Consider the following 57,671-nt stretch of genomic DNA (forward strand, 5'->3'; position numbering starts at 1 on the left):
GGTGTAATTCTTAGTTGCTCTATATTATTTGTTTTTAGAATTAGTGGTTGATTGTCAATAGTTCCAATAAAATGATCAAAAGGATTAGTTCCGGCATTACCTGTCGTATTCCATGGTTGTATTTGAGAATAACTAAAAGTGATAGTAAGTATAGTGAAAACAGATGTGATTTTTTTTCATAGCGATTGTGTTTTTTTTGACCTATATAAATCTATAATAAGCATCGGTTTCCAAGCAAATATATAAGGTAGGAAAATATTTAAATTCATAAATTTAATGGGTAAAAACAGAAAATATTTACGTAAAAATACTCAAGCAAAAACACTTAAAAATATGATAATCAAAATTTTAAAAAATTCAATTCATTTTTGTACTTTTGATGATATTAATTCCTCTATATGAGAATTTTTCTATGGGTTATACTATTCGTTATGAGTTATTATCAGCTTTTTACAAAAAGCCGAGTTGGAGGATTATATCCTATCATTGAAGATAAAATCACCATAAAAACCTTACCACTAAAAAAAGTTCAATACATATCAGGTTTTTTAGACGGGGATGATGAACTCAAAAAAAATAAGTAATGAGAACGCCATCTTAAAAAAAATCTCATACCCAGGAAAAAAAAATTCCGTAACAGTATTGCTGTGATTTCCTTTCTTTCATTTTTTTATACTGTTAGGGCTCACATACACATATTACCGAAAACAGAAATACTATAAGACCTTATATTTTGAAGCCATTACAAACCAGGAAAAAATAAATATTGAATATCAATATGAAAATACACAAGTTGAAATTAGCAACCCAATCCATGACCAATTAGACATCAACCCTTTGATTGTGGAAAATATATTGTCTTATCTTAATACTTTTGAGCTGAAAAAAAAAATATTTGATAAAAGATATTTCTCTTTTAAATATGGCAAAGGAATGTGGAACAAACACCGCATATCTGTCAAAAGTAATCAATCATTATAAGAAAAATAATTTTGCCTCTTATCTTAATAATTTAAGGTTGAACCATGCTGTAGAATTATGGAAAACCACACCTAGGCTTCGCTATAAAAGTATTCAGGAGATGGCAGATATGGTAGGCTTTAAAACGGCCCAAAGCTTTTCTAAAAAAATTTCATGAAAAGTATAAAACAACCCCTACGTATTTCCTGAAGGATCTGAATCAGAATATTCAAAAAAATATAGCTTAAATAATCAGCAATTGTACTTACATCAATTATAAATTGTTCAATAAATATTTTTCAATTTATTATACTATTTCAATGATTCTCATTTTTTTTCATAAATATTTAATAATTTAGCCTGATAATTTAAACAAATGGGAATACTCCTTAAACCGATTGATATTGTAGATGACATTTCACAGGAAGATTTCCGTGAAAAATACTTAAAGCCATGTAAGCCAGTGGTAATCAAAAATATGGCGAGAAAATGGCCGGCCTATCAAAAATGGACAATGGAATACATGAAAGAGGTAGTAGGCGATGTTGAAGTTCCATTATATGATAGCTCCAAGGCTGATCCTGCAGCTCCTATTAACACTCCGACAACAAAAATGCCGTTCAGCGAATATGTTGACCTTATCCAAAGGGAACCAACCGATCTTAGGATCTTTTTCTTTGATCCTATAAAATTTGCACCCAAATTATTGAATGACTACATCCCTCCAAAAAATCTGATGGGAGGTTTTCTAGATAAATATCCGAGTATGTTTTTTGGAGGTAAGGGATCCGTAACCTTCCTGCATTATGATATTGATATGCCTCATATCTTCCATACGCATTTTAACGGAAGAAAGCATGTTCTCCTTTTTGAATATAAATGGAAAACCCGCCTGTACAAACTTCCTTATGCAACTTACGCCCTGGAAGACTATGACATTGCAAATCCCGATTTTGAAAAATTTCCGGCATTGGATGGTATTGAAGGCATCGAATGCTATTTAGAGCATGGAGACACTCTATTTATGCCTACCGGCTGGTGGCACTGGATGAAATATCTGGATGGATCTTTTTCCATCTCTCTTCGCGCCTGGGATAAAAGCTGGGCTGTAAAAGCACACTCACTTTGGAACTTAGCCGTTCAGCGAAATTTTGATAATTTCATGAAAGCCCGTTATAAGAAAAGGTACATGGACTGGAAGGAGAAAAAAGCTGTTGAAAAAGCGAATATTGCTTTAAAAAAAGGATTACCTAAATAAGTATTCATAAATAACAGGCCGGAAATTATCTCCAGCCCGTTATTTATCAGTCTCTGAAGTTAAACTCTTTTATTTCATTCAACAAATGATTGGCAATAACGACTTAAAAAATTATTAAATTGCATAGTCAGCCCATCTTTGCCTAATACCGGATGATATATGTTTGAAAAATTGATTGATAGCTTTGAAAAACTCTGTTTACAGATTATTATCGAAATATTACTGGTTCCCGTAACTATTTATAAATTGTTTAAAGAACCTCATCGCTGCTATGACTTTGCCGTTCAGGAAATGGAAAAAGAGGAAGCAGAACGTTTCCTTGATTATTTATCTCCCATCAAACTTTCGGTATATACCTCGGTAATTGTTTCCGTTCTTCTAATGGATTACAGCGGGGAACACAACTTTATTTCCAGGATTAAAGGGCTGAGCATGGTGGAAAAAGCTTTATTCATATTTATGATGAACAATTTTACAGCCGTTGCTTTCAGTGTGATATTATTAGGGTACAAAAAAGAAAAGGTCAATACAATAACCTTCCGCACCTTATTATTTTCATTCATTTATACTACAGTATATACCTCTACTCCTTTCTTTATACTGATTCTTTCTGCCATGTTTCTGGGACAAACTGTGAATGTTCAGTCTTATTTGAATCATCTTGACCAACTTTCTGTTTCCGGAAATTATGGTTCCAGGGATTATTTCTTTTTCATCATTTTCATTGTATTTCTTATTATAGGAATTATCGGATTGATAAAACTATTTAAAGCCCTGCATTATATTCTGAAAGAAAACCTCCGCTATCATCCTTATATGATATGGTTTTTCACCTTATTGTTCTTCCTTATACAGGTTTATTATGCAAGAGGATTTGTATAAAACTTACCTCTGCCAACAAACTTTATTGCTGCTGCTTATTTCCTTGTGATCAGCCGGATAGAAATCCACAGTTTTTATAGGTTTAGAGGTTTATCTGGGGTTCAACCGGATTAACAGAGTAATATTTTATCAAAAAACCTTCTCATTTCCGTTAGATAGCCCGACAAAACTCCTTCACAATAAACCTAAAACCAATGATTATCAACACATTAAAAAAAGTAGAACCTATGTATCTTCTATTCTTTTTTATTGAAACAGGTTTTTCGTTAACATTGTAACAACTAGACGCCATTCCGGAATATGTTCTTAAATATTCAGATGGAAAATACTTTATCAGTTTAATAATTTTTCCATTGACAGGCTCCTGACGCACAAGTTGAAATGAACACATTTTTCAAAATGCTTTTGTACCGGATAGTCATGGCTATTTATAGATGCACAGGCAATATAACTGCATGCAATAAAAAGATTATGCCGCAGTGAACCGTTAAAAACACAAACATATATAGATGAATCTTAAGGAAATACACATTGGTAAACTTATACAGATAAGGACCGATGAAAAGAAACTGGATAAAGACCGGATATGCAGTTATCTTAAATGTACAGAGGATGAACTTGAAAGGATCTATGAGGCAAAGAGCATGTCAAGTGAATTACTTTTAAAATGGAGCAAGCTGCTGGAATATGATTTTTTCAGGATTTATTCACAACATCTGATTTTTTACTCGCCACCGGCTGTCAATTATCAAAAAAAAGGAGCTGTCTCAAAAAATCCCATGCCGCAATTCAGGAAAAACATTTACACCTCTGAAATCATTGAATTTATACTAGACCTTATCAGTTCCGGGGCCAAAACAAAACAGCAGATTATTACGGAATACCGTATTCCCAAAACCACCCTGTATAAGTGGGTCGAAAAATATTCTTCTTCAGAAAAAAAACTGATTTCATTGCAATCTACTCCGGCAGATGATTGAAAATATCGTGAAATAGCTTGTAATTTCGTTTAAACAAAAAAGAACAGTATGTTCAGATTTATTTAAATTTGCTAAAAATAGCCTTCATGTCCAAACCTCGTGAAAGAATACTAAATACCACTATGATCTTGTTTCATCAACAAGGTTATAACAATACCGGCATCAATCAGATCATTGAAGAGTCGGCGGTTTCAAAAGCCAGTTTTTATCAGCATTTCAAATCGAAAGATGACCTATGTATTGAATTTCTTGACAAAAGATATGCTTATTGGATATCGGAATTAGAGAACTTTATTTCCGGAGCGCAGACTGTAGAAGAAAGGTTTTTGAAATCATTTGACTTTTTGATCTTCATGAACGAAAAAGAAAATTTCCGGGGCTGCAGCTTTTTGAATATATTATCTGAAATTCCCTCTGAAAAAGTGGAGATTCATAAGGTGATCCGCAGCCATAAAAAAGCGTTACGGGATGCCTTTAACAAGGATCTTAAAGATGATATGCTATCCGACCATATTTACCTTCTTTTTGAAAGCTGTATAGTGACCAGCCAGCTTTACAGGTCAAATGAATTAATCAAAAAAACCAAATCAATAGTACAAGGACTGCTTTTATCTTCCTGCTAATCGACTCTCCATGCAAATACCTGATATTAAATCCTTCCTCCATACCGCTCCTCATCTGTTCCGGGAAGTACAATATCCTGCTAAAAAGGTACTCCTTGAAGAAGGCCAGGTTTCAGCCAACATGTTTTTAGTCAAAAGCGGAGCATTAAGGGAATATTTTTATAAGGATGGAAAAGAACTTACCCTCGAATTTATAACCGAAAATCAGGCTGTAGCGTCTTTTGACAGCTTCGTGAACGGTACCCCAAGTGATTTTTTGATAGAAACGCTGGAACCTTCTGTTGTTTATGAATTGCATTACAAAGCTTTCCGGCAATTGCTGGAAAATCCAGGATTTCAACAAACCTTTAATACTTTATTTTATAAGCGGTTTAGTGAAATCAGTAAAAGACTGATGTCTTTTATTAAAGATTCTCCTCAGGAAAGATATAAGCAGCTTCTCAAAAAGAGACCGGAACTTTTACTCCGGTTTCCACAACATTATATTGCATCTTACCTTGGGATTACCAGTGTTTCTTTAAGCAGGATCCGGAATCGCAGATAAGTAATTGGAGTTTTTCTTTACAATTGTTATCGTTCCGTCATGAATACCGGATGTAATTTTGTTTCACAATATTAACATTATGAAGCATTTTATCCAAGAAGTTTTCAGTGAAGTGCTGGAAAATCCGGTATTTGATCAGATTCTGATCGAAAAATATTTTTCTAAAGAATATATCCAGTATGTTGATGGAACCTGTCTGAACTATAACGAATTTGTTTTGCATATTAAAAAAACTTAAAGAAAAAGTAACGCAACAACAAATTGAAATCATTAACCACGCTGAAAACAGGAATATCATTTTTACCCATCATCTGGCAAAGTCTGTCTTAAAAGATGGAAGTACGGTCAGGCATAAAGTACTGGCGGAGTTTACCATTGCTGATGGAAAAATTATACAATGTAATGAATTAACTTTATTAATAGAGGGAGATCATACAGCAAAAAATCTGGGTTCTGAAATTTAGGAAAACACCGTTCCGTCTGTGTATTAACAAATTTTAAAACAATGTTAATTTTCATTTTAAATCATTTTCCAAACGTACGTTTAATTTTGTTCATAATTTTAATCTAATATAGGAAGGTGAAGAAAATTTTTACATCTGTTTTATTTTGTGCATCTATTTTTTTCTATGCACAAACCGGTAGTCTGTCCGGAAACATCAACGACGACTCAAAGATTGCCTTGCCGGGAGCTAAAATCTCCTTGAGTCCCGGTAACATCTATACGACTTCCGATGAGCATGGAAATTTTGTATTCCTGAATGTTCCTCCCGGAAACTACACCATGAAAGTAGATTATCTTGGCTATGGTGTCCATGAATATAATGTAACGGTAGAACCTGAAAAAAACACCAGGCAGAATATTATTTTTGCAAAAAAAGAAACTACGATTGATGAGATTGTGGTTTCCGGATCTACGTTAAAAAACCAGGCAAGGGCTTTGAATAAGCAGAAAAATAACGCCAATATTACCAATGTGATCTCGGCCGACCAGATCGGGCGTTTTCCTGATGCCAACATTGGAGATGCGCTGAAACGTGTTCCCGGTATTACCATACAGAATGACCAGGGAGAAGCCAGAAACCTTATCATCAGAGGACTTGCTCCAAATCTCAACTCTGTTACCCTGAACGGTGACAGGATTCCTTCTGCTGAGGGTGATAATCGTAATGTTCAGATGGACCTTATCCCCTCTGATATGATTTCTACCATAGAGGTAAATAAGACCTTAACGCCGGATATGGACGCTGATGCCATAGGGGGCTCTGTCAATCTTATTACCAGAGCTTCCCCCAATGGCGAAAGAATTTCAGCAACATTAGCGGGAGGATACAGTCCTATCCGCGAAAAGGGAAATTATACAGCTGGATTGGTATATGGAAACCGTTTTTTAGATAAAAAGTTGGGTGCGGTATTCAGTTTTTCTTATAACAATAATAATTTCGGTTCAGACAATATTGAACCGGTATGGAGTCTTGCCAATGATGCCGCCCAAACGGTTTATATCAGCAAAATGGGTGTCCGTTATTATAATGAGCACCGTATCAGGCATAGTTTTGACCTTAATATGGATTATGAATTCAATTCAAAGAATAAAATCTATGCTTCCGCCATGTATAATTTCAGGAATGATAAAGAAACACGGTATGCGCTCGGATATAAGATAAAACCTGTTTATAATACTGATGAAACCGAAATTACAGGCTGGAAAGGAAGCATTACAAGACAAAATAAAGGCGGTGATGCTGACAATGACAATACCCGTTTTGAAAAACAAAAAGTTCAGAATTATGCTTTAAGAGGTGAGCATTTGCTGGGATCCAAAGTGGATCTTGACTGGTCTGTAAACTATGCCATTGCCAGTGAAGATAAACCGCATCAGCGTTATATAGAATTTGAAAACAGTAAGATGACCTTTTCCCAGGACCTCATCAGTCCTGAAAAGCCTGTCATTACTCCTCTTGCTGCGGATGATCTGGGAAGTTATAAACTGAGTGATCTGTCGGATGCCAACAGTTTTACACAGGAGAAGGAATTGGGTGCCAAAATGAATGTACGCTTTCCTTTTTCCGTAATTGATGGCCGGAAAGGAAGGTTACGTACGGGTTTCCGTCTCCGTTTAAAAGAAAAGGAAAGGAATAATGATTTCTATGCTTTTCAGCCGGTCAGCAGTCTGGGAAGCCTTCTTTCCGTACCTACAATATATCTTGACGGGCATAACTTCCAGGCCGGCCATTATGTCCCCGGGACATTTGTTGATCCTTCCTATCTTGGAGGGTTAGATTTATTTAACCCTAATCTTTTCAATGGAAAATCCAGGCCTGAAAAGTTCCTTTCAAGCAATTATACTGCAAAGGAGCAGATCTATGCAGGCTATATCCGCTGGGACCAGGATTTAAACGATCAACTTTCCATGATCTTAGGGGCCCGTATTGAAACCACAAAGATAGATTACACCGGAAACTACGTTATGAATGAAAAAGACCTGATTGGCCAGATCAACAATACCAATACCTATACCAACGTACTTCCTAATATTTCATTCAAATATGTCCCGGTACAGGATCTGGTGCTTCGTGCAGCTTTTACCACCGCTCTTGCCCGTCCTAATTATTATTCGCTGGTCCCTTACCTTAATGTCATTCCGGAAGATGAAATAGTAGCCGCCGGGAATCCGGGTTTAAAAGCGACCTATGCTTATAACTTTGATTTTATGGCAGAGAAATATTTTAAGTCCGTAGGAATTCTTTCCGGGGGGATTTTTTATAAAAACCTGAATAATTTTATTTACACCTATTCCAAAAGAAACTACACAGCCGATGATTTTGCAACGGATTTTGCGGGACAGTCTAATCCTATCCCTGCCGGGGAAAGCAACTGGAAGTTTACCCAACAGAGAAATGGAGATAATGTAGATATTTATGGATTTGAAGTTGCTTTGCAGAGACAGATGGATTTTATTCCGGGAGCATTCTGGAAAGGATTGGGCGTATATGTTAACTATACCTACACTCAATCCAAAGCAAAAGGAATTACCAATGAAGATGGTGCTGAAAGAACCGATGTAGGTCTTCCGGGTACGGCTCCTCATATGTTTAATGGCTCTCTTTCATGGGAAAACAAACGTTTTTCGGCCAGAATTTCTATGAATTATGCATCTCATTACATTGATGAATTAGGAGGTAAAGCTTTTGATGACCGTTATTACGACAAACAGTTTTTCCTGGATGCAAATGCTTCTTACAAAATAACAAACCAGTTGAGAATTTTTGCTGAAGCCAATAATCTGACCAACCAGCCGTTAAGATATTACCAGGGAATTCAGAGCAGAACAACCCAGGCAGAATATTACAGACCCCGATTTACTATAGGGGTAAAATTTGATTTTTAATAATGAAAAAAATAAAATATATACTTTCACTTCCGGCAGCGGCTTTTCTGTTTAGCTGTACGGGACAGCAAACACCTGGACAAAAAATAAAACCCACAATCATTACAGAAGCTGTGGTTCATGACACTGATGATCCTGCAATATGGATCAATCCGGAAGATACTTCAAAAAGCATCATCATAGGAACGGATAAAGATACTGATGGCGGATTGTATGCCTTTGATCTCAACGGAAAGATCATCCGGAAAGTTTCAGGGCTTAAACGCCCCAATAATGTGGATATTGAATATGGATTTACCCTTAACGGCAAAAAAACTGATATTGCTGCCGTTACGGAAAGAGAAACCAATAAAGTAAAATTTTACTCATTACCCGATTTGAAGAAGATCGGAGAAATTGCTGTATTTGAAGGAGAAACAGAACGTGGACCGATGGGAATTTCTTTATATAGAAGCCCGGCAACCGGAGACCAGTTTGTTATTGTCGGAAGAAAGTCCGGCCCTGCCGATGGTTATCTTTGGCAATATAAACTTTATGAAAAAAACGGAATTATCACGGGAGAGGTTGTCCGTAAGTTCGGGAAATACAGCGGGTTGAAAGAGATCGAAAGTATCGCTGTAGATGATGAAATGGGATATATTTATTATTCTGACGAACAATTTGGAGTTCATCAGTACTACGCTGATCCGGATAAAGGAAATCAGGAGCTGCTGGTTTTCGGAAAAGGAGATTTTAAGTCTGACGTAGAAGGAATTTCTATCTACCCTACTTCTAAAGAGACGGGATATATCCTGGTTTCCAATCAACAGAATGATACATTTAATGTATACCTGAGGGAAGATCCTTCAAAAGGAAGAATTGCAGAAATACCTGTTTCTACCAGTGAAAGTGATGGTTCTGAAGTAACCCATATTAATCTGGGCCCACAATTTCCGAAAGGGATATTTGTTGCAATGAGCAATGGCAGAGTATTTCATTTATATGACTGGAGACTGATTGAAGAAAAAATACAATCTGCTGCAAAATCTTCCGCCCGGACAAAATAATTGTAAACCATTAAGATCCATAAAGCTCCAGGAAAATTAAATAATGTAATTTATACTTGTTATAAGTATAGACTAGTAAAACTTTTACTATTCCTGCTAGCTTATCTTAATGGTTTAATTCTTTTTCATTTACTGAATATGCTTCCTCAGAAATTCTGCAGTGACTGATGTTTTGCTGGTCAGCAGGTCTTCTGGTGTCCCTTCAAACACTATCTTTCCGCCGTATTTTCCGGCCCCGGGGCCCATATCAATAATCCAGTCTGCCTGTGCAATAATATCCAGATTATGCTCAATAACAATCAGGGTATTATTCTGGTTTACCAGATGGTTAAAAAAAAGTCAGCAACTTCTTGGTATCACTTGGATGTAAGCCCGTACTAGGTTCGTCCAGAACGATGATCTGGTTGGTGTTTTTCAATTCCCTGGTCAGTTTCATACGTTGTCTTTCACCTCCTGAAAAGCTATCCAATCTTTGTCCGAGTGTCAGATAATCCAACCCCAATTGTATGAGCAGATCAAAATTTTTTAAGCACAGACTCTTCCCTAAAGAAACGGACCGCTTCAGAAACGGTCATATCCATTACCTCTACAATTGTTTTTCCGTTGTATACATACTGCAGTACATCAGGATTAAATCCAGAACCGCCACAGACCTCACAGGGCTGTTCAATATCATCCATAAAAGCAAGGTCTATCCTCTCCACTCCCAATCCTTTACAATTGGGACAGGCTCCTTCACTGTTTCTGCTAAACAGCTTATCTGAAACATGATTGGATTGCGCAAACAGTTTGCGTATGGTATCTGATATCGCTAAATAGGTAAGCAGATTGGAACGTGCACTGGCAGCAAACAGGGATTGATCTATAATAGTGACTTCAGGATAGAAATCAGGCAAAATACGGTTGATGAGTGTACTTTTCCCTGATCCTGCCACTCCGGTCACCACAGTCATTACCCCGGCAGGAATGTTGATGCTGATATTTTTAAGATTGTACAGACTGGCATTCCGGATTTTCAGATGTCCTTCCGCTTTTTTGTATATGTGTTTTATTACGGGTTTCCTTGCAAAATAAGAGCCTGTTTTGCCTTTGGAATTTTTTATATTTTCAAATGTTCCTTCGTATATCACTTCTCCTCCGTTTCTGCCTGAACCAGGTCCCATATCAATGATTCGGTCTGCCATCTTAATCAGGTCGGGATCGTGCTCCACTATTAAAACAGAATTTCCTTTATCCCTGATTTGCCGGATAATGGAAATAATATTCTGAAGATCTTTCGGATGAAGACCAATACTAGGCTCATCGAAAATATACAGCAGGTCTACCAAACTGTTTCCAAGGCTTCTTACCATTTTTATCCGCTGGGATTCTCCTCCTGAAAGAGTGTTTGTATTTCTGTCCAATGTCAGATATTGTAATCCGATCGTTATTATATTCTGAAGCTTTGCTGAAAGTTCCCTTATAATCACGTCATAGGTACCGGAGTCCAGTGAAGAGATGAATTCCAGGAGCTCGTCAACAGACAGCGCCATACAGTCGGCTATACTTTTTCCTTTAATTTTGCAGGACAATACTTTTTTGTTCAGCCGTTTTCCCAGACAGACAGGACATGTTTTCGTAATGACAACATGGTTCAGAGCATCTTTTCTTGTTATATTCTCTTTGGAGTCCTTTTTCAGGAACGCCTTTTCAATTCTGGGAATAATGCCTTCGTATTTTACGGTTTTCCCCCACTCTTTATAGGGATGCTTAGGTTTATGCTCTTCTGCATTTAAAAGCATATTCCATTCTTCATCCGTAAAGTCTTTCAGTTTTTTATCATTATCAAAATATCCGGATAAGGTATATCTCGTTAATCGCCATCCTCCCGGCTGGAATGTAGGAAATCTGATGGCACCTTCATTCAAAGACTTATTCCTGTCCAATAAGGCAGTAACATCCAGGGTCTGAACAAATCCAAGGCCTTCACATTCAAGGCACATTCCCTGGGGGTTATTAAATGAAAAAACATTGGAGTATCCGACAAACGGCTGTCCCATTCTCGAAAATAATAATCGTAAAGAGGCAGAGACATCTGCAGCTGTACCCACTGTAGACCTTGCATTTCCTCCCAAACGTTTCTGATTGATGATAATGGGAACATTCAGGTTTTTAATATTGTCCACATCCGGTACCCCGTAATGTTGCAGACGGTTTCTGATGAAGCTGTTCTGGGTTTCATTAATCTGGCGCTGAGCTTCTGCCCCGATGGTCTCAAAAACCAACGAGGATTTCCCGGATCCCGATACCCCTGTAAAAACAACAATCTGATGTTTTGGAATTTTTATGGAAATATTTTTGAGATTATTTTGCCTGGCATTTGTAATTTCTATATTTTCCATGTCTAAAATGATTAACTTTGTTAATAATTAACTAAGTTAAGTATATTTATTATGAAATCCATTGAAAAAGATTTTTTTTAACACATTCACTGATTTCCAGTGCCTTATTCTGGCTCATATGAACCGAGGTGATATTAATGGAGTTACTGCAGGGCATTATAATATCATTGAGTTTATTCTAAGGAAGGAAATTGCCACGGGAAGAGAGGTGGCCACGGCATTTAATATCAGTCAGGCAGCTGTTTCCAAGCAACTGAAATTTCTGATTAATCATGATTTTATTATTCAGAAACAGGATGCCGCTGATCGTAGGAAGTTCAATCTTTCCGTAACGGAAAAAGGCAGGTTTATCATAGAAAATTCGGAAACTTTCAGGAAAAATATCACCCGGCAAACGGCTTCTATACTGACAGCTAAGGAATTGGAAAATTTTAATCACCTGCTAGGTAAAGTTTTAAATCATATAAAACTTTAACCAAAGTCTCCTTTATTTAATTTGTATTTGATGAAACGTCAACAATTTTAATAGTCTTTTACTACAAATTGCACTATCTGTAAGTTCCAAACAGTCGGTCCCAAATAGAAGTATAAAAGCCAAAATTTTTGGTTTCATCCAAATGGTGCTGATTATGAAATCTTGTGGTTCCTACAAAAATACGGTCAAAAGAAGCCGGAAAAAACTCCCTGTTCAAATGGCCGATAGTTCCCCAGACCAGATTGACTAACAGGTAAACTGAAATAGAAACCGCTGAAAAATCATAACACATCAGTAAAACCAGCATCATGAGTCCAAAACCAATTGTTTCCAAAGGATGTAAAACAAAAAGGCTCAGGAAATTGGTGCTTACATGTTGATGGTGCTTTCCATGTATCCGTTTATAGACAAAAGGCAGATGGGCGGCATAATGAAAAAAATACATCAATACATCCATCAAAAGAAGCAATGCAATAACTTCTGAAACAATTTCCGTTACCGATGGATGTATAGTAAGCTCAATCCAGCCGGTTTTCCATAAAAAAACTCCAATCAGCATGACCAGGCTATTGCAGATAATGGTAAGAAAACTCAGATAAAGATCAGATCTTGTAACAGGATGATTTTTTCCCTGCAGTACGTTTTTGCGACAGGTTCTGTCAATAAAAATATAGAGACTTATTGAAAAGAAATACAGGAAAATATTAATAATCACACTGAACACAAGCCACTGCAACCAGGAAAACTGCCAAAATATTTCTAAATAACCGGAAAAAACAGCTCCATTAAAATTCATAGACACACCATCTTTCAACTTAATGTTATAAAAATAAGAATTTTGAGATTAAAGCAATAAATAAAATGGATTTTAAACATCATGTATAAACTGACTGTCAAAAGAATGAGCCACCTAAAAGTGCCTCATTATGAGCCTAATGATGGAGTTTTTTGATTATAGGAAAGCTATTTCTGCCGGGCCTTTTCTTTTAAGTTCCCGGAATCTTACCGTAAGTTTCTTTCTCAGTTCGTTATGATATTCCCTATAATTCTTAATGCTTTTTTCAAGGTTCTTTTTGTTAAGCAAATATTCCTCATACAGATCTCTCAATTCTGAAATCTGTGCAATGACCTCAGTGGAACGAAGTTCAGGATCATCCATCGCTTCTGTTAACAGGCGGTAATGTTCTACCCGACTGGTGAGGCTTGTATGAAATTTTGGTTCTATTCCCTGCATGAATTTGGTTTTTATATGATTGTGTTGGTGGTAAAGGTATTTAAGATAAATGGCAAAACCGCAAATTGTAAATCTGTTTTCTATTTCAGCATAATTAATTTGTTCATTACTGAAGTATATCACTCTGATATAGAATCTTTACTTTCTGAGGTGAGGCTGCTTTATTTGCTGACCTTAAATAAACATTGTCCAATGCTGTAGAAATTAACGTTTCCCCGGGATCACCTAAAGGCAGTAGCGGCAAATCAGAATATTCGCTTACAGCAATCTGTGGGGAAATTCCATCATGATACTCCCCGGCTCCACCGGCATTAAAGACTTTATAAATAACCGGATGAATCTGCCAGGAAATTTTCCGTGGTTTACGTTTGTCTTCTACCGTGAATCCCGCCATATCTTTTCCCAATGTAACATCCCCGATCTGGATTACCTGTATATAGGGCTTCAGATTGTTGATGATTATTTCAGCAGCTGAAGCCGTACTGTTTGAGGTAAGAATATACACTTTACCCAATCCTAAGGCATTAGCACGTAAGGTGGTGAAATCAAGTGCTTTGGGATCATAGGCAATCTGCTGGGCAAATGTCCTTTTTACTTCACCACCGTTTTTATTTCCTTTAAATATAATGAAGGGTGAAGCGGACGTTATACCTGAAGGAATGAGTGAACACAGAGCCGCAGCAGAGGATACCGACCCGCCATAATTATAGCGGAGATCCAGGATAAGTTCCTGTACTCCGGCCCCTTTGAACTCAGCAAACTTCTGATAAAGGGTGGAAGTCATTCCATCAGGAAAATCATAAATATAAAGATATCCCGTCTTTTTCCCGTTTTTATCAAAAATTTTAGATAACAGAGGCTGCTCCATGGAAAAGCCGTAATATATTTTAATTTCTTTTTCATCAGCAACACTGCCATTTTTCCAGCTTCCTACGGTAAGATCCAGGATGGTGAGTTCTTTCATAGATGAGGCCATTGCTTCTGCATTGGCTGCTGTGACAGATGTTCCATTGATTTTGGTAATAATCATCCCCCTTTCCAGCCCGGCGTTGAATGCAGGGGAGTTTTTTAAGGACCAGTTTAACAACAGTGATCACGTTTCCATTGCTCTGCTGAATAACCGTATAATCAAAGCCATACATATTCCGGATTGAACGGGGATATGAAGAAGCATCTGCCGTATTGACAATGAAAGAAAACCGGTCCTGTGGAGACAGCAGGCTTTTAAAGAAGTCTTTTACGGGAAGTCTGTAATCCGGTTTGGCAGGCATCTGATCAGCCCAGTAATAATACCGCTTCATACTGTCTTGTACCCATACATTCACAGATTCTGTGCTTCCTTCAGGGAATACGGGAACACTTTCGTCATTATTCGTGCATGCAATGAGAAAAGTGAAAATGATAACAAATGGAATGGTTAGAAAATTATTCATAGCCGACTACAGGTATTCTGATACATCGATATCTCCTTTTACAATCCAGGCGCCATTTTCCTGCTTTTCCTGAAGTACAATCAGATTGGCTCCCATATGCTGCTTGAGCGTTACCTTAACGATTCCGGATCCTGCGTAGGGTTCTGTGGTTCCCGGTTTATAAAGTTCCAGATATACCGGTGCTGAAGGACTGAAGGAACTATAGATTTTCACAGGCGTAAAATTATCTTTCCCGATATTATCAAATTCTGCGAGTACTACCCCGTTTTCCCTTTTTAATACCCCCTTAACATTGGTAAGGGAAGATCCTGAAAATTCCCCAAGATTCGGAAATATGAACTCAAGGCCCACTTTTCCAAGATTTACCTGGGGTTTTACCACATAGGTTTGCAAAAAAATTCCCGGCAGATTAAAAAAATACAGGTTTTTGAAATCTTCAGCATTGGTATAAGTGATGGTATATTGTGTGATTTCAGTTCCTGTTTCATTATTATAAATAGCCAGTTTGTTGGTTTCTCCTTCATCCAGTACAAACTGAAGCTGGGTTTCTATTTTATTGGTATAGGAAGTTTTCCCGTTGATGGCTACAGGTTCCCCGTTGAATCTCAGCTGAAGTACATCGGGCTTAGAGTATCCCTTGATGTTTATCTCACCGGGCTTCTGGGCTGTATCATATTTTTCTATTACCGTATTACCGGTACAGGAAACTAATATGATAAAAAACAGCAATGCAAAGATCTTATTCATCTTTATTATTAAATTATAGTATGAAGGTTAAAAATATTGCCCCGCCCAATAGTGCAGGGCAATAAAACAATTATAAAAAAACTACTTGGATATGTTCCGGACAATTGCTTTGTAAAGGCAGTAATCCAATTTATAAGTACATTTACGAATGATTATTTTTTAATAAATTTCAACTGTTCCGCGGTCTTTCCGTCAGTGATTTCTGCGATATAAGTTCCTGCGGATAACCCGGCTACAGGAATAGACCTGGAATACTGAACACTAAGGACTTTCTGGCCTGCCATATTGTAAATATTGACAATGGCTGTATTTTCTTTCAATGCAGGGTTAAGCTGGAGCTGCAAATTATCCTGTACCGGATTTTCTTTTATTTGTGTTAAATTTTTGTTTCTTTTTACTTCCTTAATTCCTAAAAACGAAGTCGCATAAATACCGATCTCATCAATATTGATATTCTGAATATTATTACCGTTTGCTTTTCTGTTGGCCCACATTCCGATATAGATTTTTTTTCCTGCAAAAGCGGAAAGGTCTACAAGGGATTCTACAAACTGGGTAAGATCTGCCGGAAATGGGTTGGTAGAATCTCCTACCTGTATTTTATAAGGGCTTGGAATATCATTTCCCCCTGCATCTATGGTCATTGCCTGAAAGTCAGATAAAGCGGGAACCTCTTTCTGCGGGGTGCTTACGTAGATATAGAGATCTCTGGCAACAATAGTATGGGAAGATCTCTGTCTTCCGATATAAGCTGCTAAAGTAATTGTTCCTGCAGCACCTGTCAGATCAATCTGAGGAGAAATAATCCAGTCATTTTCTGTAGCAAAACCTGTTGCGCTGCCACTTGGAACCAGACTGATGGAATGACGCAGAACATTTGCTGTTCCGTAGACCAGAGAAGTACCATTGTGGTAAATATTCTGTCCCTGTACCCACCCGTTGTTGTTATTGTTCAGATCATGGAATGTCCATCCCTGAAGATCAGCAGGTGTATCAAAGGAGTTTCCCCATACCAGAGACTGCGCTGCAGCCAGGTGAGATACCAGCAAAACAGATGATAAAATTATTTTTTTCATAACACTGATTATTAAGATTTTGAAAATAAAAGCAAGGGAACAGCGTGCGTTGTTCCCTGCTTTTTAAAGTTTTAATTATTCTACAGCCGTAAAATTGTATTTTGTCCAGGATCCCTGGAAGTTGCCACAGTTTCTTGGGGAAACATTCCAGCTTCCTTCGTTAAAGAATGGCTGGCTCATGCCCCACAATGCAGCAGTATTTCCTGTAAGGAGATTGGTTGCCGGTATTCCTGCCGTACCTGCTCCGATTACGGAAGTAGTGAAGCCATGAACCTGGATGGAAGCCAATGTTGAAGCTGAAGAAAGCTCAGAACCTGTACCTTCTACCCTGATTCCCACAGGATATCCTGTAACTACAGCGTTATGTAATGTCAGCTTACCATTTCTTCTGATGTGAATTCCGTTTTCGTAGGCAGCACCTTGTCCTGCGTTACCGAATTTAGGACCTACAATCGTAAGGTTATTAATAACAGGATTGGTAATCAATGAAGTCGCTGTACCGGTAGCATTGTTATCCAATTCGATACCGTTAGAATCAGGGCTTCCCCCGCTTACCGTATGTGCAGAATTGTAATCAGCCAAAGAAAGGGCACATGTAATTGTTCCTGTATATCCGTTATCAAAGTCAAAATTATCATCTTCCGCTGCGAAAGAAATCAGGTTGGATGCATTTACAGTTCCTCCGAAAAATTCGAAAGAATCGTCCTGACCGTAAGATACCTGGATATGATCCAGCGTTGTGCCGTTTCCTACACCTCCTAATGATAAGGCATTCACTTCATTTCCTGAGTTTGCTCCAACGAAATCATAGCCTGCAAATTCAATACGTACATATTTCATGATTCCTGCATTATGAGAAGGGTTGGTTCCTCCGAAATAGTAATCGCTACCGGTCAGACCTTCAATTGTTGTGGTAGAAGGAACATTGGTAGGAGCATCCCCTAAAAGGATCACTCCTCCGAAATCCCCGGGAGAAGCAGTTGTATCTTCATTTCCATCCAATAGTTTGTAACTTGTGAAAACAATCGGCTGGGTTTCTGTTCCGGTAGCATTGATTTTACCTGTCTTGGTAATCACCAGAATTCCTGAACCTTCACCTATTGCATTAGGCTTTGCTTTGATAAAAGTACCGGGCTGGATGGTAAGTGTTGCTCCGTTTTTAACGGCTACGGTACCATCAATTTCTATTACTCCGCTCCAGGTAGTATCAGAAGTAATCGGACCACTTACTGTAGTCACAGGTAGTGAAGAAGCTGTAAGGTATTCAGCTGAAGTAGGCTTCATTTCGAAGGGTGTCGAAGAATCTGCCAAATGATCATTTTGGCAAGCTGTAAGAGATAATGCAGCAGCTGCGATTAGGGTTAATCTTTTCATTGTTATAATTTTTGATAGATCCGGCATTTATTTTATGGCCGGAAATTTTTTAATATTCAGAAATATCCGCCTCTATATTTCTGCGATTTGGTTATTGTTTTCATCCTGCAGGCCAGGAGGAGCTGGTCTGCCTGAGTTCCCTTCTTTGCCACTACTGCCCGGGAAAAGACAATAGCGTTCGGTTTGGCTGATCCGGTACTGCTGTGCGCATCATCAGTATCAATCCGGCTCTTATCAGGATTCCGAAACCTGTACGCTTCTCTATCAAGAGCTCTTAATTTATTTTTTTGCAGGTTAAAATGTATAATTCACACTCAACCCAAACATTCTTCCGCTATAGGCCCGGAATAAGATTTTATCAATATTCTTATCGTATTTGTTTGTAGCTCCGGGTAATAATTCCATGGATTCTCTTTCTGTTTCCAGATTACTTCCGCCTCCGTCTTTCCTGGCTACGTAAGAATTAAAATTGTTATAGTATTCCTTTACCCTGTTAAAAAGATTTCTGACGTTTAATTTCACTTCCAGATTCCGGTTTCTCAGGAACTTATAAGAAATCTGCCCATCTGCTACGGCATAGGGGCGCTGTATTTCCTCCCCGTTGAAAGAGTAACCTACAGTGATATACTGATCGCCCTTGGCATTATAAAGAAAGCTTAACCCAAGCCTTTCTCCGTCATACATGAGTCCCATGTTGTATGCATAAGGAGTCTGTCCGTACAAGGGCCTGGCTACTTCATAGGTGGCATCCCTGTCTCCTGTTTTTTCCCTGTCTTTAAAGGCAATGACTTTAGTATCGTTATAGGTGAAATTCCCACTGATAAAAAGATCCGATAGAATCGAATTCTCTGCAATGAAACCTAAATTCTTCCGTATTTCCACCTCAAATCCTTTCAGCTTTGCATTTTTTGAGTTCCCATTATACAGGTAAAGATTTCCTTCACTGGAAAGATAGCCTTCACGCTCAATGGGGTGATCTATATTTTTATAGTAGATTCCTGCAGAAAAAAATTTCTCCCAGCCCCGGAAACCATTCAAATTTAAAGTCATAATTATTCACTACAGAGGACACCATTTCCGTATTGTAAATATGCCCATTGGCAATAGGGTCAAAATAGGGCAATCCAATTCTTTCATTAAATTGAGGCCGGATTACCGTTTTATTATATGCCAGCCTCAGATTGATTTTATTGGTAGGGCTATAGGTAAAATTGGCAGAAGGCATCCATTGCCAGGGTTGGTCATCTACTCCCGGTTTATTGACATTGCGTGAGTCACCGGGATCAAGCTGCTGGGAAACCAGATCATATTTGAAATATTCTGCCCGTACCCCCCATACTAACCTGAAATTATTTTTCCAGCGGTTATCAAACATCACATACATGGCATGCTGCTCTACTTTACCTTCATATTTTTCATTTTTATAGAGCGGTCTGGTTTGCCACCCTATTCCTCCGGGAGCATAATGAGAGCCATCAAACCAATCAGAGAGTGCCCCGTACATTTGTAAAATTTTACTGTTGGGGACATTTCTGTTTTCATCCACCCTGAGTAAAAACTTTTGCTGTTGATTCGTATTGGTTTTGGATGCCCCGGCATAGCCTATTTTAATATCATTTTTAAATAGCTCCCGATCAAAACTCCATTTGAAAGATGCACCGTAGTTGTAATCTGTTTCTTTACTCATGATATAACCTCTTGCAAAATCACTTGAGGAATTATTAACCTCATGATAGCTAAGGATTTCACGGCCTATAAAATTGTATAATGTCTGGTGCAGCGTATAATCTTTGGTATCTGAAGAAACCCCGGTCCTGGCAGCAAACCAGTTAATTTCCATATTCCCTGTCTTATGGCTACCTTCCAGTTTATTCTGCAAAAACATCTGGTAAACCGGATAGTCCGTATTCCCTGTAAAAGGTTTATCTAAAGATTTGATTTTTGAAGGATCATTATCAGGGATGATACCATTATAAAAGTAATGATAGGAAGCTTCTGCATTGGATGGCAAACCACTTCCACCGGTATATTCGTTCCATCCCGTGATTCTTGTCAGGGTATTGTCATAGATATGGGTATAGGAGTTCCGGAAAGAGATCCTGCTTTTATTAAGCTGCAAACCGAAATTAAGCATTCCTGCCACCGTAGAGTTATACTGATAGGATGCCCCTTTATTTTTAAAGTCATAAAAAGGAATTTGTCCATTGGCGTCCAAAGGCCCCGTCGTATCCAGCCAGTTTCCTCTTCCGGTATGATCAATATTCAGTTTGTTCTGTTCGTTCCGAATGACAAAAGCACCGGCAAAACCCCATTTATTGTTGTTGGCAAGGCGATATGTTCTTCCTAATGCCAGCTGAATGTTTGATCCCATATCACCTTTTGTTTTATAAGTGGTGAAATTATCATTCGTAAACTGTTTGGATTGTTCAAAGAACATAGGATTGCTCACACTCATTGCTTCGAGTCCTTTCGGGAAATCCCTTGTTCCGTCATCATACCCGAAATAATCATATCTTCCCCGTTTACGGGTCAGAAATTCTTTAAATGCCGACTGGTCATTATAGGAAGTACCCAAGGTTACTGTTGTAAAGTTTTCGTTAGGAATATCTTTAGTTCTTACCTCCACATAACCTCCTGCAAAATTGGCATTCATATCAGGAGTGGCAGATTTACTCACCACAACACTTTCCACCATGGCGGTAGGAATAATATCGAAAGAAAAATTCTGGTTATATGCTTCGGTGCTGGGTAGGTTGATGCCATCCATTGCGGCTGTATTCCAGCGTTCTCCCATTGAGCGTACCACAACATACTTATTATCTATAGTGGTAATTCCGGTTACTCTTTTTAATGTTCCGCCTACGTCATTATCCGGTGTTTTTGAGATTTGTTCGGCCGAAATTCCGTCACTCATCTGGGCGGCTTTTTTTTGCTGGGCCAGTAATCCTGCCTGCGTGTCGGCCTTCCGGGTTGCTGTCACCACCACCTCTTTAATGTCTGTAATTTTATCGGAAGCCGGATTCAATGCGAATGAAACGGTATTGGTTTCTTTATTAGTAACAGATAGCTTTTCTACCCTGAGCGGATTATATCTTGGTGCTTTTATGGTAAGAGTATAGAGCCCTGAAGGAAGATCTATGGTAAAATCCCCGTTATTATCAGTTATTATAGTTCTCTGAGCAATACGAACCTCTGCACCGGCAACAGGTCTTCCCACTTCATCAACAATTTTCCCGGATATACGTCCGTTTCCCGGTACCGAAACATCCGGGTTCTCATATTTTATTGAAATAAGGTCACCATTCAGGCGGAAAATAACAGGAAGTCCGTTAGTGATGTCTTTCAGGCAGCTGCTGATGGAGGAGTTCTCGCATTTTACCCCTTTTACTTTAAGCTCTTTAATATCCTGTTTTGAATAAGCTAGCCTCATCCCGGTTTTTCCGGCAAACTCTTCCAGAACTTCAATTAATGGCTTGCTTGCCGGTACGGAAAATGATACTTTCCGGACCAATTCCTGGGCTTCTGCTGTGACAGTAAAAAACAATGCTGCTATGGTAAGACCACATTTCAAACTTTTCATACGTTGCGTTCTCTTTTTGATAAGGTTATCTGATTATTATTTTTATGTTGATTACTAAAGGGGATCTATTTTTTCAAAGTATAGATGTTTTCTTTTTTCTGGACTTCCATTCCTAATATAAAGGCCAGCGATTCAATATTTTCTGCGGCTGTTCCTCCCGTGAAGTCAGCAGTGATCTTTTTACTTTCAATTTCTTTAGGGTAATATATCTTTATGCTGTAATTTCCTTCCAGAATGGTAATAACATCTTTTACAGAAACATCATTAAAGCTTAAAGACAAAAAGTTCGGGAAATTGCTTCCCTGACGTTTCAGAGGGAGCAAAAGAAATAATAGCCGTGGTGCGGGCAATCCCCAGGTTGGTCCATTTCTGATTAGGTTTCAGGTAAGAAACCGGTACTCCTTCAGTAGATACGGCTACTTTACCTTCATAAAGGTCCACGGATTTTTTCTTTCCGGATTGTGAAACCTTAAATACCGTTCCCAGGACTTTGGTACTGAAGCCTTCAGCATAGACTATAAAAGGATGTGATTTTGATTTTGCAACGGAGAATATGGCATCACCTTTCAGATCAACAACCCTGGTAGAAGCAGGAAATGATTGAGCTACCGTAAGCTCTGCACCGGGTAATAAAGTTACCACAGATCCGTCCTTAAGATGAACAGTCCGGTTTCCGGATACTGCCATATAAACATCAGGCTTAAAGAAAATGGTATAAGTAAAAAAGCTCCCCAATGTCAATAGTATCACAATAGCCGCCGCTATTCTGTAGGCGCTTTGTTTTAAACTTTTTATATGACGGGGTTTTTCAGCAAAATAATGTTCCAGAGCAGATAGTACCCTCTCTTTAGATTCTCTTCTATGATGGGTATCCAGATCTTTTTCTGCAAGGAGCCTCCAGTGTTTTAAAGTTTCTTTTTCCTTTTCGGAAATTTTATCTTCCGAAACCTCCCGTTCCCAAAGTCTGAAAACAAAAGTTTTGATATTTTTATTGTTTAACCGTTTCATAAATATTCATCGTATTCACAGATACTCTATCTATAAAACTGTGAAATTGAAAAACTTCCCTGTCCGGTTCTTAACGTTCCGTTTATATTAAAGCCAAAATTCCAATCATTTTTAACCTATTTTACATTTACTCAACATTAAATTCATATTCAAGCCTTCATTTTCCAGAAATATTTAACCTTACCATAACTAAAGTTCACAAAAAGTTAATTTTCCTTTAGGTAATTTTGTCAGAGTATGATGAACCTAACAGACTCCACTTTATTAAAGAAAATAAAATCAGGCGACCGTCCTGCATTTATGCTGCTTTATGAACGATATTGGGACTCCCTGTACAGTTTTGTTTTTGTGAGGACCAAAGACAAGGAAATCTCTGAAGAACTGCTTCAAAACCTTTGGATAAAAATTCTGGAAAACACAGATACCATACAAACGGATGAATCGGAAAGCGCTAAAGGCTACCTGATCCGCCATCTTCATTACAGGATCCTGGATTATTACAACAGCCTTAAAAAAAGCTTCACCAACATTGAGCATTGATGAATTCACCTCTCCTGAAGAAGTAGAGATAACCGATACCGAATATTTTGAAATTCTCGAAGAAAATGAAATTTCCTCTCTATTACTGATGATCGACAAGGTAGTTTCACAACTTCCTTCCACCGAACAACTGGTGTATGATATGAGGATACGGAAAAATATGTCTGTGAACGAAACAGCAGAAGCACTGGGAATAAGCAATAAAACGGTAAGCAATAAGCTCAGTAAGGCACTTGGGGAAATCCGGGAACAACTCAGTCCTGAATACAAGTCTTCTAAAAAACTTATTTCCATACTGGTGCTGATGGAAATCCTGACAAAATATTAGCTGCCCGGAATCAGATTATCAAAACTACGGTGTAATTCTATAGACACAACGCTGCCCTCCGGAAATAATATGATCTACCCTTTCTACTGTATATTCTTTTCCGATCAACGATTGAAAATTGGACAATTCTGCACGGCAGAATCCCTGGCACTCTGTAGCCGCAGCACATATCGGGCAATGGTTCTCTATCAGGAAATATTCATTTCCTTCTTTTTTCCATTCTGCCATATAGCCTTCCCTGCTCCGTATTTCAGCAAGGGCATTCAAACGCTCTTCCAAGGAATTTGCCCGGGAGAGTACTATTTCATACCGTTCATGAGTATTCTTTTCCCGGTCACTGATAAGAAGATCCAATGCGTTTTCACCTAAAAGGTTTTTGACAGACCTGAGAAGCTGAACCGTTACTTCCGCATGGGTATCCGGAAATTGCGAAAGACCTTTAGGGGTAAGTATATAATAGATGGAAGGACGGCCAACACCTTCATTTTTTACAGTAGATTCTATCAGACCTTCCTGAGCAAGATTCAGTAAATGCTTTCGTGCACCTTCCTTTGTAATGGACAGCTCTTCAGCGATAAGAAGTGAAGTGGCTTCTCCTCTCATCTTCAGAAACATCAAAATGCGGTCTGCAGCCGGTTTCTTCATTTTTACAATATTTTAGTTGTTTTATTTTTCAACAACAAAGATAGTCATTTTCTATAATCTTTAAGATATGGAGATAATTTGATAATTTTCAATTAATTAGCTATAACATGACCTTCACAATAAAACAACCATTTAGTTGTTTTATTTAAATATATTATTACCTTTGTTCTATATTAATCAAAAATAAATGCAATGAAACTATTTACATTACCTCAGCTTCCTTATGCTTATGATGCTCTTATTCCATTTATTGATACGGAAACGATGACCATTCACCATCAGCGCCATCATCAGGCTTATGTGGATAATCTGAATGCTGCTTTATCACAAACCAATGAAGTTGATCCGGATCTGGATTCCCTTTTACAGCGGATAAGCGAGTATAGTCCGGCTGTAAGAAATAATGGCGGAGGTCACTACAACCATTCTCTATTCTGGGAAATTCTTTCGCCACAGCCTAAACTCAGTCCTGAAGGTGAACTTGGTGAAGCTATAACTACAACTTTTGGCAGCCTGGAAAACCTTAAAGCTGAAATGAAGAAAGCAGGGCTTGCTCAATTTGGTTCCGGATGGGTCTGGCTGTTCGTAAAGTTCAACGGTTCTCTGGCAATAAGTTCTACCCCTAACCAGGATAATCCTATGATGGATGTCCTGCAGGTAAACAGAGGTTTTCCTATCCTTGGAATAGATGTATGGGAACATGCCTATTATTTAAACTACCAGAATAAAAGAGCAGATTATCTGGATGCTTTCTGGTCTGTATTAGACTGGTCTGCCGTCGAAAGAAAATATGAGGAAGCTCTTTTAAAAGTAAGATAATCAGAACCGGTTAAAGATATGAATCAGGAAATCTTTATGAATAAAGCGGAAGCATCAGGCATTATTGCTCTTGATCTGTTGGATTATAAACCTACTACAGAAATTGTAGAACTGGACATCAGAGATTTTCTTTTTATGGGAATGATTGTCAAGGAAAAAGAGTTTAAAGAATCCATTGCCCGGGTTGATTTTTCTGTGTACAACGGAAAAGCAGTGGGAATCACCTGCTCTACTGATGCTATCATTCCACCCTGGGTTTATATGTTTCTTATGGAAAAATTATCCCCATATACTGTATACGTAGATCTCAACAATGCAGAGACCATTTTGCTGGATCTTTGGAAACGCCGTCTCATCTATGCCGATCTTAAACATTATAAAAATCAAAAAGTTGTGGTCAGGGCCCATTCAGATCATCATCCTGCACTTTACCTTACAGCAGCAGAACTCCTGACACCCATGGTTAAAAGTCTTATGTATGGCGAAATAGGTCTGCCCAAAGTAATTTTCAAACAAAAAAACAAAAATGAAAGCAATTATATTTAACGGATCATCAGAGAGAAGGGCAGAATCTGCTTCGGGGCTTATTTCCGGTTATTTTGTAGAACAGCTTAAAAGCCTGGGAATTCATACTGATATTTTTAATCTTGCTGATTCCGGGATTCCTTTATTTGATATGTCCCTTGCTGAAACACCCTTGGCTGTAGAGCGTATGGCTCAACGTTTTTTTGGATGCCGATCTCCATTTCTGGTTGGCCCCGCTTTACCACGGAAGCATTCCGGGGGTGATGAAAAACTGCCTGGACTGGCTTGAAATAACGGCCAACAGATATGAGCCTTATTTAACTGATAAAACGGTGGGCCTGGTATGCTGGGCAGAAGGGTTACAGGCAATGCAGGGAATCAATACCATGGACGCCATTGCCAAATCATTACGCGCATGGCCTCTTCCCTTCAGCGTTCCTATTATAAGATCCTCTTTGTTTCATAATGATAACAGAACAATGATATCAGATTTTTACTCAGAAAAATTTGATAAGCTTATCAGCATTGCAGCCACTAAAAAGATTGAAAAACAAGATAATAAACCATTCATCATATGAAAGAAATATACAGTTCACTGATCCTCGTGCAGGATTATTTACAGCATCTGAAGCCGGTATTTTAAATTACACTGAAAATCAACAGATTAAAAGTACAGGTTTGCACAGTTTATGATGTAAATAAATTGTTGAAACTGTTTTAATTAAGTTTAACAGGGATTTCCAGCAGTACAATAAGAAATCCCTTTTTTTAACATATTATATATATTATCATGGCTATAAAAATAACTGATGACTGTATCAACTGCGGGGCCTGCGAACCTGAATGTCCCAACTCAGCCATTTACGAAGGCGCTATCGACTGGAGATGGCAGGATAAAACCCGGCTTTCCGGAAAGGTAATCTTTCCGGATGGTACTGAGGCAGATGCCGATGCTTCCAACCAGGCTGTTTCAGATGAAGTTTATTATATTGTTTCAGGAAAATGTACAGAATGCAAGGGCTTTCACGAAGAACCACAGTGCAAAGCCGTTTGCCCTGTGGACTGCTGTATTGATGATCCTGACCATCGTGAATCGGAAGAAGTATTACTGGAAAGACAAAAGTTTATGCATGGAGCGTAATAGCCTGGTATTCAAATTATGCTGTAAACAGTACATCTATCTTCTGGATGCTATCCTGATATAATCTCGTTATATATCTTCCAGGTAAAAGGAGTCTCTATATCCAATTCTTTTCCGGATTTTAAAATGGCTCCTGCAAATAACTCCAGTTCGTTTTCTTTTTTGCCGGAATGGATATCCAACTGTAAAGATGTAGGAGTGTCAAAAGGAAATGCAGCTGCTTTTTCAAAAGTTGAATCAATGATATCTGGCTGTAAAAGAATGCCTTTCTTGTCTGCAATCTTTTTCATTTCTTTCATGATTTCAGTAGCTTCCTGCTTCTGTTGTTCGTGAGAACACACTGTTCCGATCGATGAATTATATTTTGCTGTCACCAATCCAAAGCTGGCGATAAAGAAAAATTTAGTCCAGATATCCGTCAGAGAATTATCTTTAAATTCAAGATCTATTTTACTTTCCTTCAACAAATCAATCACCCAGTCTATATTCATTGAAAAATGTTCAGGATCTCTTCCCACAATCATCTTTCCCGGTTTCCCTTTATGCTCTACCATACCTCTTTCCTTAATATGGGAAGCTACATAGATACAGGCAGGCAGAATGGTATGATCTGGAATAATAGTCCGCATTCTCTCGTAGATGTCTGCCCCATTCATCATAGGAAGCAATACCGTATCTTTATGAATGATTTCCACAAGTTGTCTGCATACATTTTCAAGATCATATTCCTTTACACAGATCAGAACCAGGTCAGGAGCTTTTATATCGCTGATGTTTTGCTCAATAGCATCAGGATAAGTATGATGATCAGAATGCTCAGGGGAAAGTAAGATCAGCCCGTTTTCTTTTACTTTCTCATACGTTTCTCCTCTTGCAACAAAAGATACCTTGTATTTCCCTGAAATTTCGTTTGTTTTGTTAATTTTAAAACCAAAATAGCCGCCTACACCTCCTAATCCTACAACAACAATATGTTTTTTATCCATGATATTATTTTTCAGTAATGCATTACATTATTCAAATATAGAAACTTTTATCCATGATTATTGAAACGATTTACAACTTCAAAAGAACATCGAGTCTTTTATTACTATAGAAAACTTGCTGTCTGGAATTCTTTATAGTTCTACAACCACTTTTCCTATGGTACGTCCCGTTTCAATCTGCTGATGGGCTTTTGCCATATCTTCAAAATTAAATACATGGGAAACGTAGGGTTTTATAATTCCTTTTTCCAGTAACGCAGCAATCTGCTCCATATCCCTTCCACTGGAATAAACAGCCATAAAGTAACAGGCATGCAAATTCTTTTCACGGGCCAGTCTTTCGTCTTCCTGGGTATATCCGGATGGCAAGGTGACAATAGATCCAAAGGGCTTTAAAACTTTAACCGATTTCTGAAAATTATCACCTCCGATCGCTTCCAGTACAAAATCGATATCACACAGAACTTCTTCAAAATGAATATTCTTATAATCAATATGCTGATCTGCTCCTAATCCTAATAGAAAATCCCTGTTAGCGGATGAAGAGGTAGCTATAACATAGGCACCTATATGTTTTGCTATTTGTACGGCAAAATGACCTACCCCACCCGATGCTGCATGGATAAGCACTTTATCATCAGGTCTCAGCTTACCATAACTGTCAAATGCCTGCCAGGCTGTAAGAGCGGCTAAAGTGCTCGCCGCAGCTTCAACATGGGTAATATTATCAGGTTTACCCACCAATTGTTCTGCCGGAACCGCTACATATTCTGCATAAGCTTTACCATGACCAGGAAAATTAACCATCCCAAATACCTCATCACCTACCTGAAACCCGGTGACTTCATTTCCTGTCTCTGCAACTACTCCGGAAAGATCCCAACCTAAAATTAATGGATCATACTGCATCAAATCCTCAGCCAGAGGAGCCTTCCTGCTACGAACCTTAGCATCTACAGGATTGATGCTGATGGCTTTTACCTTAACCAGGACTTCATTACTTTTTATAACAGGTTGTTCAATTTCTTTAATCATTAAATGCTCTGGTCCACCAAATCTCTCTAATACTATAGCCTTCATATTTATTATACTTTATGCAAAAATAGGCTGGAATAAAACAATATAACAGTATATTTCAAGCAAATTCAAGTATATTTTAATCCAATAATGCCCGGAACAAACCTCAACAGGAAGACAATATCAAAAGTCTGAAATACTAAGGGCACCCACTTATGATAATAACATAAAAAGGGCTATCTCAATTAGAGACAGCCCATTTCCCTCTTTAAAAAATAAATGTTTCTTCTCTCCCTAGATTCTGTTTCAGGAGGAAATCATCTGTGTTATTTTTTAATCAGTTTAGTATTATAATAAGTGTTCTGATCGTCTTTTATAGAAATCACATACATTCCTTTCACCAATGAAGCCACATTGATTCTTTGCCCGTCAATTCTGCCTTCCTGCACCAGCCTGCCTTCTGCATTGTAAATCTTATAGTCTGCTTTTCCTTTCAGATTCTTCACTTCCACAAAAGTATCTGCAGGGTTAGGATAAATGGAAACTTCAGATGTTGTATTTTTTATTTCTTTTGTTCCCAGAGTACTGCTACCTGAAATCCTTACAGGAAGATCCAAAACACCTCCCGCCTGGCTACTGATTTCACCGCAGGCATTCGTTAGAGCTGATGACGAAAACTTCCCTACTATTCTCATCCTTAACAATTTATCTCCGGAATAGGACGTTGCCGGAACGGTAAAATTATGACTCCCAAAATTAACAAGTCCTCCCGGAGCTGTTCCGGACAAACTGCTGACCCTTTCTGTAGCTTCAAATACTCCATTTCTGTTATAATCAATCCACACAGAAACATTTTCATTTGCTCCTGCAAGCAAATTCACAATTGTAGGTTTCAATGTATATGAACTACCCTGGACAAGATTAACTACTTTGGAAGCATCTTCACTTAGATCTATATATGATCTTGCGACAACATTCTGATAGGTTACATTCGCTACCGTAACCGCTACAATTCCTGCAAAATACGGTGACCCTGAATTCAACAGGCAGTAATCAACTCCGGTTTTCAATCCTTTTGTTTTAAACGCATAATTGTCAGAAAAATTTCCAACAACAGAATTAACTACCGTGGCAACCTGTACCTCATAGTTCGTTTCATCCTCCAGGTTATTCAAAACCACTGAGTTTGCCTGGCTTACAATATTAGACCAGTTTACGGTTCCTGATTTTCTATAATTAATGGAGTAAGTAGCTCCTGGAACACTATTCCAGGATACTCTTGCTGTTGTTTTGAAAACTTCAGTATCTATTGTGGAAATACCTGTAGGCGCTGAGGTTGTTGATGTAGGAGCTGTTCCTACAGTAACGGCAGGAGAAACTGCGTAAAATATATTACCTACGGCTGATATTCTTAGCTTTACAGCACCGTTTACATTACCAGGCATTTGTACATTATAGCTGCCGGTATTAGGTGTGGACGCAATCAGATCTGTCCAGGTCATGCCGTTATCTGTAGTATAGTCTATTTTTACATTCGCTACGTTATACGGCGCGTTATTAGTATTGGCAACATCCCAATAAATGGTATTCATTGTATCATTGTACAGCACTGAAGAAGGAGTAAGTCCGTTAAACTTAAAAGGTCCGTCATTTCCCACTGTAACGGAGGTTGTAGCGCTTGAAACCATTGGTCGTTGCGGATTCTGATCTCTTACTGTTACCGCATAATTTAATATCCGGGGGATGTAAGATACAGTTTCCCATCCCTGCTTGTTGGTTAGCATTCCATTCATCACGGTCTCCAGTTTAGGGAAATATCTTCTTCCGTTAGCGGTACCAGGAACTGATCTTGTCAGGGCTCCTTTGGGATTATACCCTAATCCGCTATCCCCTGAAATAGTAGAAAGTCCATCTGTACTATCATTCTGCTCCCAGGTATAATTCACAGGATCATTTTCTGCATCTACAGCAGAAGCTTCAAGATAGTAAGCTGTTCCCTTAGGAATATTATATGATGCCAGCGGATTGATTACAGGAGCTGTATTATTGTCAATATTTTGGGATGTTCCGCAATTAGTTTTATTTTCCAGATTAGTCAAAACCTGATCTATTGATTTATAATGAAAATAACCATCTGCATTAGCCTGTACATTATCGTAGGTAATCCCTGCATACCCCATAATAGTCGTTCCTCCTCCGGGTTCTACATTAGCTCCCTGCACGGCATCTGTAGCAGATGTGTTTGAAAACGTATGATTCGCACCCAATTGATGTCCCATTTCATGGGCTGCAGTAAAGTCAAAAACTTCTCCTGTAGGTATTGGCCCTTGTGTAAAGGCTGAACCTTTTTGTAAATCGGTATCATTTGCAGGATCTATACAGACTATACCGATTCCTCCTGCATTTCCGCTTCTTTCAGCATTTTGATTAAGAACATGCCCGATATCATAATTGGCGTTTCCAATTCCAGAAGTGAGGGTCTGTTGTAATTCAGTATTCAAATCATCAGTATAAGGGTCTGTTGCAGGATCAAGATATATGATTTGCGGGAAATTTTGAACTGTTAAATGAGCGCCAAAGTCCCGCTCAAAAACTCCGTTTATCCTCGTCATCGTATTGTTCATTGCTGCCAGAACCACCCCTTTTTTCACATCATCAGGAGCATTACCCGGAGTTCCTGCTGCCGTGAGCTGATATTGGCTATATTCTCCTGTAACAGACAATGCCATTCTAAAATTTCTGTATTTTGTATTGGTTGGCCTGCTGGTAATTCCCACTCCGGAAAGCATCTTTTTACCATTTTCAACCAGCTTACTGATATCTTTAAAATTATGTTCTCCCGTTTCACATTTAAAACCATGTTCTCCGTCTTCCCGAGCCTTATAAAACACACCATAAATTTGTCTATCGGTAGTAATAGGCTCAATAAACTGAAATATACCATCTTTAATAATCATAGATTGCATGTCCGTTGGAGAAGTGCTGAATCTCAGGTATTTTGAGGGATCATCAATTCCCACTCCCACATATGAACCCAGCTGGTAACGGTCTACCAGAGATTGATCCATAACGGGATTGCTGTATACGGCAAATTTTTCAATTTTCCCTTCTGCTGTAGGTAATGAAATAACAACAGAGGCAGCCCCTTTTCCTGTTTCTACTGCATTTTTCAGAATTTCCCGAAGGGATGTCAGATCGACTCTGTAAGCCTGCTGCACTTCAACATCTTTTCTGATCTGGGAACTTTTTTGTGAGACAGATTCCCATTTCTGTCCGTATGTCACTGTTAATCCTGCCATCAGTGCACTAATCAGTAAAACATTTTTTCTCATAGAATTTTTTGGTTTATAATTTAAAAATGAAAACAATTGGAAAAATGACAACAGAAGTTTTTTTACCTACAGTCTGTTTTATCACAATATTTCTTCCAACATTTCAAACAAAACTATACTTTAAATTCAAAAAAAGGTAAAAAAAGGACTACTACATAGATACAACACAACAATTAAACAACTGTATATCAAAATATTAAAAAACTCACCAAAAATAGAATTTTATTTGAGAAAACTCTCAAATAATCATTAAAAATTTTAAACAATTCAAATAAATATTAGAATTTGCACTTAAGTATGAAGGCAAGCATTTATTAATGATTCATTTGGGAAAGAAACAATTCTTCAGATCACAAAACATGGTAATCTCACTTAGCAGGGAGGTAAAAAATAGTAAATTCATAGAATAACCATTAATTATTCGTAAAAAAAAATACGTGTCGTACTCGTGTAGTATAGTTTTTTTTCCTGATTACTAAAAAAATATTCAAAATTTGAAAAAAGTAAACCACATAAAATAGCAAGTGGTGAAAAGAGAATATTTCGAGTAATTGCCTGGTTGATAAAATCAGGCAATTTTTATTTTATATCAGTTTAAACCATCAAAAAAATGATAGGTATCTGTTTCTGCGGGTATGTTTAGCCTTTTCCGGATTCTGTATTTTTTTTGCTGAACCGTTCTGTGCTGCACAAGGGTATAGCTTGCAATTTCCTTGGATGTAAAATGCAATTTAAGCATGGCACAAAAAGTGAGTTCAGAATTTTCGAGATCAGGGTTAATCATCAAAAGTTTGTCTATAAATTCCGGATATATTTCTCTAAAGCGGGTCAGGAACTCAGGATCATTTTTCCTCGCCAACTCTATAATTTCTTCCTGTTTTTTACTATCCATACGGTTTCTTAATTTTTCTGCCTCTATTTTAAGATCCCGTTTTCTCTTCCTTAATGAGCTTATAATCCTCCATGCATATGTTCCCGATAAAGCAAAAACAGCAAGAGATAAAAAAACAACCCATTGCATTTTATTTTTATGCTTCTCAGAATCTTCTTTTGCCTCTGCAATAAATGACTCCATATCCTGATTAATTGTTTTTAATAAAGCGGTGTTTGTTTTATTTTTTGCTTCCGTATAAGCTTTCAAATAAAAGTAGGCCTTTTCCTTATCTCCTTTCTGTTCATACAATGTTCTGAGATCATTATAGATATACTTGGTGTAATATGCATAAATACGCTTTGTTTTATCATCTATTTCCAGTGCCTCCATAAGAGCCCGTTCGGCCTTATCATATTGTTTGTCCGCAATATAATATTCTCCCAGGATGGTACTGGTATATAGTGCTATGCCATCCTTTTTACCTTTTGCTTTGGTGTTATAATAAGCCTGCATAACATATTTTTTGGCAGAGTCCATCTTTTTTATTCATATAGATATAATCACTTATGGCACAGGCAGCCAATCCTGTATCATCTAATCTTCTGGCTTTTTGAAAATATTCCAGCGCCTTTTTGAGGCTGCTTCTTCTGCATGAGATAGGTAGCCTCCCTGAGATAAATATTAAAAAGAATATTCTTTTTCAACTCGGAATTTTCACTTTGCCGGATCCAGCGCATAGCTTCTTTATTGTATTCAAATGCTTTATCTACCCTCCGCAGTTCCATATTAAACCGGCCGTAGACATTATAAAATCTGGCTTTATGAATAGCATTTTCAGAATGATTTAAAATCTCCTTTGCATTATCAAAAAGAATCTGGGATTTCTGATAGTTTTCCAGGGAAATATTCACTTCGGCCAGGTTAATATAACACAAAGCTTTCCCTTCTTCATAATTGGCTTTATCAGCTTGTTTGTAATATCTTTTATTAAGGTTAACCAAAGAATCATACTCACCTTCAAGCCTAAACTTTTCATTCTGTTTAAGCAGTGAAGTATCAAAGTTTTCTCTGAATTCTTTCTTTGACCGCTGATTACAGGAAACCAGGATAATGGCTACAATAGAAAGTAAAATACACTTCATAAGGCTTTCTATATTGATGGGGAATATTTACGGATATAAGTTATCATTAAAAAATGGTTTTTAGGCTGTCTCCTCTATTATATTATTTTTAAATGTCCCATTGTTTCTTGTACAGGCATTAAGCACTTAATTTTTCAAAGAAATTATAAATGTCTTCATCACCCGGGATATTCAGTCTTTTCCTGATCCTGTATTTTTTCTGATGTACAGATTTATGTTGAACGAATGTATAATCTGCGATTTCTTTAGACGAGAACTTTAATTTCAGCATGGCACAGAAAACCAGTTCAGAATTCTCAAGGTCCGGATTGATCTTTAAAAGTGCACTGATAAAATCCGGGTACAATTCTTTGAATTTCAGCAAAAATGAAGAGTCATTCTTTTTGGCAAGCTCAGTTACTTCCTGCAGCATTTTATGATATATAGTATGTTTCAGCTCTTCGGTTTCCTGTTTCAGGGTTATTTTTTTTGCCCTCAGCATTTTTATCATTTTCTGAATATAGATTCCGGAGATTGTAAGAACTGTAATAGACAAGGCAACAAACAGGGGGAGATCATTTTTATGCCATTCTGAATCTTTTTCCATTGCTGAAATAAAGTTTTCTGTTGTTTTATTCATAGTGGCCAATCTCGCCGCATCAAGTCTTCCTTCCTCCTCCATATATTTTTTCAAATAAAAATAAGCTTTACCTCCATCATTCTTTTTTTTGTATAATTCGGATAATGATTTATACACTCCTTCTATATGGGAAGAATAGGTGCGCCTTGTTTTAATATTGATTTCAAGTGCTTTTTTTTAATGCCGCTTCAGCTTCATCACTGCTATTTATTTCATTATAATAATAGCCCATGGTATAGTAAACCCAAAGAGATTCCACATCACTGGTTTTTTGGGCAGACATTTTTTCAGCCGCCCAGGCAATATACATCTGTGCAGAGCCGGGCTCATTGACAAACAAATAATACTGGGCCACCATACAGTTGGTATACGCAGAATTTTCCAGCTCATTAGCTTTCAGGAAACACTTCAAGGAGGTGCCATACCAGCCTTTACGCGCAAAATAAATTCCTTTGTTCACATACAGCCTGGGAAGCAGCTTATTTTTCAGGGGCGATTCTTTGGCTTCCTTTAGATAACGAAATGCTTTATTGTTATATTCTATTGCCTTATCATATAATTTCAGGTGAGAATTGTACAGACTATAGTCATTATAAAATAAAGCTTTATGGTACTTATTTTCAGAATTGGTAAGTTTTTGTTCTGCTTTATTGAAGAAAAACAAGGCTTTTTCATAGTTCCCCGCAGATACATTTACATCTGCTATATTGAGATAGCAAAGTCCTTTGCCTGCATTATATTTTAATTTGGCAGCTTTTTTCAGATAATCCACATTAAGACGGATCAGTGCTTCATATTCACCGGAAAGATGGAGTGACGTATTGCGTTCTGTCAGAGACGTATCAAAAACTTCTATATCTTTTTTATCAGAAGCCTTCTGCTGGCATGAAACAATAAATAACAAGCCTGTGTACAGTGTACAGGCTATCATTTTCATTATAGCTTTTGAATATTTTTTAATGATACAATCCAATTTTAATTTTTCTCTATCATGGCTATATACCTACCTAAGCACATATCTTAAAAAAGCAGCCTTATAAAGCACATATTCCACATTTTTCATGCCAATTGTGTTATAAATATACATAATTTATCATCTAATCAGGAAATAACTTTATTCCATGCATTATGATTTATACGTTATTTGATCCTTCATTTTGTTGCTCAAACTAATCCTTGTCTGATTCAGGTCTTTTTAATGTATACTTGCTGAAGTTGTTTTAACAGATTCTGGCTTTCTCTCTTCAGTTTTTACAATAAGACTGTTTTCGCTTTAATTTGTTACATTATTTATTATTAAAATAGTGTGATTATTCTATACGAATCATTACTTTATATTGTAAAGTTCAAAGACAGAATCAATTTTATATACCGGGTCAGTAATGTTTTAGTTAAAAAGCCACTGAAATTTCAGTGGCTTTAAGTTTATTTACTTGTAAATAGTTACTTTTTAATCTTTAATTTATTCTCAAACAATACTAAGCCCTGACATTAATATCAGGGCTTCAGCCATCTAATCAACAACCTATTTAAACATTTGTGCTATTCTGGCATTTTAATACTTATTCATCCATTATTGTAGCTAACTCCTATCTGATTCCAAAAGTTTAGTATAATAGCCATTCTTCTCAAGCAGTTGTTGATGGGTTCCTTTCTCTACAATGCTGCCAAGATGCATTACCACAATTTGATCTGCATGACGCACAGTAGATAACCGATGTGCAATTGTTATAGTAGTAACATTATGCATCGATTCACTTAAAGCACTTGATAGATGACGTTCAGTAATTGTATCCAATGCACTTGTAGCTTCATCCATAATGATAATAGCTGGTTTTCTTAACAATGTCCTTGTCAGGGAAAGTCTTTGTTTTTCCCCCCCTGAAAAGCGATAACCATGCTCTCCTATCGGTGTATCATATTGTAATGGAAGGCTGATAATAAAGTCATGCAGCTTCGTAATCTTAGCAGCATTAATCAACTCCAGGTCAGTAGCTCGGGGATTGGCAAAAAGCAAATTTTCCTTTATCGTCCCATTGAGCAGGTAAGGATCCTGTGAAACTACGCCAAGAATATCTGTAAGTGAATGAGAGCTTAACTTCCTGATATCAATACCATCAATATAAATAGCTCCTCTATCTGCTTCATAAAGCCCTGCAATAAGATAGCCAACAGTCGTCTTCCCGGAACCTGTAGCCCCAACAATAGCAACATGGCTGCCACCCGGAATGTCAATTGTTATATCCGACAACAGCTGGGTTGCACCTTCATATGAAAAACTGACATTTTTTAAGTTTTATATCACCTTTAACTGTCTTTTTATTTAACACAACTGCTTCTGACAGCTTACGGACCTGAGAAGGTATATCCAGATACTCGAATATACGGGAAAACAATACACGGGTTTTACGCACTTCAATACTTGTACGAAGCAGCTCCTGCAATGGGAATGTCAATTGTTCCTGTAGTGCAATTAACGCCATAAGCGTACCAATTGAAACATGATTTCCACCTTGTGTTCTAAGCCCACCCAACAGTAAAGTCAGTGCCGGAAGAATGGTCAGCAACAAATAAATAATCTGCCATTGCCATTCATTGGAAGTACGCGAGTGAACTTCCAAATCCGCAACATCTTTGGATGTTTTTGAAAATTTACTGATCAGAAATCCTGACTTCCCCATTGTACGGGAAAGAATTATACCTGGTACTGACAGGGTTTCACTTATTTCTGAGGATAAATCGGCCAGTTTTTGTCTTTGTTTTTCTGCAACTTTTTCCCGTAATGCTCCCACCCAATTACTCAACAGTAATGTTAATGGGACAACAGTTAGTGAAAACAATGAAAGTTTCCAATCCAACAGAAACATAGCAATGACTGTCATGATCACAATACTTAGATTTTTAGTAGCTTCCTGCGCAGTGTTGGAAACAAGTTCCTGCAATGATCCTATATCCTGTGTAATGCGGGACTGAATTTCACCACCACGCGTATCTGTGAAAAAGTTCAATGAAAGGGAATGTAAATGTGAATACAGCTTTACCCGGAGATCATGAAGCACAGATTGTCCGATTTTCGTTGAAATTATTGTCTGAACCATATTGATTACAGCAGAAACAATGGTTACCAGAACCATGGCAATAACTAATGTGACCAATAACTGCATGTTAGCATGAGGAAGCGCATCATCAATGATGCTCCGTAATAAAAAATGGCATCGCCATTCCTGCTCCTGCTCCGATAAAGATAAGCGCTATGGAGCCAAGTAACTGCCATCTATAAGGTCTGAAAAAACCGTAAATACGGTATAATGAAACGTGCTCTTTCATATTCTTTCCCAAAAGCCTTTTTCCTGTGCACGTACCTCTATTTTTTTCAGAGAAGTAATTGTCGTGACAAACTCCTTATTAATTATTGTATCAATACTTATGGGTTGTGTAACCGGATATGCCTGTACAACTTCTTTTCCTTCTTTAACAGGACCGCAGCCCGTTGCTAACCCGAGGAAAGCGATGGGAATAATTACAAAGGCTTTTTTATTCATGATAAATTTATTATTACTATTTTTTTATGATTGTTGCTAAATTCAGGAAGATGTCTTGTTTATATTTCAGCAGCATAGACTGAGTGCCAAAGACATAGAAAAGATGCTCATCATTTCCTTGCAGGCAAAGTCATCATCTATACATCCTTCGTCATATTTAGAAACTACTGCAAGTTCATTAACAAGTTTCGGAGAATATTATTCCGCCACGTGGATATAATTCCCGGTGATCTTTTATCGCTTCATTTTGTTGATCTGTAAAAACATTCAGCCCAGTAGTCACTTGAGTTGCCTGATCAAGAAAAGTACTGGAGTATTTTTCTTGATGGTAAATATTATTTATACTTGATATATTCATTTAAAAAATGTATTTGATGTTAACATTTGCATATCGTCTTAGGTCATAAACCACATATTGATAATTTTACTTTCTTCTCCTTCTTAGAGATTTGTCATCCGACTGATCCGGAAAATGGCTGTCTTTTTCTTTTGAAGCACTTAATCCTCCAAATTGCCAGCTAAACGTTAACGTTGCTGCTCTGTTATAAAATCTGTTGATCTGTGTACTTTGGAAAGTAGGAGCAAAAGCATACACTGTTTCCCTGAAATTGCTCTGGAATGGATTGATTACCGCTAACGTAAGACTTGCCTTATTATTCATCAAATCTTTCTTCAACGCAAAACGATAGGAGTAATTAGCCGAATTTTTGCCCTGTAGTGTGATAAAACCATTTCCATAATCTGCTGAAGCACTGAACTGAAGATCCTTCATCAGATTAATTGTATTGCTGATACTGGAATTAAAAAATGTTCCATCGTTCTTAAGACCTAAGGAACTACTTCGGAATTTCAAATGGAATATCTCTGCACCTGCGTTGACAGTCCAGTTTTTAACGGGATTAAAAACCGTATTTACATTCAGTCCCATTCGTGTGCTTTCACCGATATTATCCGGCATGGTGTACGAAATCCCCTTCTCATCAACCCTGGTAATCTGTTCTACTGCACTTTTATTGGCGCTGTAATACAGACTGCTTGTCAATAATGTATTCTTAGTTCCTGTATACGTATGGGAAAGTTCCAGCTTTCTGGTCAACTCAGGCTTCAGATACGGGTTTCCTTTTATAATATTTAACGGATCGGCTGCATTGGCGTAAGGATTCAGATCCATGATCCACGGGCGACGGATTCTTTCATTATAATCTAATTTTACTTCATGACGCTCTCCTAATTTTTTTTACGACCAATAAATTGGGTACCCAATTAGAAAATTTTCTCGTGTAAGGAGCATTATTCTGAAATGTCGCATTGATATCTGTATTTTCAAAGCGGATTCCAGGGCGTAAGGACCACTCATTTCCAAGATCAAAATTTAGAGTGGCATAAGCTGAAAAAAATTTGCTGTCTATACTGCATACTTCCCGAGCGATCTGGATCTACAGGCAGTGCACTATTAAGAACTTCATATACGCTCCTGGAGGTATTTCCCAGATATTTCACACCCGTCTCCAGTGATGTCTTACCTTCCTGCCCGAATGGGTGTGAATAGTCAGCCTGAACACTCCACTCTCTTTCCTTGCTGTTATTGGGTCCCTGCTCTATAAAGGCCGGTTTACCATCCGGTTTATACTGTTCGGTGGTATAGTTTGAAACATCAGCGGCCGTAGAAACCTGACCTATTATCTGTAATTCCTGCCCTTCCCGGTGAAATTTTTTCTGATAATTCAAGACCCATTCTGAAAAATTGAATTTACCGCTTTGCTCAGTTTTTTGTCTATACTCCTGATATTGGTTTGCAGTAGTATATCGATTATATAATCCACCATTTTGTGGCCACGAACCATTCCAATAAGAATAGTTTGCTTCCAGGGTCTGCAGGGAATCTATTTTATATTGAGCTGAAAGGCTCGCAGAACCACCCTTTGTAGTTTGTAACATATCTGATTCCTGAAAAAGGGATCCCATTTGTTTTCCATTATTAAGATTTGTCCTGGTAAGAGAAGAAGTCGTTCTTTCACGTTCCACACTATAGTTGCCCATAGCGGAAAAATTGAATTTACCTGAACTCATATTTAGTGATAAATTTCCTGTGTGCTCCAGGTTTCCTCCGGTCATATCCAGAGTTCCACTGGTTCCCTTTAATTTCTTTTTTGTAATGATATTCACGACCCCAGCAGCACCTTCTGCCTCATATTTAGAAGACGGATTCGTAATAACCTCCACAGAGACAATTGAACTTGCAGGAATCATTTTTAATGCTTCCTTCAGATTCTTTGCCATTATGCGTGAAGGTATTCCATTAATAAGGACTTTAATATTAGAGTTTCCCCGCAACTTAAGGTCACCATTGGCCCCAACAGTCAACATCGGTGCTTTACGCAATACATCTGCTGCATTTCCTGATTTATTACTGATGTCCGAAGCAGCATTATAGATAAGCTTGTCTCTAGCACTTTGAACCAAAGGCTTTTTCCGGCTTGCTACTACTGTAACTCCCTCAAGCAAGTTACTTTTTGTATCCAGATATATTCTTCCAAGATCAATGTCCTCTTGTTTCATTGTTATAGCACCAGAATTATAGTCGTTAAAACCAATATAATTAATGACAACAGTGATCGTTGTCAAAGGCTTCACTTTTAAGCTAAATGTTCCATCTTTGCGCGTGTTCATCGAACTTACCATTCGCCCGTCAGCATTTTTGATAACCACCGTGCTTCCTGCCAGTACCACATTTTCATTTCCGCTTATAACAGTTCCTTTAATTTCAACTTCATTTGCTGCTGTCTGGGCCATTACAAGTGTTGTATTTAACAAGACCGTAAGCACCATCATTTGCCTCCATAAGTTTTTCAATAATTCTTTCATTTGCAAAAATTTAGTACTGCAAAACAAAATCATATACAGCGGGCTTAAAAATAAAACTGACGAATAGGCCTGATTAAATGTCAAAAAACGTTTGTCATTTTAATTTTCCGGATTACTTTTATTTTCTGAATTTTGAAAGATGAAAATGATACAATGAAATTTTGTGATAAGCAATGATGATCTGGAATCTGAAAATGGTACTTATATTATGAATACAACGACAATCAGCAAACGAAAAAGATGGAGACAGGAGATTATCATCTTCTGTTCGATGTATATTCTTACTATGCTTCACGAGTGGTTGTTCATTAATTCCCTTGAAAATTTTTTAAAAGGCCTTGTCTTTTTTGTAATCCTGTATGTACAGGCTCAGATTCATCGGTTTTTTATCTTCAGATTTTATCTGCTCAGGAAATATTTCAGCTATATTTTTTACTCGTTAGCTGTTATTCTGGCAGGTGCATCTGTTCTCTTTATTGCAAACATCTACTGGATTCAACCTGATTTTTTTTGAACCAGGTGAACTGGCACTTGGTTTCCTATATCATTTTGTGATTTGTATCATCAGTACAGCAACCATAATGGCTCTGTCACTGATGCAGAGTTACGCCTTAGAAGTACAGCGTAGAAGTATGGACCAGATTCTGCTCAATGAAATGAATCTAAAATTCCTTCATGCACAGCTAAATCCACATTTTTTTCTTTAATATGCTCAATAACCTGTATGGAGTGAGCTTAACGGAACCGGACCGGACTCCGGGACTTATTGTCAAATTATCTGAGCTAATGCGTTACCAGATAGAAAATGGCAACGTTCCGAAAGTCTCACTGGCAGACGAGATCAATTTCATTCGGAATTATATTGATTTGGAAAGAGAACGAATCGGTAAAAGATGTGATATACAGTTTATATGCAATCATTCATCGGAGGAAATGAATGTATGGCAAATCTCCCCCCTGCTTCTTATTATCCTGGTCGAAAACAGCTTTAAGCATAGCCAGAACCTGTCCAATTGGTTTGTTTATATTCACATTGAACTAAAATCCGATAAGTTGTTGATGACCATTGATAATTCGCTGGCAGATAAAAAACTTAAGAAACCGTCTACACAGGTAGGTCTAAATAACCTTAAACAAAGATTATCTTTTATATACAATGGTGATTTCAGCCTCAATGAAAAGCAGTTTGAAACCACTTATGAAACAGCGCTTATAATCCCACTCCAAAAACAGCTTATATGAACCAGTTAAATTGTATTATTATTGACGATGAAGAAGGTGCCCACCGCGTACTGGAGCATTTTATCAACCAGCTTAAGCAACTTAGACTTAACGGATCCTTTTACACCGCTGTAGAAGCGATGGAATATGTATATAATAACCAGGTGGATATTATGTTTCTTGATATCAATATGCCTGGTCTAACGGGAATGGAAATGCTCGAAGCGATGTCTAATAAACCTTTTGTGATCCTCACTACTGCCTACAAAGAATATGCACTGGAATCCTATAAATATGATGTGGTTGATTACCTGGTTAAACCATTTGATTTTAAAACCTTCCTTTCAGCAATTGATAAAGTAATCAACCGTTTGGGGTCAACTAAAAGAATTTTAGAGCAGGCCAATAACAACGCAGACTATCCTGTATCAAAAGCTGACCACCTTGTTATAAAAGTGGATAATGAAATCGTGAAACTGGACTTTAGTTCGATATACTATACCCAGAGTTACGGCAATTATGTAAAATTTTTCACGGCTGAGAAAATGTATATGAGCCAGATCACTACACAGGAAGTAGAAAACAAACTGGATCCCAAACTGTTTGTCAGAATCCATAAGTCTTATCTGGTTGCATTGAAGGAGATTTCCAAAATTGCTGGTGGCGAATTATTTTTAAAAAACGGGACAAACCTGCCGATTGGAAAGTTCTACAAAAAAAATGTGATTGATAGGATGAAAAATTAGCTTATTGACTTCTGATGCATATAACTGCCAGATCAAGAAACTAAAAAGTAACTTTGCAATTATCTGTTTATTATCAATTACTTTTAACTCCTTGATTTGATCAATATATGCAGAAAAAAAAGAGACAACCTTTAGTAGTTGTCTCCTTAAGTGACCCGGCTGGGATTCGAACCCAGGACCCATACATTAAAAGTGTATTGCTCTACCAGCTGAGCTACCGAGTCGGCCTTTGTTGTTAATAAAAATCCCTTTATTTAAGGGACTGCAAAGATAGAAACTTTTTCTTTAACTCCAACTTTTTTCTGTATTTTTATTAAATAAATTTAACTTCAATCCTGCATGGCAAAAGCTTTTTGTCTACTGTAATAATACAATAAGGAATACTTTGTTCATCAACTTCTGCTTGCCAGATAAATGGATATGAGAACATTCCATATATTTTATGATAAAAAAGTATTCAAAAGAGAAACTTTTCAGAATAAACACCCAGATGGCGGTATTAATTCAGATGCAAATAATCCTTAATCGTTTTCAAAACTCCGAAGCTATCATTGGTACAAGCTTCAAAACTGGCTACCTGTTTCACATTCGGATGGGCATTTTTCATGGCGTAAGAATATTTGGCATTCTTCAGCATTTCTATATCGTTCATATAATCCCCGAAGGCCATCGTATTTTCTGGTGAGATGCCCAGCGATTTCTGAAGGATTTTCAGAGCATTTCCTTTATTGATATCCTTATTCATAACATCCAGCCAATGTGCTCCTGAAACCACTACTTCCAGGCCGAATTCCTCAAATCTTTTAAGGGCCGGATACAGATGTTTTTCGGAACCTTCCGGGTGATAAACCGCTATTTTAAAGGCGGTATCATCAATTTTTTCCGTCAGGTCGTCCTTTTTCATGTTTTCGGTATAATATTTTGAGAAAAAGTCTACAAACTGCTGATCTTCGGTTTCATAATAAGCCATCTTTTTAGCTGATAATACGGCTTTGGCACCCGGTATTTCGCGGACAGCTTTAATAATATCAACAATATGCTGATATTCAAGCGTATCGGCAAAAAGCTCCTGATTTTTATAGATAACGTATCCACCGTTTTCAGCAATAAAACCGATCTCACTTTCTATTTCTCCGAAATAATGGGTAATGCCCGGCATCTGTCTTCCGCTTGCGGGTACAAATACAATATTTCTTTTTTTCAGTTCTTTATAAACTTCTGCAAACTCAGGGCTCATTTCATGGCTGGAGTTGAGAAATGTCCCATCCATGTCCGTCACAATTAATTTAATCTGTTCCATAATTTTATTGGGAAAAGCGAAATTCTGTACGTAGCAGGATCATCATTTGCTTTTTCTTTTCAAAGATATTGATTTATTATTTTTTCCTGTAATGAATGATGGGAAGATTTCTTAATATAGCTGCACTTTGTTCCGGGGTGATGTCCCGCTGAGGCTCAGCCAGCATTTTCTTTTAAACAGCAAAAAGGGCTCATTAAAAAATAGCCCATTGTATAACGAATATAAAATATTACCTATTATTATTTCGAGTCTATTTCTATTTTTGCCGGGAGAATGATGAATAAATGCTCCAGCTTCCAATGAAAGCAAAAAATGCGGCAAAGATAAAGGGAGCCCCACTAAAGAAAACCGGTGCTTTACCGGAAGTAAAATAAGCAAATACCCCTGTCATCATAAGGGGGCCAAAGACAGCAGTAATGCTCCCGATACTGGACAAACTTCCCTGCAATAATCCTTGTTTATGATCAGGTACATTGGAAGATATTAAACTTTGAAGGATAGGAGTAGCCATTCCTCCTAATGCATAAGGAACCATAACTACAAAAGCCATCCATGATGCATTGATGAATGCAAACAATAACAAACTGACACAATACATCAATAAACAAATCATAACAGATTTCTTCTGCCCCAGTTTATTAATGAATAATCCGATGAATAGTCCCTGGGATATTACCATTAAAACACCAAAAAAACCTAATGAATACCCTATCATATCTGCCTTCCAGTGAAATTTTTCCATCCCATATACATTCCAGGTGCTTTGCATAGCGTGTCCCGACAAAGCAATAAATACAAAAGCAATAATAAGGGAGGGAGAAAGTATTTCTTTTTTAATACTTTTCATAGCTCCTACCGGATTTACTGTTTTCCAGGAGAACTGTCTCCGGTTGTTCTCTTTAAGTGACTCCGGCAGAACAAAGAAACCATATAGTACATTAAGCAGGCTCAGTGCGGCGGCGGCATAGAAGGGAATTCGTTCTCCGTACTGCCCCAGCACACCTCCGATCAGGGGGCCTATTATTAAACCAAGTCCTGCAACCGCGCTTATCATCCCGAAATTCTGACTTTTCTTTTCAAGAGTACTGACATCTGAGACATAGGCTGTAGCGGTGGTCATACTGGATCCCATAATTCCTGCTATTATTCTTCCTGCAAACAGCCACATGAGGTTGGGTGCCATGGCAAGAATCAAATAATCAATTCCAAGTCCTAATAAAGACCATAACAATAATGGACGTCTTCCATACCGGTCACTAAGGCCTCCCAACACAGGAGCAAATATAAATTGCATTAAGGCATAGATGGAGATAAACCAGCCAATATATTGTGTAGTAGTACTTAAGTTCCCCTTTGATAGTTTTAAAATGAGGGTGGGCAGTACAGGAGCAACAATTCCTATCCCAATAATATCAATCAGGATTGTAATATAGATAAAGGTTAATGCGTATTCTTTTTTTCCAGGCATATATGAGGTTTTATTTTATGATGAATAAGGCATTATTTAGCCATTGCGGCATTCATCAGGTTTTTGATAACCTGAGCCAGATAATTGAAATTCTGATTGATGAAGAAATGGTTTCCATTTACAATCTGACATTCACAGGATGCTTCTGTATACTTGGCCCAGTTTCTTATATTCAGGGCATATTTTTCACTCTTCCCCATTACAGCAAAGATTGGAGTCTGTATTTTTATATCAGGGGTCTGGTTATTCTTATTTTCCAGAAGCCCGAAGTCTCCTCTCAGTAGGGGCTCAAAGAAGTCTAATAATTCTTCATACTGCATTACCTCATCGGAAATCCCGCCCAGTTTTCTTACTTCAGCGAAGAATTCTGTTTTGGGAAGGTCTGCAATAGGCGGAGTATTTTTTATGCCCGGCCCCGGATATCCGGTAGCAACAAAATGTACGGGAGCATCGTTCTCTTTTTCCATAGCGTGGCAAATTTCAAAACCCAAAATAGCTCCCATGCTGTGACCGTAGATCAAATAAGGAACATCTTTTTGTCGGGTACGTTTTATCTGGATCAATATGTCTGCTATGGCTTCTTGTTTATCTTTTAAAGGGGGTTCTGACATCCGGTTTCCTCTTCCCGGGAGTTCCGGTGTTTCGATCTGGAATTGTGACTGTAATTCTTCTATTAAAGGGCGGAAAGAATTCCTGTCTCCGCCGGCATAGTGTAATAAAAATATCTGTGGTTTTGATGATCTTACGTTGTTCATAGGTTTTTCTTTTCTTTTTTTACAGGAAAGCATGGGAGACTGTGATCTCCCATAGCTTTTTTTATTTTCCAACTGTTTGATTAATGATATCCAGGATCTGTTCCTCTTTCTCTAACATCATCTGATGCGAAGATTCAATAGGATAAACAGAAAGTAGATCTCTGTTTTCTACGATCGAGTCTATATTGTTGTACATTGAATTTTTAATATGATTATTAAATGATTCATTGAATGTATCTCCACTCTGCATTGCTTTCAGCAATACAACCTGGGTTGATTTCAGAGTATTGGAAATAGGCTCTTTTGCAATGGTAAACTCTGCTGACATGAAGTTTTTGGTGGCTATAAAATGACTGTCACCAATCGGAACAGCTAGCCTATTACTTAATTCTTCATCTGTGGGGAATGAAAGGAAATCTATTAATGTCTGATCTGATGCATACAGGATCGTATCCAGCAAATAAACCTTAATTTTTTGATGCCTTCTTTTTTCCAGCTCAGCAGCGATCTCCAATGCAATATTTCCACCCAGAGACCATCCCAGCAAAATGTATTCATCCTGATTTGTCTGCTCCTGTATGACCTCAATATGCTCCAAATAATAATTGGCTAGCCTGTTGAGGTTATCAATTTTCTCTTCATGGTACAGGTTATAAGAGTCTACTCCATAGCAGTCATATTCTGATGTAAGCTTTTCTGCCAGAGACTGATAAACTTCGCTTCCTCCATTTCCCGGGTGAATAAGGAAAATATTAGGTTTATTATTAATCCCTCCCAGTGTGGATATCGTTTTATATTCTTTGTTATTCTTAGCAAGGATTACCGATAATTTGCTGATGGTTCTTTCTTTGAAGATATCCAGGATTTTGATCTGAATATCCAATAAAGCTCTTATTCTGCTGATCAGCTTAATCACCATGATACTGTTTCCTCCTAATCTGAAGAAGTCATCGTGAATGCTTATGCTTTCGACATCAATACCCAGCACTTCAGCGTAGATCTCTGTCAGTTTTTTCTGCAATTCATTTACAGGAGCTGCATATTCTGAAATACCCGTAAATTCAGGTTCAGGAAGTTGTCTTCGATCCAGTTTTCCGTTGATGGTTAAAGGAAGTTGTTCAAGGTGAACGAAAACATTCGGGATCATATAATCCGGAAGTGTTTCCATCAGGAATTCTGAAAGCAGCTGCGGATCAATTACCGGATCAGACACATAATATCCAACCAGGTATTTTATTCCTCCTTTATTTTCTTTGACCAATACGGCAGCCTGGCGAATTCCTTCATAGCTGAGTAATGTGTTTTCAATTTCACCTAACTCAATTCTATGGCCACGGATCTTCACCTGGAAGTCATTTCTTCCCATATACTCCAGATCTCCATTCGCTAATCTGCGAACCAAATCTCCTGTTTTGTATAAACGGCTGTTTTCTCCTCTTTCTTTCTGATCTGCTGTTTGGAACGGATTTACCATAAAGCGTTCTTCAGTAAGTTCAGGCCTGTTCAGGTACCCTCTTGCAATACCGGCTCCACCTATGTATAGCTCTCCTACTGCTCCTGTCGGAACAGGGCGATATTGGTTATCCAGAACGTATAAGGTTGTATTCGCGATAGCTCTACCAATATTCAACGGATTTTTATCTTCCTTATAATGATGAAGCGTAGCACATACCGTTCCTTCCGTTGGTCCATATTCATTGATAAGGGAAATGTTCTCAATGTTTTTATCCAGTGCAGGGAAGCTTTCTCCTCCTGCATGGATCAGCTGTAAGCTTGTTCCATTATCCACAATTTCCTTCAGCAGGACTGGTGGAATAAAGGAAACCTGGATGCTGTTTGTTTTAATATAATTGTTAAGATCATTTACTGAAGTTCTTAAGTCATTACTGTACAGCCAAAGAGTATTTCCATTGCATAAAGATGGGAATATCTCGTATACAAAGGCATCAAACACATAATTGGAATAAGCTCCCACATTCTGATATGTTTCAAGCTGATGAACTTCTGTCATGGCATCGATCAGATTGATCACTCCTTTATGCTCAATCATTACTCCTTTTGGAAGTCCTGTGGTTCCACTGGTATAGATTACATAAGCAAGATTTCCTGAATGGACTTCTGCAACGGGATTATGATGATCTGCTGCTGCCAGTTTCTCTATTAATCCTTTATGATTCAGCGAAACCAGATTTACACCTGAAGATACTTCATTGAGCTTACTTCTTACTTCTTCATGAATAAGAATTACCTCAGCTGCTGTATCTTTTAGAATATGGCTGATTCTTTCTGCAGGATATGAAGGATCCATCGGAACATAAGCTGCTCCGGCTTTTAATACGGCAAGAATGGCAATCAACATCTCTTCGGAACGTTCAAGGCATAACGGAACCAAATCATCCGGCTGAAGCTGATACTCGCTGATGAGGTAATTAGCCAGCTGATTTGCTTTTTCATTCAATTCCTTATAGGATAACTGAACATTCTGATATACCAATGCTGTAGCATCAGGTGTTTTAGCAGCCTGGGCTTCAAACTGCCGGTGAATGGTATTTTTATCCTGATATGGTTTTCTGTTATCATTCCAGATCTCAATGATCTCTTGGTTTTCTGTTTCTGAAAGAAGGCATAACTCTCCTATTTTCAAACTATTTATATCAGATTTTCCAGACTCTGCCATTTGGCTTAACAGGTATTGATAGGTTTCTGCTATACGGCTTATGGTTTCTTTTTTAAATAAGGAAGTCGCATAGTTGAAGGTCATCTGAATGCTATCAGGACTTTCATTGATCATCGTTGTAAGATCAAATTTTGCAGCCTGGTAGTCTACATCACCATCAAAGGGCTGGAAAATAGCATCTCCTTCCTGGATAGCAACCTCTCCACCATTGCTGGTCTGAAGCCCAAACATCACCTGGAAGACCGGATGCCTTGAAGTATCCTGCTCAACTCCCAGTTCTTCCACCAGTTTTTCAAATGGAAGATCCTGATGAGACTGTGCTTCTGTTACGGATTTTGATACCTGCAGAATAAAATCTCTGACATTTTGCTTTGGATCAATTTTCTCTCTCAATGCCAATGTATTGACAAAGAATCCGATAAGATTTTCAAGACCTGCATAATGACGGTTGGCAATCGGGCTTCCCACTATGATATCATCCTGACCTGAATAGGCAGAAAGGGTAAGATAGTAACCACTCAACATCACGTTGTACAAGCTCACTCCAAGATTTCTGGAGATTTCTTTCAGCCTAAGTGCCGTTTCTTCCGGGATATTGAATCCGATGGTATCTCCTTCATAGGATATTTCAGCCGGCCTGTGGAAATCTACCGGAAGATCTAAGCTCTGATGGTCATCCAGTTTTGTTTTCCAGTATTCAATCTGGCGATCCAGACGTTCTCCCTGAAGATAATTTCGCTGCCACAATGCGAAATCTCTGTATTGGATTTTTTAATTCAGGAAGTTTCGGCTGCTGTCCTCCCGCAATAGCATGATAGGCTTCTGCCACTTCTTTCAGGAATAGATCGGTAGACCAGCCATCAAAAGCAATGTGATGAATAACCACTGAAAGATAGCTGGTAGTATCTAATCTGAAAATACTGATCTCAACAGGAATTTCTTTATCCAAACGGAATACTTTATGAGCAGTTCTGTTTACTAATTCTTCCAACTCTCCTCTGCTTTCGGCCTCTATTGTTCTGATTTCCGGAATATGGTTGGTAACTACCTGATAGCCTACTCCGTTTTCTGTTGTCATAATGAACGTACGAAGGACTTCATGACGTTGAATTACTGTCTCCAAAGCCTTAACTAAAGCCTTGATATCCGTTTTTACGCTCAAAGTAACAGTCATTGGAATGTTATAAGCACTGCTTCCGCCTTCGTAGGATTCTATAAACCATAGTCTTTCCTGAGCAAAGGATAATCTTTGTTCTTCCGGTGTGCTAACCTCAACAGGAATTATTTCAATGCTCTCAACATCAGTCTCTTCAGCTGTTAATGCGTCCTCCAATAAAGCAACTGTCTTATGATTGAATACCATTGACACACTCACTTGTAATCCCAGCTCCTGCTTAATCTTACCAATAAGCTTAATAGCCATGATACTGTTTCCTCCTAATCTGAAGAAATCATCATGAATACTGATATATTCCGGATTGATTCCCAATACTTCTCCATAAATAATACAAAGCTTTTTCTGAAGTTCATTTATTGGAGCTGTATATTCATTTCCGCCTGTAAATTCAGGTTCAGGTAACTGTTTTCTGTCAAGCTTCCCATTGATGGTTAATGGTAGTGATTTTAAATGAATGAAAGCAGAAGGAATCATATATTCCGGCAATGTTTCTGATAAAAATGCAGTAAGTTTTTCCACCTCTAATGCTGTATCTGAAACATAATATCCGGCAAGGTATTTCATTCCATTCGTATTATCCTTAGCCAGTACCACAGATTGTCTTATTTGCGGATATTGGGAGAGTTTGTTTTCTATTTCACCCAACTCTATTCTATACCCTCTAATCTTCACCTGGAAGTCGTTACGGCCAATGTATTCTATGTTCCCATCTGCTAAATAGCGAACCAGATCCCCGGTTTTGTATAAGCGTGCGTTTTCTCCGGTTTTCTTTTGTTCTGTAGTCTGATAAGGGTTATCAACAAATCTTTCTTTTGTAAGGTCTTCTCTGTTCAGATAGCCTCTGGCGATACCTGCACCACCCAAATAGAGTTCTCCGACAGCTCCTACAGGAAGCAAACGACCATAATTATCTAAAATATAGGTGGTGGAATTTCCTACAGGGCGGCCTATAAGCTGTACGTCACCATGTTTTACTTTTTTATAGGTTGCATAAATGGTTGCTTCGGTTGGGCCATAGAGATTATAAAGCTTCGTATATTCTGACCAGTATTTACCTGTTTCATAATCACAAGGTTCTCCTGCATAGAGTAATCCTTTAAGATCCGGATATTCTATACGTGGCAGTACGGAAAGCATTACAGGTGGTAAATATGCATAATCGATTTCATGGTTTAACAGATATCTGCTTATGGAGTCTGCATCTTTTTTCGTTTCTTCATCCAATAGATGAAGTTCATTTCCGAACAATAATGTGTTAAAGAATTCAGACACGGAAACATCAAAAACATATGAGGTATAAGCAGTTATCTTTCTTCCTTCACTGAAGCCGTAAGCTTCTCTTACCTGATTTACTACATTGATTACATTTCTATGTTCAATCATAACTCCTTTCGGAAGTCCTGTGGTTCCACTGGTGTAAATCACATAGGCTAAACTTGTTGGAGTTACTGAAGTCACAGGTGTTTTTGATGACATTGCATCAACAGCCAACTGTAGATCAGCGTTATCCAGAGAAATAACCTCAGCGTTATCCAGGATTTGTACCTTATCTGCTGTTGTCTCCTGACTGATAATGATTTTGGCATCGGTATCTGTAAGAATATGCTCTATTCTTTCTGTTGGGTATGACGGATCCATCGGAACATAGGCCGCTCCGGATTTTAATACTGCCAGAATCGCAATCAACATATTTTCTGAACGTTCCAGACATAGCGGAACAAAATCATCAGGTTGAAGATCGTAGGTTTGAAGCAGATAGTTCGCCAGACGGTTTGACCTGTCATTCAATTCTTTATAAGACAATCGGATATCTTTGTAAACCAGCGCAGTGTGATCCGGTGTTTTGGCTGCCTGCTCTTCAAAACGCTGATGAAGGGTTGTATTATATGAAATATTTAAATCTGCAGTATCATTCCATGAATTCAATAAAACAAAATGATTATCAGTTACATATGAAATATCATTTGAATTCATATCAGGATTTTTTACAATCTGATCCAACATCAATTCCATTCCTTTTACCAGCTGATTCATCGTTTCTGATTCAAAAATAAAGCCTTCGTAATTGATTTTAAGGGTCACACGATCTCCTTGTTCCGAAGCCATTATGCTTAACGGATAATCCAGTTTTTCAACAGAATCTCTGAAGGCAAAACCTAATTCATTATTTCCGCCTCCTTTTGGTACCGGATAGTTTTCATACACAAATAAGCTGCTGAAAATACGGCGCCCATCATGATGAAGCTCTGCAAGGCTAATATCGCTATGAGAATTTAGCTCACTGATCCTGTTCTGGATTTCCATAATACGATCTATCACACGTCCTTCTTCATGGCTCACAATTAATGGCAAGGTATTGATATACAATCCGGCTGAGGATTCTATCCCATCAATAGGTAGATTTCTTCCTGAAACAGTTGTTCCTACTACTGTGGTCTGCAATCCGCTGTACAGTCTTAACTGACTGTGCCATAAATATTGCATTACTGCATTTACCGTTAATCCATGAGCTTTTGTAAGGTCTTTCAGATTATTATATCTGTCTCCACTTATCAGCATCGTTACCTTCTGATGGTCTTTAATGTGGCGGTAAGTTCCTAAATCTATCTGTCTCTGAGCTTCTTTTACAAGGCTTTTCAGGTCTTCCTGATCTTCAAGAAGGGTCATATACTGATTCCAGAAGCTGCGCCCTGCCTGTTTATTAGCCTGTAAATATTTCTGACTCGCTGCATATGCAGAATCCGTTAATAGAGTTGGTTCCTGACCGTGAAGCTGGTGCAGATAGGCATCATGAACACTATTCATAATAACAGGCATACTCCATCCATCCAGAATAGCATGGTGATTGCTGAACAGGCAGCTGTAATGTCCTTCGTTTCGTTTGAAAAGATACACTCTGAAAAGATTTCCCTTAGAAAGATCATACCCTTCAAAACGATCGTTATGAGTAACTTCTTTAATCCATTCTTCCTGAGCTTCTTGAGACATCGTACTGATATCTTCATATCGCCAGTCTAATTGTCCTTCTTTATCAATTACCTGTACAATTTCTCCATTCCAATCAAATCGAATTCTAAGAGATGGATATTGTGCCTGAATTAATTCCCAGGAATTTTTTAAGCTTATCTGTATTGATTTTAGCCTGATAATCCCACATTAACTGTACTCTGTAGGCATCATCTTTTTCTCCCTGATTCAGGGCATGGTATACGAAACCTTCCTGTAAGCTGTTCGCAAGATATACACCTTCTATTTCTCCTTTCTCCTGAATGGCTGAAAGTTGAGCATTTTCTACTACATAATCTACGTCTGATACTGTAAGATAACTTCTACTTTCTTCTGAAAGGTTCTTAATAATAGTTTCAAGGTTCTGTTTGAAGCTTTCGGCTAAAAGGGTGATCTTTTCATCAGAAAGGTATCCTGAAATTCCGAATCTAAGCTGTCCGTCCACTACAGCCCCGTTGATGCTTACAAAATGACTGTCACGGTTGGAAGCTGCCACTCCGGCACCACTGTTTTCAGCAGCAATGAACCATGTTTTTTCTCCGGAAATATCATCCTGATCAAGCTGGCCTAAGTAATTGAAACTGATTTTCGGTAATTCACGGTTGATATATCCAACAAGGCTACCATATCCGATTCCATTATTCGGAATACTCCTTAAGGATTCTTTGATAAGAATAACGGTTTCTTTTGATGATTTCCCTGTTTCCAGCTGCACCGGATACATGGTAGTAAACCAACCCATTGTTCCGGTAATGTCTAATTGGCTGAATACTTCTTCACGGCCGTGTCCTTCCAGTAGAATAGCATGACGCTCATCTCCGGTAACTTCAGTAAGAGCAGAAGCTAAAGCAGACAACAGTAAATCATTGATCTGAGTATGATATATATGATGTACTCCACGAATCAGGGTTCCTGTGGATTCTTTATCCAACTGAAGATGACCATGGTGATAATCTTCAGTAATCAGTTCAGATAATGTTGAATTGCTTTCCTCAACTGTATCAGCAATATGATTCCAATAGGAGGTTTCCTGATCTCTGGATTCCGGATTGTCTTTTTTATAAGTTCTGATGGCTTCTACCCATTGGCGGTAGCTGCTTCCTTTCTGAATCTGGTAATTTTCTCCTTTTTCAAGGGTCTGGTAGATGTTTTTCAGATCTTCGGTAAGGATTCTCCAACTCACCGCATCAATAATAATGTGATGGAATGCAAAGAATACTCTTGCACTTCTGTCCTGATAACCATTGATGTACCCAATCTGATACAACGGGCCATTTTCAATATCGAAATGGGACTGCCAATCTGTGAAAATATCAGCTAATTCTTCCGCATTTAAACCAGATGCATCAAGATACTTAATTTCAGGAGTTTTTTGACCTGTTTTATATTCCTGAGTATGGCCTGTATATCTTAGCCTGAATGCATCATGCTTCGTCAACAATTGCTCTACAGCCTGTTCAAAAAGAACTTTGTCAAGCTCGGGAACATTGATTAAGAATGCCTGGTTCCAGTGATTAAATTCTGTAAGATAACCTGATTCTTTTTGTTCAAAGAACCATTCCTGTACCGGAAGAAGCGGCACTTCTCCTGTCAAAATTCCCTGTTCGGTAAGAATAGTGGCTTCATCACCAAGCTTTTTATCTTCTATCAATTGGGACAACGAAGCTACCGTTCGGGCTGTAAAGACTTCTTTTACACTTAATCTTACTTCTAACTGCTGGCGGATCTTCCCTACCAGCTGAATACTGATAATACTGTCCCCGCCCAATCTGAAGAAATCATCATGAATACTAATAGTTTCCGGATCAAGACCAAGTACATCACCATAGATCTGGCAAAGTGCAGACTGAAGCTCTGTTTCGGCAGCTACATAATTTTTACCTGCAGTAAATTCAGGTTCCGGTAATGCTCTTCTGTCTAATTTTCCGTTAATGGTAAGCGGAAGTTCAGTCAGGTGAACAAAGGCACCTGGCACCATATATTCCGGAAGGGACTCTGAAATAAATTCAGAAAGAATATTAGCATCAATAGCTGAATCAGAGACATAATAAGCAGCCAGGTATTTTAAGCCTGATTTATTTTCTCTTGCTAATACTGCTGTCTGGCGGATGCCTTCAAACTGAAGCAAGGTATTTTCAATTTCCCCCAATTCAATTCTGTGACCACGAATTTTCACCTGGAAGTCGTTTCTTCCTCTGTATTCCAGTTCTCCGTTTGGCAGCCAGCGAACTAAATCCCCGGTTCTGTATAAACGGCTGTTTTCACTTCGTTCTTTCTCTCCTGGTGTCTGGAAAGGATTTACCATGAAACGTTCTTCTGTAAGTTCAGGTCTGTTCAAATATCCTCTGGCAATGCCTGCTCCACCGATAAACAACTCTCCTACTGCTCCTACAGGAACTGGACGATATTGAGCATCCAGAACATATAAGGTTGTATTGGCAATGGCACCTCCAATATTCAATGGATTTTTATCTTCTTTGTAATTGTGAAGCGTTACACATACGGTTCCTTCTGTTGGTCCGTATTCGTTGACAAGGGTAATGTTTTCAATATTTTTATCCAATGCCGGGAAGCTTTCACCTCCTGCAAAGATCAGTTTTAAGCTTGTTCCGTTTTCCACGATTTCTCTTAACAGAACCGGTGGAATAAATGAAACTTCGATCGCATTGGTTTTGATATAATCATTAAGCTCATTTACTGAGATTCTAAGCTCATTGGTGTATAACCATAAAGTATTTCCGTTGCACAATACAGGAAAGGCTTCATACACAAAGGCATCAAATACATAATTGGAATAGCATCCTACTTCCTGATACTCTTCAAGTCGGTGCGCCTTAATCATTGATTTGATGAGGTTTATTACTCCTTTATGTTCAATCATTACTCCTTTTGGAAGTCCTGTCGTTCCACTGGTGTAGATTACATAAGCCAGGTTTCCTGAATTTACCTCTGTAACAGGGTTGTTAGTCATTTCTGTCTCAAGCGTTGCTTTAAGCGTAACTTCATCGAGTGAAATGACTTTTATATTCTGTACTTTCTCTATTGTACTTTTCTGTGCAATGACCAGTTTTGCCTGGGTATCTTCTAAAATATGTCCTATTCTGTCCGCTGGATATGAAGGGTCCATTGGTACATAGGCAGCTCCTGCTTTTAATACGGCAAGGATCGCGATCAGCATATTTTCTGATCTTTCAAGGCAAAGCGGAACCAAATCATCAGGCTTAAGTTTATACTGATGGATCAGATGATTTGCTAAACGGTTGGATTGTTCATTAAGCTCACGATATGAAAGTTTAATATCATTATAAACCAAAGCTATGGTATCAGGATTTTTTTTCAGCCTGATATTCAAATGCCTTGTGAATGGTCATTTCTGACGGATAATCTTCCTGGGTCTCATTCCAATCTGCGATGATCTGCTGAGTTTCTTTCTCTGATATCAATGAAAGATTACGGATTGGAGTCTGATCAGTGTTGACTTCGATGATCTGATCTAAAAGAAGCTGATAAGAGTCTGCCATTCGGGTAATGGTTTCTTCTTTAAACAAGGCTTTCGCGTAATTGAACATGATGCGCATCTTTTCTCCGTCATCATCAATCATCGTAGTAAGATCGAATTTGGCTGCTTTATAATCTACTTCTCCTGCAAAAGAATGGAATAATACCTGTCCTTCGCTTGCTTTCACATCTTTATCAACACTTTGAAGACCAAACATTACCTGGAAAACAGGATGTCTTGAAGTATCCTGCTCCACGCCAATCTCATCTACCAGTTTTTCAAATGGAAGATCCTGGTGAGACTGGGCTTCATTAACTGATTTTGATACCTGAAGAATAAAATCACTGATATTCTGTGCAGGATTTATTTTTTCTCTTAAAGCCAATATATTGACAAAGAAACCAATAATGTCTTCAAGGCCTGCATGATGACGGTTGGCAATCGGGCTTCCTACT

At 38.0% G+C, this 57,671-nt stretch carries 56 protein-coding genes and 1 tRNA gene (1 of these 57 only partly in view); 21 read left to right on the forward strand and 36 right to left on the reverse strand.

The features are described from left to right. The first annotated feature begins 895 nt into the window (after positions 1–895). From HX13_RS11765 to HX13_RS11805, 10 genes are all read left to right on the forward strand, one after another. Positions 896–1,138, forward strand: coding sequence for a helix-turn-helix domain-containing protein (locus HX13_RS11765; RefSeq protein WP_050021217.1), 243 nt, complete (start codon positions 896–898; stop codon positions 1,136–1,138). Between the two features lie 198 nt (positions 1,139–1,336). Next, positions 1,337–2,218: a cupin-like domain-containing protein gene (locus HX13_RS11770; protein ID WP_050021218.1), complete on the forward strand. Its 882-nt coding sequence runs from the start codon at positions 1,337–1,339 to the stop codon at positions 2,216–2,218. A gap of 159 nt (positions 2,219–2,377) precedes the next feature. Beyond that, positions 2,378–3,100 carry a hypothetical protein gene (locus tag HX13_RS11775; RefSeq protein ID WP_050021219.1) on the forward strand — a complete coding sequence of 241 codons (723 nt, stop codon included), beginning with the start codon at positions 2,378–2,380 and terminating at the stop codon, positions 3,098–3,100. Positions 3,101–3,609: 509 nt separating this feature from the next. Continuing rightward, the gene (locus HX13_RS11780; RefSeq protein WP_050021220.1) at positions 3,610–4,080 is read left to right on the forward strand and encodes a transposase; all 471 of its coding nucleotides are present in this window, start codon (positions 3,610–3,612) and stop codon (positions 4,078–4,080) included. 86 nt (positions 4,081–4,166) lie between these two features. Then, positions 4,167–4,703 (forward strand): TetR/AcrR family transcriptional regulator, encoded by a 537-nt coding sequence (locus HX13_RS11785; protein ID WP_050021221.1) that lies wholly within the window; start codon positions 4,167–4,169, stop codon positions 4,701–4,703. Between the two features lie 10 nt (positions 4,704–4,713). Further along, on the forward strand, positions 4,714–5,247 hold the full coding sequence (locus HX13_RS11790) for a Crp/Fnr family transcriptional regulator (protein ID WP_050021222.1): 534 nt from the start codon (positions 4,714–4,716) through the stop codon (positions 5,245–5,247). Positions 5,248–5,326: 79 nt separating this feature from the next. After that, the gene (locus HX13_RS22515) at positions 5,327–5,485 is read left to right on the forward strand and encodes a hypothetical protein (RefSeq protein WP_157837436.1); all 159 of its coding nucleotides are present in this window, start codon (positions 5,327–5,329) and stop codon (positions 5,483–5,485) included. Continuing rightward, the gene (locus HX13_RS11795) at positions 5,460–5,711 is read left to right on the forward strand and encodes a hypothetical protein (protein WP_050021223.1); all 252 of its coding nucleotides are present in this window, start codon (positions 5,460–5,462) and stop codon (positions 5,709–5,711) included. The genes HX13_RS22515 and HX13_RS11795 overlap by 26 nt, the downstream gene beginning before the upstream one ends. Positions 5,712–5,827: 116 nt before the next feature. Beyond that, positions 5,828–8,638, forward strand: a complete 2,811-nt coding sequence (locus HX13_RS11800; protein ID WP_050021224.1) for a TonB-dependent receptor — start codon at positions 5,828–5,830, stop codon at positions 8,636–8,638. 2 nt (positions 8,639–8,640) lie between these two features. Beyond that, positions 8,641–9,684 carry a phytase gene (locus tag HX13_RS11805; RefSeq protein ID WP_128572374.1) on the forward strand — a complete coding sequence of 348 codons (1,044 nt, stop codon included), beginning with the start codon at positions 8,641–8,643 and terminating at the stop codon, positions 9,682–9,684. Between the two features lie 328 nt (positions 9,685–10,012). Here the strand turns inward: HX13_RS11805 and HX13_RS24170 are convergent, their stop codons facing one another. Next, positions 10,013–10,180 (reverse strand): ATP-binding cassette domain-containing protein, encoded by a 168-nt coding sequence (locus HX13_RS24170; protein WP_238555264.1) that lies wholly within the window; start codon positions 10,178–10,180, stop codon positions 10,013–10,015. Positions 10,181–10,199: 19 nt separating this feature from the next. Then, a complete protein-coding gene (locus HX13_RS11810; RefSeq protein ID WP_238555265.1) occupies positions 10,200–12,065 on the reverse strand; it encodes an excinuclease ABC subunit UvrA in 1,866 nt (621 codons plus the stop codon). Positions 12,066–12,126: 61 nt separating this feature from the next. Here HX13_RS11810 and HX13_RS11815 point away from each other — a divergent pair, with 61 nt between their 5' ends. Further along, positions 12,127–12,540: a MarR family winged helix-turn-helix transcriptional regulator gene (locus HX13_RS11815; protein WP_050021225.1), complete on the forward strand. Its 414-nt coding sequence runs from the start codon at positions 12,127–12,129 to the stop codon at positions 12,538–12,540. Positions 12,541–12,613: 73 nt separating this feature from the next. Here the strand turns inward: HX13_RS11815 and HX13_RS11820 are convergent, their stop codons facing one another. The 11 genes from HX13_RS11820 to HX13_RS11860 form a co-directional block, all read right to left on the reverse strand. Beyond that, a complete protein-coding gene (locus HX13_RS11820) occupies positions 12,614–13,336 on the reverse strand; it encodes a sterol desaturase family protein (protein ID WP_050021226.1) in 723 nt (240 codons plus the stop codon). 156 nt (positions 13,337–13,492) lie between these two features. Beyond that, entirely contained in the window at positions 13,493–13,774 is a 282-nt protein-coding gene (locus HX13_RS11825) for a hypothetical protein (RefSeq protein ID WP_128572375.1), read from the reverse strand. A 106-nt stretch (positions 13,775–13,880) separates the two neighbouring features. Next, the gene (locus HX13_RS24175) at positions 13,881–14,750 is read right to left on the reverse strand and encodes a S41 family peptidase (RefSeq protein ID WP_316931303.1); all 870 of its coding nucleotides are present in this window, start codon (positions 14,748–14,750) and stop codon (positions 13,881–13,883) included. Further along, entirely contained in the window at positions 14,677–15,207 is a 531-nt protein-coding gene (locus HX13_RS24180; protein WP_238555266.1) for a hypothetical protein, read from the reverse strand. Before HX13_RS24180 ends, HX13_RS24175 begins: the two co-directional genes overlap by 74 nt. 6 nt (positions 15,208–15,213) lie before the next feature. Further along, positions 15,214–15,954 carry a hypothetical protein gene (locus HX13_RS11835; RefSeq protein ID WP_238555267.1) on the reverse strand — a complete coding sequence of 247 codons (741 nt, stop codon included), beginning with the start codon at positions 15,952–15,954 and terminating at the stop codon, positions 15,214–15,216. 152 nt (positions 15,955–16,106) lie between these two features. After that, on the reverse strand, positions 16,107–17,030 hold the full coding sequence (locus tag HX13_RS11840) for a T9SS-dependent choice-of-anchor J family protein (RefSeq protein WP_050021228.1): 924 nt from the start codon (positions 17,028–17,030) through the stop codon (positions 16,107–16,109). A gap of 75 nt (positions 17,031–17,105) precedes the next feature. Beyond that, positions 17,106–18,404, reverse strand: a complete 1,299-nt coding sequence (locus HX13_RS11845; RefSeq protein WP_050021429.1) for a hypothetical protein — start codon at positions 18,402–18,404, stop codon at positions 17,106–17,108. Positions 18,405–18,698: 294 nt separating this feature from the next. Continuing rightward, positions 18,699–19,442 (reverse strand): TonB-dependent receptor domain-containing protein, encoded by a 744-nt coding sequence (locus tag HX13_RS24185; RefSeq protein ID WP_238555269.1) that lies wholly within the window; start codon positions 19,440–19,442, stop codon positions 18,699–18,701. After that, positions 19,390–21,984, reverse strand: coding sequence for a TonB-dependent receptor (locus tag HX13_RS11850; protein WP_238555270.1), 2,595 nt, complete (start codon positions 21,982–21,984; stop codon positions 19,390–19,392). The genes HX13_RS24185 and HX13_RS11850 overlap by 53 nt, the downstream gene beginning before the upstream one ends. 65 nt (positions 21,985–22,049) lie before the next feature. Beyond that, positions 22,050–22,265 carry a FecR domain-containing protein gene (locus tag HX13_RS11855; protein WP_050021229.1) on the reverse strand — a complete coding sequence of 72 codons (216 nt, stop codon included), beginning with the start codon at positions 22,263–22,265 and terminating at the stop codon, positions 22,050–22,052. Then, positions 22,249–22,992, reverse strand: coding sequence for a FecR family protein (locus HX13_RS11860; RefSeq protein WP_050021230.1), 744 nt, complete (start codon positions 22,990–22,992; stop codon positions 22,249–22,251). The genes HX13_RS11855 and HX13_RS11860 overlap by 17 nt, the downstream gene beginning before the upstream one ends. A gap of 237 nt (positions 22,993–23,229) precedes the next feature. Between HX13_RS11860 and HX13_RS24190 the strand changes: the two genes are divergently transcribed. Both HX13_RS24190 and HX13_RS24195 read left to right on the forward strand, forming a co-directional pair. Further along, a complete protein-coding gene (locus tag HX13_RS24190) occupies positions 23,230–23,532 on the forward strand; it encodes an RNA polymerase sigma factor (protein ID WP_050021231.1) in 303 nt (100 codons plus the stop codon). After that, on the forward strand, positions 23,522–23,860 hold the full coding sequence (locus HX13_RS24195) for an RNA polymerase sigma factor (RefSeq protein ID WP_050021232.1): 339 nt from the start codon (positions 23,522–23,524) through the stop codon (positions 23,858–23,860). Before HX13_RS24190 ends, HX13_RS24195 begins: the two co-directional genes overlap by 11 nt. A 24-nt stretch (positions 23,861–23,884) precedes the next feature. On the opposite strand, the gene HX13_RS11875 is transcribed toward HX13_RS24195, so the two are convergent. Further along, positions 23,885–24,505: a helix-turn-helix transcriptional regulator gene (locus HX13_RS11875; RefSeq protein ID WP_050021233.1), complete on the reverse strand. Its 621-nt coding sequence runs from the start codon at positions 24,503–24,505 to the stop codon at positions 23,885–23,887. 192 nt (positions 24,506–24,697) lie between these two features. Here HX13_RS11875 and HX13_RS11880 point away from each other — a divergent pair, with 192 nt between their 5' ends. The 5 genes from HX13_RS11880 (at position 24,698) to HX13_RS11895 (ending at position 26,990) form a co-directional block, all read left to right on the forward strand. Then, positions 24,698–25,324: a superoxide dismutase gene (locus HX13_RS11880; protein ID WP_050021234.1), complete on the forward strand. Its 627-nt coding sequence runs from the start codon at positions 24,698–24,700 to the stop codon at positions 25,322–25,324. A gap of 18 nt (positions 25,325–25,342) precedes the next feature. Beyond that, positions 25,343–25,870 carry a DUF2480 family protein gene (locus HX13_RS11885; protein ID WP_050021235.1) on the forward strand — a complete coding sequence of 176 codons (528 nt, stop codon included), beginning with the start codon at positions 25,343–25,345 and terminating at the stop codon, positions 25,868–25,870. Then, on the forward strand, positions 25,851–26,138 hold the full coding sequence (locus HX13_RS24200; RefSeq protein WP_238555271.1) for an NAD(P)H-dependent oxidoreductase: 288 nt from the start codon (positions 25,851–25,853) through the stop codon (positions 26,136–26,138). The genes HX13_RS11885 and HX13_RS24200 overlap by 20 nt, the downstream gene beginning before the upstream one ends. Beyond that, positions 26,113–26,427, forward strand: a complete 315-nt coding sequence (locus HX13_RS24205; protein ID WP_238555272.1) for a hypothetical protein — start codon at positions 26,113–26,115, stop codon at positions 26,425–26,427. The genes HX13_RS24200 and HX13_RS24205 overlap by 26 nt, the downstream gene beginning before the upstream one ends. A gap of 212 nt (positions 26,428–26,639) precedes the next feature. After that, entirely contained in the window at positions 26,640–26,990 is a 351-nt protein-coding gene (locus HX13_RS11895; protein ID WP_050021236.1) for a 4Fe-4S dicluster domain-containing protein, read from the forward strand. A 50-nt stretch (positions 26,991–27,040) separates the two neighbouring features. On the opposite strand, the gene HX13_RS11900 is transcribed toward HX13_RS11895, so the two are convergent. The 14 genes from HX13_RS11900 to HX13_RS24215 all read right to left on the reverse strand — a co-directional run bounded on the left by HX13_RS11900 (position 27,041) and on the right by HX13_RS24215 (position 41,367). Next, positions 27,041–27,976, reverse strand: coding sequence for a ketopantoate reductase family protein (locus tag HX13_RS11900; protein ID WP_050021237.1), 936 nt, complete (start codon positions 27,974–27,976; stop codon positions 27,041–27,043). Positions 27,977–28,108: 132 nt separating this feature from the next. Continuing rightward, on the reverse strand, positions 28,109–29,056 hold the full coding sequence (locus HX13_RS11905; RefSeq protein ID WP_050021238.1) for an NADP-dependent oxidoreductase: 948 nt from the start codon (positions 29,054–29,056) through the stop codon (positions 28,109–28,111). Between the two features lie 263 nt (positions 29,057–29,319). Then, complete coding sequence (locus tag HX13_RS11910) at positions 29,320–32,325, reverse strand: reprolysin-like metallopeptidase (protein WP_050021239.1); 3,006 nt, start codon at positions 32,323–32,325, stop codon at positions 29,320–29,322. A 589-nt stretch (positions 32,326–32,914) separates the two neighbouring features. Further along, a complete protein-coding gene (locus HX13_RS11915; protein ID WP_050021240.1) occupies positions 32,915–33,736 on the reverse strand; it encodes a hypothetical protein in 822 nt (273 codons plus the stop codon). A gap of 53 nt (positions 33,737–33,789) precedes the next feature. Then, positions 33,790–34,341 (reverse strand): hypothetical protein, encoded by a 552-nt coding sequence (locus tag HX13_RS11920; protein WP_050021241.1) that lies wholly within the window; start codon positions 34,339–34,341, stop codon positions 33,790–33,792. A gap of 118 nt (positions 34,342–34,459) precedes the next feature. Then, positions 34,460–35,014 (reverse strand): helix-turn-helix transcriptional regulator, encoded by a 555-nt coding sequence (locus tag HX13_RS11925; protein ID WP_128572376.1) that lies wholly within the window; start codon positions 35,012–35,014, stop codon positions 34,460–34,462. Between the two features lie 109 nt (positions 35,015–35,123). Next, the gene (locus HX13_RS11930; RefSeq protein ID WP_157837437.1) at positions 35,124–35,891 is read right to left on the reverse strand and encodes a hypothetical protein; all 768 of its coding nucleotides are present in this window, start codon (positions 35,889–35,891) and stop codon (positions 35,124–35,126) included. Between the two features lie 651 nt (positions 35,892–36,542). After that, the gene (locus HX13_RS22975) at positions 36,543–37,211 is read right to left on the reverse strand and encodes an ABC transporter ATP-binding protein (protein WP_202962921.1); all 669 of its coding nucleotides are present in this window, start codon (positions 37,209–37,211) and stop codon (positions 36,543–36,545) included. A gap of 16 nt (positions 37,212–37,227) precedes the next feature. Further along, positions 37,228–38,115, reverse strand: coding sequence for an ABC transporter transmembrane domain-containing protein (locus HX13_RS22980; RefSeq protein ID WP_238555273.1), 888 nt, complete (start codon positions 38,113–38,115; stop codon positions 37,228–37,230). 31 nt (positions 38,116–38,146) lie between these two features. Next, positions 38,147–38,287, reverse strand: a complete 141-nt coding sequence (locus tag HX13_RS22985) for a hypothetical protein (RefSeq protein WP_202962922.1) — start codon at positions 38,285–38,287, stop codon at positions 38,147–38,149. Further along, a complete protein-coding gene (locus HX13_RS11940) occupies positions 38,284–38,502 on the reverse strand; it encodes a hypothetical protein (RefSeq protein WP_050021244.1) in 219 nt (72 codons plus the stop codon). Before HX13_RS11940 ends, HX13_RS22985 begins: the two co-directional genes overlap by 4 nt. A 424-nt stretch (positions 38,503–38,926) precedes the next feature. Beyond that, positions 38,927–39,673: an outer membrane beta-barrel family protein gene (locus tag HX13_RS24210; RefSeq protein WP_410493124.1), complete on the reverse strand. Its 747-nt coding sequence runs from the start codon at positions 39,671–39,673 to the stop codon at positions 38,927–38,929. 43 nt (positions 39,674–39,716) lie between these two features. Next, positions 39,717–39,938 carry a TonB-dependent receptor domain-containing protein gene (locus HX13_RS25585; protein WP_316931305.1) on the reverse strand — a complete coding sequence of 74 codons (222 nt, stop codon included), beginning with the start codon at positions 39,936–39,938 and terminating at the stop codon, positions 39,717–39,719. Then, on the reverse strand, positions 39,868–41,367 hold the full coding sequence (locus HX13_RS24215) for an outer membrane beta-barrel protein (RefSeq protein ID WP_238555274.1): 1,500 nt from the start codon (positions 41,365–41,367) through the stop codon (positions 39,868–39,870). The genes HX13_RS25585 and HX13_RS24215 overlap by 71 nt, the downstream gene beginning before the upstream one ends. A 163-nt stretch (positions 41,368–41,530) precedes the next feature. Between HX13_RS24215 and HX13_RS11955 the strand changes: the two genes are divergently transcribed. The 3 genes from HX13_RS11955 to HX13_RS11965 all read left to right on the forward strand — a co-directional run bounded on the left by HX13_RS11955 (position 41,531) and on the right by HX13_RS11965 (position 43,334). Continuing rightward, positions 41,531–41,881, forward strand: a complete 351-nt coding sequence (locus HX13_RS11955) for a hypothetical protein (protein WP_050021246.1) — start codon at positions 41,531–41,533, stop codon at positions 41,879–41,881. Between the two features lie 194 nt (positions 41,882–42,075). Then, positions 42,076–42,609, forward strand: a complete 534-nt coding sequence (locus HX13_RS11960) for a sensor histidine kinase (protein WP_050021247.1) — start codon at positions 42,076–42,078, stop codon at positions 42,607–42,609. Continuing rightward, a complete protein-coding gene (locus HX13_RS11965) occupies positions 42,606–43,334 on the forward strand; it encodes a LytR/AlgR family response regulator transcription factor (RefSeq protein WP_050021248.1) in 729 nt (242 codons plus the stop codon). Before HX13_RS11960 ends, HX13_RS11965 begins: the two co-directional genes overlap by 4 nt. Positions 43,335–43,485: 151 nt before the next feature. Here HX13_RS11965 and HX13_RS11970 read toward each other — a convergent pair. The 8 genes from HX13_RS11970 to HX13_RS12005 form a co-directional block, all read right to left on the reverse strand. Continuing rightward, positions 43,486–43,558, reverse strand: a tRNA-Lys gene (locus tag HX13_RS11970). A gap of 275 nt (positions 43,559–43,833) precedes the next feature. After that, positions 43,834–44,634: an HAD family hydrolase gene (locus HX13_RS11975; RefSeq protein ID WP_050021249.1), complete on the reverse strand. Its 801-nt coding sequence runs from the start codon at positions 44,632–44,634 to the stop codon at positions 43,834–43,836. Between the two features lie 256 nt (positions 44,635–44,890). Next, the gene (locus tag HX13_RS11980; protein ID WP_050021250.1) at positions 44,891–46,102 is read right to left on the reverse strand and encodes a TCR/Tet family MFS transporter; all 1,212 of its coding nucleotides are present in this window, start codon (positions 46,100–46,102) and stop codon (positions 44,891–44,893) included. Positions 46,103–46,134: 32 nt separating this feature from the next. Continuing rightward, positions 46,135–46,929: a thioesterase II family protein gene (locus HX13_RS11985; protein WP_050021251.1), complete on the reverse strand. Its 795-nt coding sequence runs from the start codon at positions 46,927–46,929 to the stop codon at positions 46,135–46,137. Next, entirely contained in the window at positions 46,919–50,281 is a 3,363-nt protein-coding gene (locus HX13_RS11990; protein WP_050021252.1) for a non-ribosomal peptide synthetase, read from the reverse strand. Before HX13_RS11990 ends, HX13_RS11985 begins: the two co-directional genes overlap by 11 nt. Further along, positions 50,232–53,861: an amino acid adenylation domain-containing protein gene (locus HX13_RS11995; protein ID WP_316931306.1), complete on the reverse strand. Its 3,630-nt coding sequence runs from the start codon at positions 53,859–53,861 to the stop codon at positions 50,232–50,234. The genes HX13_RS11990 and HX13_RS11995 overlap by 50 nt, the downstream gene beginning before the upstream one ends. After that, positions 53,785–57,069 carry a non-ribosomal peptide synthetase gene (locus HX13_RS12000; RefSeq protein ID WP_050021254.1) on the reverse strand — a complete coding sequence of 1,095 codons (3,285 nt, stop codon included), beginning with the start codon at positions 57,067–57,069 and terminating at the stop codon, positions 53,785–53,787. The genes HX13_RS11995 and HX13_RS12000 overlap by 77 nt, the downstream gene beginning before the upstream one ends. Continuing rightward, positions 57,041–57,671 carry the end of a condensation domain-containing protein gene (locus HX13_RS12005; protein WP_050021255.1) on the reverse strand. It continues 1,133 nt past the right edge of the window, so only the last 631 of its 1,764 coding nucleotides appear in the window; the start codon falls outside the window, past its right edge — the gene reads right to left on this strand; the stop codon is at positions 57,041–57,043. Before HX13_RS12005 ends, HX13_RS12000 begins: the two co-directional genes overlap by 29 nt.

The sequence above is a fragment of the Chryseobacterium sp. P1-3 genome (assembly GCF_000738495.1).
GTDB lineage: Bacteria > Bacteroidota > Bacteroidia > Flavobacteriales > Weeksellaceae > Chryseobacterium > Chryseobacterium gallinarum.

Bases quoted from the DNA above. Each gene is read 5' to 3' on its own strand.
- HX13_RS11770 (WP_050021218.1), top strand. From the start codon at position 1,337: ATGGGAATACTCCTTAAACCGATTGATATTGTAGATGACATTTCACAG.
- HX13_RS11775 (WP_050021219.1), top strand. From the start codon at position 2,378: ATGTTTGAAAAATTGATTGATAGCTTTGAAAAACTCTGTTTACAGATT.
- HX13_RS11780 (WP_050021220.1), top strand. From the start codon at position 3,610: ATGAATCTTAAGGAAATACACATTGGTAAACTTATACAGATAAGGACC.
- HX13_RS11785 (WP_050021221.1), top strand. From the start codon at position 4,167: ATGTCCAAACCTCGTGAAAGAATACTAAATACCACTATGATCTTGTTT.
- HX13_RS11790 (WP_050021222.1), top strand. From the start codon at position 4,714: ATGCAAATACCTGATATTAAATCCTTCCTCCATACCGCTCCTCATCTG.
- HX13_RS22515 (WP_157837436.1), top strand. From the start codon at position 5,327: ATGAAGCATTTTATCCAAGAAGTTTTCAGTGAAGTGCTGGAAAATCCG.
- HX13_RS11805 (WP_128572374.1), top strand. From the start codon at position 8,641: ATGAAAAAAATAAAATATATACTTTCACTTCCGGCAGCGGCTTTTCTG.
- HX13_RS11810 (WP_238555265.1), bottom strand. From the start codon at position 12,065: ATGGAAAATATAGAAATTACAAATGCCAGGCAAAATAATCTCAAAAAT.
- HX13_RS11820 (WP_050021226.1), bottom strand. From the start codon at position 13,336: ATGAATTTTAATGGAGCTGTTTTTTCCGGTTATTTAGAAATATTTTGG.
- HX13_RS11825 (WP_128572375.1), bottom strand. From the start codon at position 13,774: ATGCAGGGAATAGAACCAAAATTTCATACAAGCCTCACCAGTCGGGTA.
- HX13_RS24175 (WP_316931303.1), bottom strand. From the start codon at position 14,750: ATGGCCTCATCTATGAAAGAACTCACCATCCTGGATCTTACCGTAGGA.
- HX13_RS24180 (WP_238555266.1), bottom strand. From the start codon at position 15,207: ATGAATAATTTTCTAACCATTCCATTTGTTATCATTTTCACTTTTCTC.
- HX13_RS11835 (WP_238555267.1), bottom strand. From the start codon at position 15,954: ATGAATAAGATCTTTGCATTGCTGTTTTTTATCATATTAGTTTCCTGT.
- HX13_RS11840 (WP_050021228.1), bottom strand. From the start codon at position 17,030: ATGAAAAAAATAATTTTATCATCTGTTTTGCTGGTATCTCACCTGGCT.
- HX13_RS11845 (WP_050021429.1), bottom strand. From the start codon at position 18,404: ATGAAAAGATTAACCCTAATCGCAGCTGCTGCATTATCTCTTACAGCT.
- HX13_RS11850 (WP_238555270.1), bottom strand. From the start codon at position 21,984: ATGAAAAGTTTGAAATGTGGTCTTACCATAGCAGCATTGTTTTTTACT.
- HX13_RS11860 (WP_050021230.1), bottom strand. From the start codon at position 22,992: ATGAAACGGTTAAACAATAAAAATATCAAAACTTTTGTTTTCAGACTT.
- HX13_RS24190 (WP_050021231.1), top strand. From the start codon at position 23,230: ATGATGAACCTAACAGACTCCACTTTATTAAAGAAAATAAAATCAGGC.
- HX13_RS11875 (WP_050021233.1), bottom strand. From the start codon at position 24,505: ATGAAGAAACCGGCTGCAGACCGCATTTTGATGTTTCTGAAGATGAGA.
- HX13_RS11880 (WP_050021234.1), top strand. From the start codon at position 24,698: ATGAAACTATTTACATTACCTCAGCTTCCTTATGCTTATGATGCTCTT.
- HX13_RS11885 (WP_050021235.1), top strand. From the start codon at position 25,343: ATGAATCAGGAAATCTTTATGAATAAAGCGGAAGCATCAGGCATTATT.
- HX13_RS24200 (WP_238555271.1), top strand. From the start codon at position 25,851: ATGAAAGCAATTATATTTAACGGATCATCAGAGAGAAGGGCAGAATCT.
- HX13_RS24205 (WP_238555272.1), top strand. From the start codon at position 26,113: ATGAAAAACTGCCTGGACTGGCTTGAAATAACGGCCAACAGATATGAG.
- HX13_RS11895 (WP_050021236.1), top strand. From the start codon at position 26,640: ATGGCTATAAAAATAACTGATGACTGTATCAACTGCGGGGCCTGCGAA.
- HX13_RS11900 (WP_050021237.1), bottom strand. From the start codon at position 27,976: ATGGATAAAAAACATATTGTTGTTGTAGGATTAGGAGGTGTAGGCGGC.
- HX13_RS11905 (WP_050021238.1), bottom strand. From the start codon at position 29,056: ATGAAGGCTATAGTATTAGAGAGATTTGGTGGACCAGAGCATTTAATG.
- HX13_RS11910 (WP_050021239.1), bottom strand. From the start codon at position 32,325: ATGAGAAAAAATGTTTTACTGATTAGTGCACTGATGGCAGGATTAACA.
- HX13_RS11915 (WP_050021240.1), bottom strand. From the start codon at position 33,736: ATGGACTCTGCCAAAAAATATGTTATGCAGGCTTATTATAACACCAAA.
- HX13_RS11920 (WP_050021241.1), bottom strand. From the start codon at position 34,341: ATGAAGTGTATTTTACTTTCTATTGTAGCCATTATCCTGGTTTCCTGT.
- HX13_RS11930 (WP_157837437.1), bottom strand. From the start codon at position 35,891: ATGATAGCCTGTACACTGTACACAGGCTTGTTATTTATTGTTTCATGC.
- HX13_RS22985 (WP_202962922.1), bottom strand. From the start codon at position 38,287: ATGAAAGAGCACGTTTCATTATACCGTATTTACGGTTTTTTCAGACCT.
- HX13_RS11940 (WP_050021244.1), bottom strand. From the start codon at position 38,502: ATGAATAAAAAAGCCTTTGTAATTATTCCCATCGCTTTCCTCGGGTTA.
- HX13_RS24210 (WP_410493124.1), bottom strand. From the start codon at position 39,673: ATGGATCTGAATCCTTACGCCAATGCAGCCGATCCGTTAAATATTATA.
- HX13_RS24215 (WP_238555274.1), bottom strand. From the start codon at position 41,367: ATGAAAGAATTATTGAAAAACTTATGGAGGCAAATGATGGTGCTTACG.
- HX13_RS11960 (WP_050021247.1), top strand. From the start codon at position 42,076: ATGCTCAATAACCTGTATGGAGTGAGCTTAACGGAACCGGACCGGACT.
- HX13_RS11965 (WP_050021248.1), top strand. From the start codon at position 42,606: ATGAACCAGTTAAATTGTATTATTATTGACGATGAAGAAGGTGCCCAC.
- HX13_RS11975 (WP_050021249.1), bottom strand. From the start codon at position 44,634: ATGGAACAGATTAAATTAATTGTGACGGACATGGATGGGACATTTCTC.
- HX13_RS11980 (WP_050021250.1), bottom strand. From the start codon at position 46,102: ATGCCTGGAAAAAAAGAATACGCATTAACCTTTATCTATATTACAATC.